Origin of the sequence: Pseudomonas mosselii (assembly GCF_019823065.1) — a bacterium.
Lineage (GTDB): Bacteria > Pseudomonadota > Gammaproteobacteria > Pseudomonadales > Pseudomonadaceae > Aquipseudomonas > Aquipseudomonas mosselii.
Window position 1 is genome coordinate 1 of sequence record NZ_CP081967.1, and the last position, 54,840, is coordinate 54,840.

Consider the following 54,840-nt stretch of genomic DNA (forward strand, 5'->3'; position numbering starts at 1 on the left):
ATGGCCAGTGACAATAACGAGATCCGCGCCTATGCGCAGCCTGCCCAGCGCGGCACTTGGGTGCAGACTGAACGCGCTGGCCACGAAGCATGGGCCGCGTTGACAGCGCAGGCGCCCCGCGCCGCCCAGTTGATGCACATCCTGGTGCAGCACATGGACAAGCAAGGCGCGCTCATTATCAGCCAGGCCACGCTGGCCAAACTGATGGAAACATCGGTGGCCACCACAAAACGCGCTATCGCCATTCTGACCAAGCACAACTGGATCCAGACCATCAGCGTAGGTGGCCAACGGGGTGGCACGCTCGCTTATGTGGTGAACAGCCGCATCGCTTGGGCCGACAAGCGGGACAATCTGCAGTACGCCCTATTCAACGCACGGGTGCTGGTTTCGACAGAGGACCAGGCCGATTTGGGCGATGCCAAGCTCAAGCAGCTGCCAACGATGGAAGACGGCGACATTCAATTGCCTGCAGGCCCTGGCATGGACCCACCCGCCCAGGAATCGCTGGACGGCATGTTGCCTGATATGCCGTCGATTCCACACAGCAACAGCTAACCGCGATCATCATTCAGGGAGATTCACGATGCCACAGCCAAGCAACAGGACTTTCGAAGAACAGGAGCTGCACGCCAAGGCCCAATGCTTCGACTGGAACAGCGATTACCCACATGGCGCCTTGGTCAGCTACGAAGAACTGTATGGCCAGGGTGAAACGCACCGCGACGAAACGCGAGGCAAAGCGTGGGTGATGTGTGGCCAAGCCGTGATTTTTGTTGCCGGTTTGTCCGGTGCGGTATCGCTCGACCACTGCACCGTCGTTGCGGCCCTGGAGGCCAAGCAAGAACCGGCAGCTGGGGAAGTCGATCATGTCTGACGAGCGCTATGCACAGCTGCAGCGGACGCTGATCGAATCCGCCAAGCAGCACCTGGTCGAGCTGACCGGTGCCTTGGCGCTGCCCAACGGCGTGGACCGCAATGAGGGTGTTTCTTCGGCCTGGTGGCAACTGACCGCCCTCACCCAGCTGACCAACTTCGACAGCGGACTGGACGAGGCGACCAAGCATGAACTGCGTGCCATCGATCAGTTAGCCATCCAGGCGACAACTCAGCCGGTAGACAAGGCACTGGTGGCCAGCGAGGCAGACAGTGAAATTGCAGCTGCGTTGGCTGATCCCACCAGCTCGCACTGGTTTAGGCACAGCTTGCAGCAAGCGTTACCGCGTGATCCGGTGGATGCGGTCAATGATGCCGAGTGGCTTTTCGAGTTGTTGAACAAGCGCTGCGTGGCCCAGCTGCAGGACGATCCTGCACCGCCAATGAACATGGCGTTTCGTACGGCTGATGGTCGCACCACGCAGATCGACATTGCACAGGCTACGCCAGTCATCGAGCTTGGCGACTTCAAGGCCTGATTTAGCCAGGCCCCAAAAAGACGAAACCCGCAGCACGGCAATGCTTGCGGGTTTCTAGGTTTTTGCGAAGGAGCAAAAATCCACCTGCTCATTGTACATCGAGCACGGGAGATTTCACAGCGACACGGAGGAAGCAGCTATGGCAGATCAACGGTATGCGGTAAGCATCGGGCTTGGCGAAAAGGCCGAGCAGTATTCGGAGGCTTACCAGACCCAGCCAAGCTATGCGGTGCAGTGGAAAGGCGTGCTGCAGAAGGCACACGGCCATGCCCTGGTCCGCTGCCTGTGCCCAGGCAAAGGCACGCGGAGGTTGGCCGTACGGCACAGGTCAGATAAGGATTCTTTCCACCTATCCCGCTATCCCCACACCGGCGCCGAGCATGCGCTTGATTGCCTGTACTACTCGCCCGACCCCGACAAGTCGGGCTTAGGCGCCTACAGCAAAGGCGTGGTCGAGGAAACCAAGGACGGTGACCTCAAGGTCAAACTCACCCTATCGCTGCGCAAGAAGGATCCGGCAGAAGTTCAGCCGATGGAGGGCACCGCCCCTGCCCCATCAAGCGGAAAGCCCACGAAGCCGGCGATGACCTTGGGTGGCCTGCTGCATCTGCTATGGAGCGAAGCGGGCCTCAATCAGTGGGTGCCAGGCATGGCCGGCAAGCGCGGCCTCGGGCTGATTCACAGTCGGCTGCAGCAAGCTGCCGACCGCATGCTGGCTTCGCGCATGAGGATTGGCGATGCCCTGGTCATTGCGACGAACTCAGCTGGCCAGCAGGCCGACGCCAACAGCCTCAAGGTGGCCAGCGCAATGAGGAACAGCCGCCGCTTGGTCGTCATTGCCCCGCTGGCCGGCTACTCCGAGGAACGCGAGCAGACCATGGACCGGTACATCACCATCACCGGCTTCAACGGCATTCCGCGTCTGTTCACTGACGGCGATCTTTGGCAGAGAACCGCCCGGAGCTACGAGGCTGCGTTGCGCGGTTGGCGTGAAGGGCGGCGCGTCATCGCTATTGTTCAGACCGATCAGCCCACCTCAGCCAGCAAAGCCCAAGCGCTCAACGTCGCCCTGATGGTCGTCAGTGATGAATGGATCCCCATTGAATCTGGCTACGAGGGTGTGATCGAGGCGCTGTTGCGCGAGCAAGGGCGCCGGTTCATCAAGCCCATGCGTTTCGATGCTGGGCAGGAGCAGGTCTTTCCCGATTTCTGGCTGATGGACGTCGGCGCCGGCAGAGAGGTGCCGATGGAAGTGTATGGCCGTCAGGATCCGAAGTACCTGGCCCGCAAGCAGGTCAAGTGCGCCTACTACGCCCAGCACTACGGGCCGACCGGGTGGTGGTCTTGGGATGCCAGTTCAGACCCGCGTGGCCTGAACATTCCAGCCTTCCCACCAGCTCGGCATCCGTAGCATGGCGACCGTCGACTGGGAGCTTGTGGGGCAAGCCCGGTGGTACGACTGCAAACTGGGCAAGCTCAAGGATGTTGAGCTTGCCCGTTTGATCGGGTCCACCCCGCACAGGATCCGGCGCCGCCGTGAGCAACTTGGGATTGCGCCCTGGTCGGTCGGCCAGATGATAGAACCCTACAAGAATCTGCTGGGATTTGCCCCCGACAGTGCAATCGCTGCGCGTTGTGGCGTCACCAACAAAAGTGTCAAAGCCTACCGCGAGTCGCTGGGCATTCTGCCGGTGTTCCGGCCCGCACCCCGCAAACAGGTGTTGCCGCTCAGTCATGACCTGCGGCCCTACAAATCGCTCTTTGGCTATGTCAGTGACCAGGAGATTGCCCGGTTGGCCAGCGTCGATCTGGCCATGGTTCAGGAAGTCCGCGAAGGACTGGGCTTTGAACCTGTGCAACCAATACCTGGTGACAGCCCCCCTACTCCCATTCCCGACTACCACGGCCCCTGGTTGGGTTATGAGTCACTGTTGGCGACCATGACCCCGACTGAAATTTGCCGGCAGGTTGGCGTGCCGTACCCAGTGATTGTGCAGCGCTGCGCTTTCTTGGGTATTCAACCCTATAAGCGTGTGTCTGTAGCGTCCCGCTACGACCACCTGTTAGGGAAGGTGCCAGATGCGTTGGTGGCCAAGCTTGCCGGAGTATCCCGTGCGAGCATTGGCGTACGCCGCAAGCGGCTGGCCAGCCGCAAAAGCTGATTCTCGCACGCGAGAATTACCGGCATTGTACCTTCCACAGCTGGTCCCAGCTGGTCATGTAACTGGGGCTTAGCAATGCTCGCCGCATGCCCCAATCCGGCGTCAGCGGGACAGCGGCAGTCCGCAAACAGTCGTGGCCCCATCGGCGGTTGATCTTGTCCATGGTAGCCATCAGAGCGTCCGAGCGCTCGGGTTGGCTCGGGCTGAACAGGTCCTGCGTGTACTCCCCCCGCTTGCGCAGATCCATCAGCAGCACCTCGGCCTTGCTGTAAGCAAAGCCGGGCCGATAGATCTCCCCTACCGCCTGCAGCGCGTATTTGGTCAGCTGCCGAACGTCATCCGTTGGGTATGCGGGTATGCAGGAGGCCGCGTTGGCGTACTTCGGCCCGTCGCCATGGAATGAAGTCTGGATGCCGATGCGCAGGGCACCGCACAGCGAGCGCTGCCGGCGCAGCTTCTCCGCGGCGCGGTGAATGTAGGTCGCCAGCGCCTCCTGCAGGCCCTGGAGCGTATGCACACGCTGGCCAAACATCCTGCTTGAGCAGATCGATTGCTTGGCAGGCGTGGACTGTTCAAGGTCCATGCAGGATTCGCCCTGCAGCTCCCTGATGGTCCGTTCAAGCACAACGCTGTACTTGCGGCCCATCGCTCGCGCTTCGGCCTGCGACAGCTCCCAGGCCGTGCTTATTCCGTCGCGGGCCAGGTTGTCACGCATACGGCGACCGATCCCCCACACTTCATCAACCGGCATTCGCCGGAGCAGCCATTCGACCGCCTCGGGCTTGCGCAGGTCGACCACGCCGCCTGTTTTCTCTCGCCACACTTTCGAGGCGTGCTGCGCCGCCTTTGCCAGGGTCTTCGTGTGGCCGATGCCTACTCCTACCGGTAGGGCAGTCCACTGCAGCACTCGGGCTTGAATCGCCCGGCCTACATCAATGATCGGCTCAGGTAGCCCGTCGAGTCGCACGAACAGTTCGTCAATCGAATACCGTTCCCAGTCCGGTACCAGGGATTCGATGGCCACACCCACGCGATGACTCAGCTCGCCATACAAGGTGTAATTGCTGCTGAAAACGGCGACGCCGTTCTGCTCCAAGAAGCCGCGCACCTTGAAGTAGGGGTCCCCCATCTTCAACCCAAGGGCTTTCGCCTCGTTCGTACGAGCCACGATGCAACCGTCCGAGTTGCTCAAAACAACGACTGGGCGTTGCCGCAGCTCCGGTCTGAAAATGCGCTCACAGCTGCAGTAGAACGAGTTCACATCCACCAGGCCGAAGACGGGCCGAGGTTCACTGTGCATGCTGCGTGAGATCCCAAGTCACGACCCCGAACACCTCGATGGTGCCGTACTCGCTGGGCGCGATGCTCTTGTACGCGGGGTTAGCCGATTCAAGAATCCAGCCTGCCGGCGACCTGGCCAGCCGCTTCACCAGCGGCTGGTTGTCGACGTAGGCCAGCACGATATGCCCAGCGCTGGGCGTGATCGAGCGGTCGACCACCAGGCGGCTCCCGTCGAAGATGCCGGCATCGCGCATGCTGTCGCCTTCTACCTGGACGATCCAGACATGCGGGGCGCGGATGTTCATCAGTTCATCCAGGGAAAGTGGTGGCTCGTAATAGTCAGCTGCTGGACTCGGAAAGCCGCCTGCAGCACAGCCGGCAAGCACCTGCAGCAGCTGATCGGAAGCCGCGAGGGGGAGGGGAGTAAGCGCGTTCATAAGGCACCGTGAATTACTGTATCCATATACAGTAATTCAGGTCGAGCGATGCGGCTAGAGCCGCTGGTATAAAAGGCTCAGCCCGCACCAGCGAAGGTATAGTCGTTCTCGGTCATGGTGTTCGTGCAAACCTGGTAACGAACTGCCTATGATAGGCGCTGCTACGCACCGAACGCCGAATTCACCGGCGAAGTCGGCGGCGAATTTCGGGCACAAAAAAACCGCCTGGACGGGCGGTTCGTTTGTGCGAATCGAATGGACGTTCGTTTCGCGGTTCGCTGATAGCGTCAACAAGGCCGATAGTAAATACAGTGGTACTGGTTGCGCAATAGCCGAACAGCGACCGGCGCAATGATCAAAATTGATCATCGGAAGATTCACCGAAGCGCCGAGTAAAGCGATCATCATTTTGGCTAACGCAATTTTTTTGGGAGTTTGAGCGAATATGCCCAGTTTATCAGCCTGTTGCCGCCACCTAGCGGCATTGCTGGGCATCGTCAAGCCCCCGTCGTCATTCGGAAAAATAAACTTCACAAACGCGTAAAAAGGCTTTTTTCGGTCATGGTTTTTGCGGTATGAAGTAGAGCACCGGGCGGCTTGCTGCCTTGGGGGGCCTTTCCACCGCGTCTGGACAACGCGCCGGGAATGGAGAGGGCCGATGAACACTCTGGTTCGCTGATAGCGTCAACACCCTTACGGGGCTGATCAGTGAAACCGTTGCACTGTCCGGTAAGTGCGGCGGGCCAGGGACCTACCTTTTTGGGGGTTCTATGAAAACGCTAAAGCGTCTCATAGAGGTGGTCAACGTGGCTGATTTCCTGGCCAAGCTGACAAACGTGTACAGGGCCTGGCTCTGGATTCGTGACCACCTTGATTGATTAGTAACACAGCTGTAGGCCCCGCTACTCGATGGCGGGGCTTTTTTTTGCCCGCTGGGGGGCCGATGCCGGCGAGCGAGCCGGATCACAGGCAAAAGAAAACCCGCGTTGGCCAGGCCGCAGCGGGTTCCTCCGTCAGTCAGGTGTTAGCCGTTCCAACTATCGCGGATCCACTCAACCAGGAGCTTTGCAACAACCTGGATGGTGAGATCTTTAAGGAATTTATGCATTCCAAGGACCCTCACGGTGCGGGCCTCTGTCTCTATCGCAGCTTTTCCGGAACACAGGCCGACGACGAGATAGCAAGTCAGATGATCTCTGCGAGACGCGGGCGGGGCTGATGTTAACCAGGGATCAAATCCGCGCGGATTCCTAGGCCCGCGTCCCCAGCAGTGTTTTGAATCTTTAGAACGGGGGCACCCCACCCGGTACAAACATGCCACAAACGACTGCCCGCGATATTACCGGCTCCGCTGTCGCTGTGCCATCACAAAAGGGGGCTGACCAGGCTTTTTTTGGGCGAAAAAAAACCGCCGTAGGAGGGCGGTTTTCTTCGGCATCGCGGTTAGGAGCCGCTTTGCCAGGTCTCGCAAAGATCATCTGACTGGGTTAATAGTCGCAAGAGTTGACAGGTATGGCAACTATTTTTTGAGCAATCCACCAGTAAACGCTGGGGGAAACGAGCCAGCGCGCCACGGGCGTGCCCCCATCCGGGGGGCGGCTGTCGTGAACCAAGCCCCGGCCAGAAGCACGCCGGGTCTTGGCCCTTCGGGCTTCCATCCTCACGCCTCCGGCCTTCGGCCTGCGCGCTCCGCTTGCCGGTCGTTCCATGGCAACCACTGCGGCTAGCTCAGCAACCATCGGTAGGAAGCGGACGCCCCAATGGCCTATCCGCCACCAGGCCTTGCCTGCAAGGGGCTTTCGCGGCATATCCTCGCTCGCTGCGCTCCCTGCGGTATTCCACGGTCCCCTTGCACGCGGCCTGGCTCTGGATAGTCCGGGCTTACCGCGTCCTACCGAAGGCTGCCGAGCAGATCCACCCAGCGGTGGCGCGCTTCCATTCCCAAAGAGCAGGGCGGCATCCGCTTCGCGGCTGCTGCTTTGAAAAGCGTTTGTTTCCCGCGCCCAAACGCTCGGCATTAAAGCAGATCTGCAAGAGCGCCTGCGGTCAAGCGCTCTGGACAGTTGATTCAGCCGATGAATACACGCACCAGGGGGCTGTCGAGAATGGAGACGTGCCGTGACAGCAAGCAGGCAAAAAGCCCCAGCGTGATCAGCGTATAGACGTAGCGGCGTTTTCTCTCCGGCGTCAGATCATCAGGGCTATCCGTCAACGCGGGGAACTCGCCATTTATGCCCTTGGGCACCATGACCAGGAACGCGAATAACACATAGTCCCAGCCAGTGAATCCAGGGTAGGGGGAATGTAGCGATGCCCACGCGGCGACGCCCACCCATACCGCCCAAGCGAGGGCGTAACGCGGCCTTTTGGTCATGCAAGCGATGTTTTCCATGTGCGTATTACTCCTTGTGTGGATGGTGCCTATTTCACGTAATAGCAGGGGTCTTGGGCACGGGCAGCTTTGGTTTTACCAGGTAGCTTGGCCATTGCCTCAGCCAGATCTCGCCAAGGAAACTGATGGTTTGGGGTTTGAAGGCTGCACCCGTATCCATGCACAAATATTCTGTCCGGCTCACTGGCTCGGGTTGCCATTCCGCATTCCTGGCAGGAAATGTCATCGCCAGAAAGTACCCATAGACGCGACCAGTCACGCAGTCTGTTGCTAAGGCTAATTCTCGGCATGGGCCTAACCTTTCCGCGTGGCCGAGCGACCATCTTTCCAGGTCATCCAGTAAAAAATGGCGATGCCCACAATGGCGCCGATAGGCCCAGCGCGCTCTATCCATGGGACTGAAACGGTAGGTAAGGCCAGGTTAAGGCCGATCACAATCATGGTGGCAACGAGCCACCCAAAGCCAGCTGCCACGGGTGTGAGCAAAATCCTTTTGACGATCAGATCCGTGTTCATAGCGACTCCTTTTGGGTTGTTAGTGTGCCGGTTCAACGTGCTTGCGTGTTGTCAGGTCCAGGCCAACGGCACGCATCACGGCCAGCAGGGTTTTCAAGGTCGGATTGCCCTTGTCCGAGAACGACCGGTAAAGGTGTTCGCGGGAAAGGCCAGATTCATTGGCAAGGGCGGTCATCCCTTTGGCGCGGGCCACGACACCCAGGCATTTTGCGATATAGGCCGCATCGCCTGTTTCGAATGCGTCCTCCATGAATACTGCGATGGACTCAGCATCGGTCAGCGCATCAGCGGGATCGTAGTCGTAAAATTGTTCTTTCATTCATCGTCACTCCACTGGCTGGCCAAGGACTTGGCGGTTTCGATATCCCGCGCTTGGCTGCTCTTGTCCCCACCACACAGCAACAGGACCAGCTGGTTACCGCGCTGCTGGAAATACACGCGGTAGCCGGGGCCGTGGTGGATACGCAGTTCGCTGATCCCTTGGCCCACTGGTTGAACGTCTCCAAGCAGACCATGCGCAACGCGGAAGACTCGCGCAGCGATGATGGCTTTGGCCTGCTTGTCTCGCAGCTTGCGTTCCCAGTTCCTGTACGTGGCGGTTTGTTTAATTGTCTTCATGGGATTGATTGTAGCTTATAAATCACGATTGAACAAGGTTCTCGCATGCGAGAAAGTCAATTTATGGTAAATATAGATTTGACCTAGAGTTGACGCAAGCAGTTTCTTTTGGGATACTGAATCCGTCGAAGCAATCCCGCTTAGACAAGCCTGGAACCAGCGGCGGCAACCGCTCCGGGCACGTTGCGAAGGAGTCAGAACAATGTCTATTTTCAAAGAGTTGGCGCTACCTACTACGCTGGACGATCTGCTAACTGCCCGCGAGGAAGCGCTGCGCCTGATGGCAGATGCACGCCGCACACTTGAGATGGCCGAGGAAGTCCTAGCGCCTCATGGTCGCTATCTGATGCCTCACGCCGGGAAAATCAGGGAAGACCAGGACAGGGTGCGCCGCGAACTGGACACCTCCCTATGGCGCCGGGCGTTCGATATGACCGGCTTTAAACAGCTCATGGACGCGGAGGCCGTCGCGGAGTTTGAGAAAAGCCTTTGCCCATCCCCGCCTGAATTCACCGCATCGACAATTAGCGCGACGTTCATTGACCTGCGCATAAACGCCGAATCGATGTTCCAGCGTGGGGTTTTCAATGTGTTCCGGTATCTATCTGACGACTACCGCACAAACGCTAAAGAGCCGTTCCGCATCGGCCCGAAAGTCATCATGGAAGGCATGGTCGAATCTTCGTTCACAAGTGGTCTTTGCATCCGGTACGGTTCGTGGGCAAAAGACAAGCTGAATGACCTTGATAGGGTATTTCAAACGCTCGATGGCAAGCCCTTCCAGCCTCACGCATTGACCTCAGCTATGGATGCTGCCTTTCAGGCTGGGGAAGTGTTCGAGAACGAGATCTACCGGGCTAAAGCCTTCAAGAAAGGCACGCTCCATCTGGAGTTCCTGCGCCTGGATCTGCTGGATAAGGTGAACGAGCAGATAGCTGAATACTATGCCGGCAACGTCCTTCCAGACGCTCGGGCTGCGTAGCAAGTGGAATATACTATCAGTCAAATTAGATTTGACTGATAGTTGACTTATGCAAGCCCCTTTGCGATACTAACCAGGTCGAAGCAATACCGCTTCAACAGCCCGGAACCAGCGGCGGCAACCGCTCCGGGCACGTTGCGAAGGAGATTTCCATGAGCGCCTATATCGTCGACCGTTTCCATATTTCCGCCATCCTCATGTTCGGCTGCACCGGCAAGCCCGATGCGACGACCTACCAAATCCTGGCCGACCAGGGCCAGCAACTGCTGGACGAAAACCTGCGCTCGGTTCGTGCGCGCTATCCGGGCGAAACCTTCAGGGCCGAACTGTTCGGGCTGGATGAAACCGTGCGCAAACCCACCCCCCTTGAAGCCCTCAAGCTCATTCAATGCCTGGAGTACCAGTCGAACCAAAATCGCGACTACTACGCGACCGAGGCATTCCGCACCCTGCACAGCATCCGCCAAGCGGCCCAGCGCAAGCTGCCGGGTTGGGATCAGGCACAGTGGGACTTTGCGTGATGGCCACCCAGCAGGTAGCGCCGCCCATGTGGCGCTACTCCCTACGCTGGTGTATGCCTCACCTGCCTTGCCCTGGCGCCTTTGAGTTGCTGGTGATCGAGGCGCCGGCAGGGCAGAAGCTCCCCGAGGAAATGCGCAAGGCGTGGGAGGCCCGCCCAGCAGGCTATGGCGTCTGCCTGGACTTCCCAGCCTCGCAAGCGGTGAGGCGCTGGAGCGACGAGGCCAAGGGCAAGGTACGGCGCAAGAACCTTGAGCGGCGGATAGAGAAACAAGCGCCATTGTTCGCGGATGAATTGATTGCCCGCGAGCTGGCCCAGCGACCCACCTATTTCGAAGGCAAGTAACCCTAGCCGGTACACGCGGCGGCAACCGCTCCGGCACTGCGAAGGAGAAACCCCAATGCCTAGCTATCGAGTTGTATGGACTGTTGATGTTGACGTTGAAGGCGACCACCGGGCGGCAGCACAGGCGTGTGCCCGCCACTACTTCCAATCGCGTATTGCAGATGGTGATCCCGACAGCGCCTGCGTGTTTGAGGTGACAGGACCGAACAACAGGGCGGCCATAGTCGATCTGGCCCCCAGCTTGTGCGACCTGATAGGCGACGACACCGAGTAATCACCCCCACAGTGCCCGGATCCAGCGGCGGCAACCGCTCCGGGCACTTGCGAAGGAGCACGCATGAACGCGATCAGCCGCGGCTGTCCACTGGACAGCGCTCAGCCCATTTTATCCCTGGCCCAGGTCGAGGCCCTGCGCACTGCGTTGGCAGGGCGGCTGCTGGCCGTCTGTTTCGGATCTGGCGTGGACTCCACGGCCATGCTGGTAGCTCTGCACGCGGCAGGGTTGCGCCCGGATATCATCACCTTTGCCGACACTGGCGCAGAGAAGCCCGAGACGCTGGCCCACATCGAGGCGATGGATTCCGTACTGCGGGCGTGGGGCTGGCCGACTGTCAGCGTGTGCCGGAAAAAGCCCAAGCCGACCACTGAATACCAGGATCTGTACGGCAACTGCATGGCCAACGAAACGTTGCCTAGCCTGGCCTTTGGCATGAAGTCCTGTTCGGTGAAGTGGAAGCAGGTGCCCCAGGATCAGTTTCTCAAGGGCGCTCGCTCCGGCCCCAACGCCAGGTCCCCCCACCCACTTTGGAAGCATGCCCAGGCAACCGGGCAGCGCATCGTCAAGCTGATCGGGTATGACTGCGGCAAAGCCGACCTGCGCCGGTCTAAGGCGATCAAACCAGCCGACGCCGACTTCGATTATGTCTATCCCTTGCAACTGGTCCGCTGGACCCGGCGCGATTGCGTACGGTCGATCACCCAGGCCCTCGGTGCGGACCTGGTGCCGATCAAATCGGCCTGCTTTTTCTGCCCAGCTTCCAAGCACTGGGAGCTGTATTGGCTTGCCGCGAATCACCCGGATCTGCTGGAGCGTGCCCTGTTGCTGGAACGCAACGCGCTCACCGGCAAGCACAGTCGTTTCGACGCGGTGCAGTTCGGTGCCTCATGGGAAGACCTGGTGCGCAATGCCGATGGATTCCCCAGCACGACGACCACGGTAGGGCTGGGCCGTAGCTTCGCCTGGAATCAGTGGGCACGGGTCAACGACGTTGTGGACGAGGGTTTCAACGTCAAGCGCACCGCTACTGATCGAGCACGGTTCGCCAAGCTATCCGACACCCTGCGAGATCCTGACAACGCCTTGGACTCACGCACACCAGGAATACCCGTGGTCGACATCACCGCCGAGCAGATGGAGCTATGGCAGTAATCAACTTACGGTCACATTAGATTTGACCAATAGTTGACAGTAGGTTTTGCTTTTGCGATACTGGGTACGTCGAAGCAATCCTGCTTCGACAGCCTGGAACCAGCGGCGGCAACCGCTCCGGGCACACAGCGAAGGAGATTCACCAATGGCTATCGAAACCCACCTGTTCTATTTCAGCTCAGCCGCGCAGCTGCGCGAGTTCGCCGGCTTCACCGTCGAGCCATCCCACCAGGCCCGCCCAGGGCAAGACCCCGCCACCGTCACCATGTACACCGTCGTCGCTCAGCGTTCCGGCATCGGCCAGCGCGAAGTCATCGCGGAGTTCCCGCTGGAACTGCACGCCGAGATCTTCCGCGATATGGCCGAGGCAACTGCCCGCGCCCTCTGACCACAGCCCCGCCCGGACCTGGTGTCCGGGCATTCGTGACGGATGACGAACATGCTTACAAGGTATGTGCTCAAGCACTTTCATTTCTGCTGCGGGCTTGGCGGCGGCGCCAAGGGTTTCAACCAGAACAAAGAGGTAGTTGGCCACCTGCAGGCAGAATGGCGCTGCATTGGCGGCGTCGATGTGGACGCCGGCGCGCTGCGCGACTTCGACCGCTTGGCCGGCGTACCAGGTACACAAATGGACCTGTTCACCCGCGAGCAGTACACCGCCTTTCATGGCAAGGAGCCGCCCGCCGAATGGCGAGAGGCTACGCCGGCAGACATACGCCGCGCTGCGGGCTTCCAGGATCCCGATGTGGTGTTCATCAGCAGCCCCTGCAAGGGGGCTTCTGGCTTGTTGTCCGAGGCTTTGAGCCTCACCCCCAAATATCAGGCCCTCAATGAACTGACGTTGCGCTGCGTGTGGCTCATGTGCGAAGCCTGGCAGCACAACCCGGTGAGCCTGATCGTGTTCGAGAATGTGCCACGCCTGGCCACCCGTGGTCGCCACCTGCTCGATCAGATCGTCCAGGTGCTGAACTTCTTCGGCTATGCCGTGAATGAGACAACCCACGACTGCGGGGAGCTGGGCGGGTTGGCCCAAAGCCGCAAGCGCTTCCTGTTGGTGGCCCGGCACGTCGAGAAGGTGCCGCCGTTCCTCTATGAGCCGGAGAAAAAGTCCCTGCAATCGGTCGGTGCTGTTCTTGGCCGCATGCCGCTGCCGGGCGATATCGAGCGCGCCGGCCCGATGCACCGCGTTCCTGCACTGCAATGGAAAACGTGGGTACGCCTTGCCCTGGTCGAGGCCGGTAAGGACTGGCGCAGCCTCGATCAGTTGGCCATCGAAGATGGCTACCTGCGCGACTTTGTGATTGTGCCGGAAGCATTCTCCGGTTATCTCGGCGTGCGCGGCTGGGGTGATTCAGTGGGCACGGTCGCCGGTCAAACTGGCCCCACCAATGGCGCATTTTCCGTCGCAGATCCGCGCAGCCCAGCCAGTGCCGCGCAGTACCAACAATATGGCGTACGGCGCTGGGAGGACCCGAGCGGCGCAATCATCGGCATCAAGTCGCCAGGGCAGGGCACGTTTAGCGTGGCAGATCCGCGTGGTGCAGCTGGTGGCCATGGCAAATACAACGTGACCCGCTGGGATGGTGCCGCACGTACGGTCATTGCAGGCAGCACGACAGGGCAGGGCGCCTTTGCAGTACAAGACCCACGCCCAGGATTACGGCGAGTGAAAGGCGATGCCTACCTCACCGGGGGGCATTATGGCGTGGTGCCGTGGGAGGGCCTGGCCGGCGCTGTTTCCGCCAGTGCGCGCTTGGACAATGGCCGGTGGAGCGTGGCAGATCCGCGTATGCCAGCCGCGAATGATCGGTTGACCTGCGTGATTCAGAGCCTCGACGGAACCTGGCACCGGCCATTCACCACCCTGGAAATGGCCGCGCTGCAAAGCCTGGTCGACCCGGAGGAAATGCTTGAGCTGGACGGCTTGAGCGATCAGGCGTGGCGCGAGCGGATCGGTAATGCCGTGCCGCCAAAAGCCGCCGAGGCTATTGCAGGCGTCATGGCCCAAACCCTCCTGCTGGCAAAGCAGGGCGAAACCTTCTTGCTCAGCCACATGCCGGTGTGGGTACGACCTGTTGCGGTCGGCCTATCGCTGGCCAGCAACCTCGACAAGGCAGCATAACGACTGGCGCCCCGCCCGGGGCGCCTCACCTTCCCGGTCAAGACGGCGGCAACCGTCCCCGGGAAACCACGCGAAGGAGATACACCATGTTCCGCGATCTCACCATGAGCAAAGCCCAACGTTCCAGCCAGGCCCTGCATACCGCTGCGCGCTTGGCAGAGCATCGGAAGAAGTGGTATTCAGCCGCCGAGCTGTACGAAGCCGCCGCGTCACTCTGGCCAGGTAAGGGCATCAGTTTGATGCGTCGTGCCGAACAGTGCCGCTCCCTGGTTGTCGATGCCAGCGATGAAATGGATTTTGAGGATTGAGCCATGGACGAACGAACGGAACAGGAATTGACCGCGTACCTCGATGTGCTGCTGTGGCTGGAGACGGCTTCGGTTGCCGAGATCGAGGGGGCTTTGTCGGTGGCCACCGCTCCCGCCCGCGAGGATCTGGAGCTGGGTATTCAGTGCCTGATGGACTCGGATCGGCCCGGCCTGGCCAACTACTTCCCGAACCTGGTAAACCGGCCCACCTCCCTCAATGAGATCCGCCAAAAGTTCTCAGCGATGGCCCAGTCCATGGATCAGTTGGAGGATTCGTTGCGTCGGCGGCGAACCGATCCGACCTATCCCCTCATGGGTTACGGCGCTGTACTCGGTACATTGGCCAAGCTGCAGTACCTCAACAAAATCACACCGTCGCAGCGCGAGCTGCTGCTCAGCGAGCTGGCCAGCCTCAAAGGCGGCGGGCTGCGCCTGGACAACTGACGAGGCTCGCCATGAAACGCAAGACCAAACGGCGCAACTGGCTACCCGTGGTTCTCTGTGCGATTGCCGGTGTAGGTCTTTTGACGGTTGAAATGCTCGCTTCGCGGCATATGCTTCAACGCCGGCTTGATCAGAAGTACCAGGAAAAAGTGCGTTATCTGCAGGAGCATCCACCGACCACCACTCGCATCGAAATATTGGTGCCGGATGCTGCATCCTCCATGACGCCGAAACGCATTGATGAAGCGCTGCATCCGGCTGGACGGACCCAGTAAGGTGCAGTCCTGTGCGTGCCCCCTCCGGGGGGCGGCTGTCGTGAACCAAGCCCCGGCCAGAAGCACGCCGGGTCTTGGCCCTTCGGGCTTCCATCCTCACGCCTCCGGCCTTCGGCCTGCGCGCTCCGCTTGCCGGTCGTTCCATGGCAACCACTGCGGCTAGCTCAGCAACCATCGGTAGGAAGCGGACGCCCCAATGGCCTATCCGCCACCAGGCCTTGCCTGCAAGGGGCTTTCGCGGCATATCCTCACTCGCTGCGCTCCCTGCGGTATTCCACGGTCCCCTTGCACGCGGCCTGGCTCTGGATAGTCCTGGCTTACCGCGTCCTACCGAAGGCTGCCGAGCAGATCCACCCAGCGGTGGCGCGCTTCCATTCCCAAAGAGCAGGGCGGCATCCGCTTCGCGGCTGCTGCTTTGAAAAGCGTTTGTTTCCCGCGCCCAAACGCTCGGCATTAAAGCAGCTCGGTAGAGCCGTCAAGCGTACGGCGCAGAAAAAAGCATGATTTCTCGCACGCGAGAATGTGCGACAAGCGGTCAATTTAGATTTGACCAATAGTTGACTTTGGTTAGGCCCTTTGCGATACTAAACCTGTCGAAGCAATCCCGCTTCGATAGCCTGGAATCCAGCGGCGGCAACCGCTCCAGGGTAGTCGCGAAGGAGTTTCACACATGAATATCACCGCTCAGGCCCCCGCAGTCAGCGCCCACAATTGGCTCACTACCGGCGACTTTCTGAACTTCGCCAAAAAGATTTGGGCGCCGGTCGCGTCGAATAGCGAGGCGATGGAGCGCAAGGTTGATGACCTGTACGGCGCAGCATGCGAACGCTTCCCTACCTATGACACGATGGTGCATAACGCCTTCTGTGCGAGCATGGACGCAGAGTTCGGCGCCGATGACCAGGCCGAGGGAGTGGCAGAAATCTTTGCGTATGCCCGCGAGGCTTACGGCTATATGTCTGCCAGTGAAAACGAAGCACAACGCCAGGAAGACGCCGACAACGGCCTTTGCTGGCACGGCCTGGACAGCATGACCTGCCCTTGCGGTTGCTTCGAAAACGACTAATCCAGACGGAAAAGGAGATTCATCATGGCCCGTGGCGTAAATAAAGTGATCCTGGTTGGGACTTGCGGACAGGACCCCGAAGTCCGTTACCTGCCAAACGGCAACGCGGTAACTAACCTCAGCTTGGCCACCAGCGAGCAGTGGACCGACAAGCAAACCGGGCAGAAGGTCGAGCGTACCGAGTGGCACCGCGTCTCGCTGTTCGGCAAGGTGGCCGAGATCGCCGGCGAGTACCTGCGCAAAGGTTCCCAATGCTACATCGAAGGCAAGTTGCAAACCCGCGAGTGGGAGAAGGACGGCATCAAGCGTTACACCACCGAAATCATTGTCGACATTAACGGCACCATGCAGTTACTAGGCGGTCGCCCGCAGAACCAGCAGCAGGGCGGCGATCCGTACAACCAGGGCGGCGGCGACCAAGCACCCCGCCAGCAGGCGCCACGGCAGCAGCGCCCACAGCAGCGCCCGCCAGCTCAGCAGCAAGCGCCGCAACCTGCACCACAGCCAGCAGCCGACTTTGACAGCTTTGACGACGACATTCCGTTCATGGACCCGTACCGTTTCAGCTGGCAGCTTCAGTAAACACCCGCAAGACCAGGCCCGGCGCAATGTCGGGCTTTTTTCTGCGCGACAAACGGTCAAATTAGATTTGACCAATAGTTGACTTAGGTTCGAGCCTTTGCGATACTAACCCTGTCGAAGCAATTCCGCCTCGACAGCCTGGAACCAGCGGCGGCAACCGCTCCAGGCAAATCGCGAAGGAGATTCAAAAATGCGTCTATCCAGCAATTTCCGTAACCCTTGCATGGTCCGCAGCGACAGCCCACTGACCAATGACGATATCGCCCGCGTAGCGCCCTCGATCTTTGCCGAGGAAGCTCACGAAAGCCGCTCCGATCGTTACCGCTACATTCCCACCGTCGACGTACTGGAAGCACTGCGCAGCGAAGGGTTCATGCCGTTCATGGCCTGCCAAACCCGCGTGCGCAACACCGACAAACGCGACCACACCAAGCACATGATCCGCCTGCGCCACGCCGATACCATCGTGGCCAAGGAAGCCAACGAAATCATCCTGCTGAACAGCCACGACGGCACCAGCAGCTACCAGATGATGGGCGGTTGCTTCCGTTTCGTGTGCGCCAATGGCCTGGTGCTGGGCGATGCCGCGCTTGATCAAAAAGTGCGTCACAGTGGGCGTCAGGATGTCATCGGGGAGGTGATCGAGGGCGCCTATGAAGTCCTGAATCACTTCCAGCTGATCGAAGAACAGCGCGAAACCATGAAAAGCATCCAAGTGGGCGGCGACCTGCAGCACGCCTTTGCCGAGGCTGCACTTGCCTACCGTTACGACCCGGCAGACGGCCCGGCTCCGGTGACCGCTAGCCAGCTTCTGGCACCACGCCGCCGCGAAGACGCCACCAATGACCTCTGGTCGACCTTCAACCGCGTACAGGAAAACACCATCAAGGGAGGGCTGCGAGGCCGCAACAAACAAGGGCGCCGCACCAGCACCCGTGCCGTTTCCGGCATTGACCAGGACGTGAAATTGAATCGCGCCCTGTGGGTACTGGCCCAGCACCTGCGCCAAGCCGCCTAACAGCCCCAGGCCGGGCGCCCAGCGCGCCCGGTCTGCACCATGCAGGGAGATCGCAGCCATGCAAAAAGTTTTCTATGTACCCGGCCAAACCGCAATCATCGACTATGCCCGCCAGATCGGCCCCAATGCTTGGGCCGCTCGCGCAACCTGGCTGATGCTGCCAGAGATCCAGGTAAGGCACCCCGGCGCTGTGCTGGGCGATGAAGTAGGCTTTCTGCAAGCGCAGGAAGCCGCCCACGGCACCCAGCCGGCGCGCATCACCGAAACCCGGTATGACTTCGCGCTTAGCCGCGCTCAGGTGCTCGACTACAACGCCGGCGAGGCCGGCGATTCGTTCATACTGCAAGCCCCCGAGGTTGGCGACCTGGTGCGCGTGTACGCCCGTTCAAGCGGTCGTTACTGGACGTTCCTAGCGCTGCCGACCATCACGCATTGCGAGATCTGGCAGCGGATTCACCAGCAGGGGGCCGCGGCTGATTGACTACCGACACTAGGAGCTGATGAATGCAGCCGATGTACACCAAAGAAGAATGGAAGAAGGTTGCGCCCCTGTTTGCTTCCAAGCGCCTGGCCATCTCGACCGTCGAGGTGGCCAAGGCCGTTCTGGTCGATGGCCAGCGCATCACCGACGTAGCCGAGGCCAGGGGGATGACCAAGCAGACCGCGCACGCAGCGGTAAAGCGTGTGCGGAAAATCCTGGAAGAGCAGGGCGCCGGCGAGCTGGTCCCCGTCCTGGTGTGGCTGCCCCCCGAGTTGGCCGAACAGGTGCGGGAAATGGCCAAGCCATTCCCCCAGCCTGCCGCCCAAAAATCGAAGTGAAGAATCACAAGGAGAGACGAAATGTCGTCTGATGAACTCATTTTCCAGGCTGACCGGATTCACTCAGTTTCCATTCATAACGTCACCCTGGTTGCTAACCAGATCAATGAGGACGGGAAAACGGCTGACCTGGTTATCGAGTACCAGGGAAAGCAGCACACGTTGCGCGCCGCTCATTACGTGAATGAGAGTGACGTAGGCAAAGTGGGCTATGTACTGCCAGCGCATTTTGCGTCGTCGGCAGCAGGGAATGGCACCATGATTTTCCGGGCCTACCAGGATCAAAGCCTGCGCCGCGTGTACGAGCTGGACACCACGAACGATGAATTTCAGATGGTGCCGCTTAACCATGGGAAGTGGCCGCACCACCGCGCTCATTTGACATGCGGTTGGCGGTGCGACAGTCGACCTACCGGCTTTCTCGCACCGGCAGGGCTTGTGCCTGGTGCCAAAGGCGAGTTCGTGCCGGATGAAACAGAAGTTGTTTCCGTACGCATTCCGCCTGAATTCGAATGGGAAGCACGCCGGCATCAGATGAAACCTGCGGAACTGCTCGAAAGCTTTATTGGCGACCTGGCCGGCATCCAGAACTTTGGCAACAGGCCCCGGGCTGACCGCTTCGGCAGCAACGGCAGCGACGAACGCATGCTGGCTGATCACTGGCTGGAGCGGGCGCATGGTATGAAAGCTATAGACCCGGACCAGATGAATCAGCAGGCCGAGGAAGCAGAGGAATGGGATGCACAGCAGGACGAATGGTCGGAGCTGCTGGGCGAATACGCTGATCGAGGCGGTGATCCTCGCCAGTTGCTGGAAGCCGTTGACGGTGTGCTGACCAAGCTGGACGAGTTGGGGCCTGATTTTGTGCTGGATCTGCAGGCCGAGGTTGAAGCGACTCAAACCCTGCCCAAACTCACCGAGTTGAATCCCTCGCAGCTGGCGTACCTTGAGAAATGGCTGGCCAGCAACGGCCCGAACAACCTCCTAAAGTGGCCAGGTTGGCATGACGCCCGAGTTGGCCAGGCTCCGAAAGACGTTTGATTCTCCCTCTTGTGCGTGCCCCCTTCGGGGGGCGGCTGTCGTGAACCAAGCCCCGGCCAAAAGCACGCCGGGTCTTGGCCCTTCGGGCTTCCATCCTCACGCCTCCGGCCTTCGGCCTGCGCGCTCCGCTTGCCGTTTGTATCGTACGGCCGAGGGGGCAACTCCTTACCCGGCCTCACGGCCGGGATGGCCCATCCCACCTGGTAATCAAGATCGAGGGCGAGCCGGCCAGCAGGCCGGGCGCTGCAGCAGCTCGCGTGGGGAGCAAGTGCATGGCTCGGGAAATCGCCCTGCAGTTGCCCACCGCCCAGGCGATGATGCGCACCTGGTCCGTGGACAACTGCACCGTTCGCTCTGGCCCTTGTTGGGGCCCCGCTCACTGGACGATTTTTGTGTGTGGGCTGGGCGACTGCGCAAGAGCGGCCTTCGGCGACCAAGGGCTGCGCCCTTGGATCCGCAAGCCCAACGCGCCGGCCTCCGAATGGATGCCCTAACGCATATATGCGTTAGGGCTTGAACCGGCGATGTGCTACGCAGTCATCGAAGTCATCCCGGTAGCGGACCCGGATCTCTGTCATGGCCATGACCAGGGCTTGCACCATCGGCTCCAGAGTCGCCTCCAGCTGATCCAGGATCTCAGGACCGACCTTTGATTTGTTGGCGGCTGTGCGCCCTTCCGTTGCGAATTTCTCCAGCGCAATCCGTACGTCCACCCCTCTCCCGAGCAGCTTGGTGCAGAGGTTTTCTGCCAGGGTCGGAGTTATGTCCAGCCCGTTCAGCCGTTCCACCTGCAGGAATGAAAACACCAGGTCGCGCTTGCAGCGCTTGTGCGCTGCACCGAGTTCCGCGCCGCAGTGGCTGGCCATCTGGCGCAAGCTGCCTTCCCGATTTTCCAGGTATCGGCGGTAACCATCGAGCCGGTCGGCGTACGCCGATTTGGGGGGCATAGAGAAAACGGAAAAAATCGTACGATAAGCCCTGCTGACAGCCTGCAAGCCCTTAGGTTGTGTAGTCGGTGTCCGAATGGGGTATACCCTAACTTGGCGTCAGACCATCCGGCGCTAAATCGTCAGAATAGAGTTGCCTTCCGAATTGATTGACATACGCCGTCAAGGGTCATAGATTTCTTCCTGACACATTTCCCTCAGGAGGATACCTTGCACGGTCAGCGCATCGGTTACGTCCGCGTCAGCAGCTTCGACCAGAACCCAGAACGGCAGCTCGAACAGATCCAGGTGGATAAAGTGTTCACCGACAAGGCGTCGGGCAAGGACACACGGCGGCCCGAACTGGAACGGCTGCTCGCCTTCGTGCGCGAAGGCGACACGGTCGTGGTGCACAGCATGGATCGTCTGGCGCGCAACCTCGACGACCTGCGCCGCCTGGTGCAGGGCCTCACCCAGCGCGGCGTACGCATCGAGTTCCTTAAGGAGCATTTGACCTTCACCGGCGAGGACTCGCCGATGGCGAACCTGATGCTGTCGGTAATGGGCGCGTTCGCCGAGTTCGAACGCGCCTTGATCCGCGAGCGGCAGCGCGAGGGCATCGCGCTCGCCAAGCAGCGCGGGGCCTACCGTGGCAGGAAGAAATCCCTGTCGTCTGAGCGTATTGCCGAACTGCGCCAACGTGTCGAGGCTGGCGAGCAAAAGACCAAGCTGGCTCGTGAATTCGGAATCAGTCGCGAAACCCTGTATCAATACTTGAGAACGGATCAGTAAATATGCCACGTCGTTCAATCCTGTCCGCCGCCGAGCGCGAAAGCCTGCTGGCGTTGCCGGACACCAAGGATGAGTTGATCCGTCACTACACGTTCAGCGAAACCGACCTCTCCATCATCCGGCAGCGGCGCGGCCCGGCCAACCGGCTGGGCTTCGCCGTGCAGCTCTGTTACCTGCGCTTTCCTGGTGTCATCCTGGGCGTCGATGAGCCGCCGTTTCCGCCCTTGTTGAAACTGGTCGCCGACCAGCTCAAGGTCAGCGTCGAAAGCTGGGACGAATACGGGCAGCGGGAGCAGACCCGGCGCGAGCACCTGGTCGAACTGCAAACGGTGTTCGGCTTCCAGCCCTTTACCATGGGCCACTACCGGCAGGCCGTCCAGTTGCTGACCGAGATGGCCTTGCAGACCGACAAGGGCATCGTGCTGGCCAGCACCTTGATCGAGCACCTGCGGCAGCAGTCGGTCATTCTGCCTGCCCTCAACGCCGTCGAGCGGGCGAGCGCCGAAGCAATCACCCGCGCCAACCGGCGCATCTACGATGCCTTGGCCGAACCGCTGTCGGACGCGCATCGCCGCCGCCTCGACGATCTGCTCAAGCGTCGGGACAACGGCAAAACGACCTGGCTGGCCTGGCTGCGCCAATCGCCCGTCAAACCGAATTCGCGGCACATGCTGGAACACATCGAACGCCTCAAAGCGTGGCAGGCGCTCGACCTGCCTTCTGGCATCGAGCGGTCGGTGCACCAGAACCGCCTGCTCAAGATCGCCCGTGAGGGTGGCCAGATGACGCCCGCCGACCTGGCCAAGTTCGAGGCGCAGCGACGCTATGCCACCCTGGTGGCGCTTGCCATCGAGGGCATGGCCACCGTCACCGACGAAATCATCGACCTGCACGACCGCATCCTGGGCAAGCTGTTCAACGCCGCCAAGAACAAGCATCAGCAGCAATTCCAGGCGTCCGGCAAGGCGATCAACGCCAAGGTGCGGTTGTTCGGCCGCATCGGCCAGGCGCTGATCGAGGCCAAGCAGGCGGGCCGCGATCCGTTCGCCGCCATCGAGGCCGTCATGTCCTGGGATGCCTTCGCCGAGAGCGTCACCGAAGCGCAGAAGCTTGCGCAGCCCGAGGACTTCGATTTCCTGCACCGCATCGGCGAAAGCTACGCCACGCTGCGCCGCTACGCGCCGGAATTCCTTGCCGTGCTCAAGCTGCGGGCCGCTCCCGCCGCGAAGGACGTGCTCGACGCCATCGAGGTGCTGCGCGGCATGAACAGCGACAACGCCCGCAAGGTGCCCGCCGACGCGCCGACCGAGTTCATCAAGCCGCGCTGGCAGAAGCTGGTCATGACCGACACCGGCATCGACCGGCGCTACTACGAACTATGCGCGCTGTCGGAGATGAAGAACGCGTTGCGTTCCGGCGACATCTGGGTGCAGGGGTCGCGCCAGTTCAAGGACTTCGAGGACTACCTGGTGCCGCCCGCGAAATTCGCCAGCCTCAAGCAGGCCAGCGAATTGCCGCTGGCCGTGGCCACCGACTGCAACCGGTACCTGAACGACCGGCTGACGCTGCTGGAAACACAGCTTGCCACCGTCAACCGTATGGCGACGGCCAACGAGCTGCCGGACGCCATCATCACCGAGTCAGGCTTGAAGATCACGCCGCTCGACGCGGCGGTACCCGACACCGCCCAAGCGCTGATCGACCAGACGGCAATGATCCTGCCGCACGTCAAGATCACCGAACTGCTGCTGGAGGTGGACGAATGGACGGGCTTCACTCGGCATTTCGCGCATCTGAAATCGGGCGACCCGGCCAAAGACAAGAACCTGTTGCTGACCACGATCCTCGCCGACGCGATCAACCTGGGCCTGACCAAGATGGCGGAGTCTTGCCCCGGCACGACCTACGCCAAGCTGGCTTGGCTGCAAGCCTGGCACATCCGCGACGAAACCTACGGGGCGGCGCTGGCCGATCTGGTCAACGCACAGTTCCGCCATCCCTTCGCCGAGCACTGGGGCGACGGCACCACCTCATCGTCGGACGGCCAGAACTTCCGCACCGGCAGCAAGGCCGAGAGCACCGGCCACATCAACCCGAAATACGGGAGCAGCCCAGGGCGGACGTTCTACACCCACATTTCTGACCAGTACGCGCCATTTCACACCAAGGTCGTGAACGTCGGCGTGCGCGATTCGACCTACGTGCTCGACGGCCTGCTGTACCACGAGTCCGACTTGCGGATCGAGGAGCATTACACCGACACGGCGGGCTTCACCGATCACGTCTTCGCCCTGATGCACCTCCTGGGCTTCCGCTTCGCGCCGCGCATCCGCGACCTGGGCGACACCAAGCTCTACATCCCGAAGGGCGACGCCGCCTATGACGCGCTGAAACCCATGATCGGCGGCACGCTCAACATCAAGCACGTCCGCGCCCATTGGGACGAAATCCTGCGGCTGGCCACCTCGATCAAGCAGGGCACGGTGACGGCCTCCCTGATGCTCCGAAAGCTCGGCAGCTACCCACGCCAGAACGGCCTGGCCGTGGCGCTCCGCGAGCTGGGCCGCATCGAGCGCACGCTGTTCATCCTGGACTGGCTGCAAAGCGTGGAACTGCGCCGCCGCGTGCATGCCGGCCTGAACAAGGGCGAGGCGCGCAATGCGCTGGCCAGGGCAGTGTTTTTCAACCGCCTGGGTGAAATCCGCGACCGCAGTTTCGAGCAGCAGCGCTACCGGGCTAGCGGCCTCAATCTGGTAACGGCTGCCGTCGTGTTGTGGAACACGGTCTATCTGGAACGGGCTGCGCACGCGCTGCGTGGCAACGGCCATGCCGTTGATGACGCGCTGTTGCAGTACCTGTCGCCGCTCGGTTGGGAGCACATCAACCTCACCGGCGATTACCTCTGGCGCAGCAGCGCCAAGATCGGCGCGGGCAAGTTCAGGCCGCTACGACCGCTGCAACCGGCTTAGCGTGCTTTATTTTCCGTTTTCTGAGGCGACCCCCTTCATCGCGAATTGCACCGCCCAAGACGATCTGCACTGAAATCAATACTTTCTGATGCCTCTTGATTAGAGATGCCAGCCATAATCATCTCATCGCCAACGCATACGGCGTTCGGCAGCCAACACACTCTCACTCACTACTGGAAGCTCAGACATGAAAACCATAGGCATTGAAAACTCGAAGTCCAGCGTACAGGCCCACTTAACGCTTGGAACCAAAACTATGGGGCTAGGTATCTATGGCGCGTACTTGGCTCTCGCTATTATTTACTTCTGGTTCGGCGGCATGAAATTTACCCACTAGGGGTTTGGGGAGCAACGGAACAGAAAGTGCACTTAAGCCCTGCCATTTCCTCTCAGCGCCATAATCCAGGACCTTCATCTCCATCTCTCCTTGATTCCGTACTTAACTACGGAGATAGAGTCGGCTCGTGGGTAGAAAACCCGAGAGGAGGCTGTTATGAAATACCTAAGACTACTGCTGATAGTTGGTGCGACTCTGCTGTCATCCACCGTATGGGCCGAGAGCGGGAGCGACCGTTCAATCGAGCGAATCGCCGCTATGCGCGACAAGGCTGAGGCGGCCTTGGTGGCGGAAACCGCCAAGAAGATTGAGCAACTGGGGGCCACGGCGGCTGGCCGGGTCGAGGCGCAGCCCGGCTGTCCGCCTGCAAAGTAGAACATGAGCTGCTGATGCAGTACTAACCTGTGGCCTATGCAAGTGCTCCTTTGGCCATTCAGCGGCGCTCAATGAGCGCCGCTGTTTTGCCAAGCGCAAGCCGACCCCGGAGGTGCCTCACGCATCGGGAAATCCTCGGTTAACGCGCGGAGTCAGCGCAGTTCCTTTTCCCCCTGCAGCGAAACGATCAGCGGACAGGAAACCGTCCCGTGGCTCGCACAACAATCGTGAACCAGCCGCGCCAACACCGACTCGATCCGCCGCAGATCCGCGAGTTTCCCCCGCACATCCTCGAGCTTCTGCTCGGCGAGCACGCGCGCTTCGTCGCAGTGAGCGCCGTCATCCAATCGCAACAGCCCGGCCACCTCATCGAGGCTGAAGCCCAGTCGTTGCGCGGATTTGACGAATTTCACCCGGGCCACGTCCGCCTCGCCGTAGCGGCGAATGCTGCCGTAGGGCTTGTCCGGTTCGGGCAACAGCCCCTTGCGTTGATAGAACCGGATGGTTTCCACGTTGACCCCGGCCGCCTTGGCGAAGGCGCCGATGGTCAGGCTTTCCACAGTGTTTTCCATACTGCTTGACTCCGTACTTGACTACGGAAGTAACCTTAAACCATCGCTCACATGCTCGAAAGGAGAAATGCATGTCTGAACCATCAAACGGGCGCGCCCCTCTTGTCGCCGGGGGGCTTGCGGCGATTCTCGCCTCGACTTGCTGTCTTGGGCCGCTGGTTCTGATCGCACTGGGATTCAGCGGGGCCTGGATCGGCAACCTGACCGTGCTGGAACCTTACCGCCCGCTCTTCATCGGTGCGGCGTTAGTCGCGCTGTTCTTCGCCTGGCGACGCATTTTCCGCCCGGCTCAAGTCTGCAAACCGGGTGAGGTCTGCGCCGTGCCCCAGGTACGCACCACCTACAAGCTGCTGTTCGGGCTGGTAACGGCCTTGGTGCTGGTCGCGCTCGGCTTCCCCTACATCCTTCCCTTGTTCTACTGATCAGGAGTCCGCCATGAAAAAACTGCTTGCATCCTTCGCCCTCGCCACCCTAGTCGCCGCACCTGCCTGGGCGGCCACGCAGACCGTCACTCTGGCGGTGCCGGGCATGACCTGCGCCGCTTGCCCGATCACGGTGAAGAAGGCGCTGACCAAGGTCGAGGGCGTGACCAAGGCCGAGGTGAGCTATGAGAACCGCGAGGCCATCGTCACCTTCGATGATGCCAAGACCAATGTCCAGGCGCTGACTAAGGCGACCGAGGACGCCGGCTACCCGTCCAGCGTCAAGCAGTAGGCGGGCATTCCGATGGCAAACCCTTTCAATTTGTTCACGCGGATCGGTGACAAAGCCGGGTCCGTTGGCGTGCTGATTTCTGCCATAGGCTGTGCCTCGTGTTTCCCCGCCCTTGCCGGTCTGGGGGCCGCGATCGGTCTGGGCTTTCTGAGCCAGTGGGAAGGCCTGTTCATCACCACGCTGCTGCCGTTATTTGCCGGGCTGGCCCTGCTCGTCAATGCCCTCGGCGGGTTCAGTCACCGGCAGTGGCGACGCGCTGCGCCTGGCCTGATCGGCCCGGCCCTGGTGCTGATAGCGGTGTATTTGATGCTGGCTCACGGCTGGCGGAGCGGCTGGCTGCTCTATATCGGCCTGGCCCTCATGTTTGGGGTGTCCATCTGGGATCTCGTGTCGCCCGCCCACCGCCGTTGCTCCCCGACGTCCTGTCCGACTCCGCCAAAATGAAGGAATAACACTATGACCAAACTACAAATCGTCGGCATGACCTGCGCCTCCTGTGTCGAGCATGTGAAAGAGGCCTTGGAGAAGATCCCCGGCGTGCATCGGGCGGATGTTTCCTACGCCAGCGGGAAGGCCGAACTGAAGGTCGACGAGGGCGTAAGCCGTGAACAGATGCAGGCCGCCGTCGAGGCCCTGGGGTATCGAGCGGCGTTCGAAGACGCCACGGCACCTACCCGCTCAGGCCTGCTCGACAAGGCGCGGGGCTGGTTGAGCGGCAGCATTGGCGCCGGGAAAGATGGCGACAGGCTCCACGTGGCGGTCATCGGCAGCGGTGGCGCCGCCATGGCGGCCGCGCTCAAGGCGGTGGAAGGCGGTGCGCGCGTCACCCTGATCGAGCGCGGCATCATCGGCGGCACCTGCGTCAACGTTGGCTGCGTGCCCTCCAAGATCATGATTCGCGCCGCGCATGTGGCCCATCTGCGGCGCGAGAGCCCGTTCGACGCCGGACTGTCCACCACGAGCCTGACCGTCCTGCGCGAGCGGTTGCTCGCCCAGCAACAGGGTCGTGTCGACGAACTGCGCCACGCCAAGTACGAAGGCATTCTGGAGAGCACGCCGGCGATCACCCTGGTACGCGGCACCGCCCGTTTCCAGGACGGCCGCACGCTCAGCGTGGAACTGGCCGAGGGCGGCGAGCGCATCGTCGCCTTCGACCGCTGCCTGATCGCCACCGGCGCGAGCCCGGCCGTTCTACCGATTCCCGGACTCAAGGACACCCCGTACTGGACCTCGGACGAGGCGCTGGCGAGCGACACCATTCCTAAGCGGCTCGCCGTGATCGGCTCCTCGGTGGTGGCGGTGGAACTGGCGCAGGCCTTTGCCCGGCTGGGCAGCAAGGTCACGGTCCTGGCACGCAGCACGTTGTTCTTCCGCGAAGATCCGGCCATCGGTGAAGCGCTGACGGCAGCCTTCCGTATGGAGGGCATCGAAGTGCTGGAACACACGCAAGCCAGCCAGGTGTCCCACGTCGACGGCGAGTTCATCCTGAGCACCAATCATGGCGAGCTGCATGCCGACCGACTACTCGTCGCCACCGGCCGCACGCCCAACACCCAAGGCATGAATCTGCAAGGCGCCGGCGTGAAGCTGGACGAACGCGGTGCCATCCAGATCGACTCGGGCATGCGCACCAGTGCCCCGGATATCTATGCGGCCGGCGACTGTACCGACCAGCCGCAGTTCGTCTACGTGGCGGCGGCCGCAGGCACCCGTGCGGCGCTCAACATGACCGGCGGCGAGGCGAAGCTCAATCTCGACGCCATGCCGGCCGTGGTGTTCACCGATCCGCAGGTGGCCACCGTGGGCTACAGCGAAGCGGAGGCGCACCACGCCGGCATCGAGACCGACAGCCGCACCTTGACCCTGGATAACGTGCCACGCGCACTGGCCAACTTCGACACGCGGGGTTTCATCAAGCTGGTCATCGAGGAAGGTAGCGGACGGCTCATCGGCGTGCAGGCGGTGGCCCCGGAGGCGGGCGAACTGATCCAGACCGCCGCCATCGCCATCCGGGCGCGGATGACGGTGCAGGAACTGGCCGACCAGTTGTTCCCCTACCTGACGATGGTCGAGGGGCTGAAGCTCGCGGCGCAAACCTTCGCCAAGGACGTCAAGCAGCTGTCCTGCTGCGCCGGGTAATGAGCGCGCGAGGTTGAAGCATGAACGACACGGCAAGCGATCTCGGCAGTCGCGACAGCCTGCGCAAGACCTGGCAGGTAATCAGCTTATGGGGGCTGCCTGCCGTCGTGGCGACCATAGCGCTTGTTCTGGCGGATCGACGCCCTGCGTTGTTCCTGGCAGCGAGCGCCGCGCTACTCGTGATGGGCGGCGCCTGCCTGGTCAACGCCGCGCGCTGTCGCCGCCTTCACTGCTACATCACCGGGCCGTATTTCCTGATGCTCGCGCTGGGTGCGCTGCTGGCTTATGGGTTTGCCCCAAACGGCGAGTATCACTCCCGGCTGTGGTTGCTCCTGGCACTAGGGGTTACGCCATTGCTCATCTGGCTACCTGAACGCCTAGCCGGAAGGAAATATCTGAGCGCCCTAGTTTGCGGGGAAGACCGGGAGTGTCGGTGATGAATGCCTACACCATATCCAGACTGGCCGAGGACGCGGGCGTCAGCGTGCATGTGGTGCGCGACTATGTGCTGCGTGGCTTGCTGCACCCCGCGCGGCGCACGGAGAGCGGTTACGGCATTTTCGATGAGCGGTCCCTGGCGCGTCTGCGCTTCGTGCGCGCCGCCTTCGAGTCTGGTATCGGGCTCGACGAATTGGCACGGCTCTGCCGGGCGCTCGATGCGGACGATGGCGCCGACTTGATCGGCTGCGTCGAGTGCCTGCTCCGGCTAGTCACGGCACGGCAGGCGGCCTTAGCCGCAGTGGCAACCCAGCTGGCCGGGCTGACTCATTGCGCCGGCGAAGGTTCTGCCTATGCGTAACGCCGATCACGTTGAGTCAAGCAAGGTCTTCCGCTGGCGTGCTTACACCTGGGGCGTGCTCGCCGCGCTCACCTGCCCTTGCCATCTGCCGGTGCTGGCATTGCTGCTTTCGGGGACAGCGGCCGGCGCGTTCGTCAGCGAGCAGTGGAGCCTCGCGACGCTCGTGCTGGCGGTTTTCTTCATCCTCTTCCTGCGAGCGGCATTGCAGGCCTTTCGGAAGCGACCGTGACCCGCTCGGAGCACGGCGCGACCACCACTGCCGAGTTGGGCAGGGAGGCTGCAGGTCGATCGGCGCTCAGTCACGGGGGGAAAGCGTTGCTAGGTTTTCTTGGACGATGGAGGAACCCCCATCATGAACACAAACAACACCTCCACCATCAGCTGCTGCGAATGCTGCAAGGACATTCCCCTTGACGCCGCACTGACGCCGGAAGGTTCCGAGTATGTCGTGCACTTCTGTGGCCTGGAGTGCTATCAGCGTTTCATGTCGCGAGCAGATAAGAGGGCGGCATCCGAGCCTGATCACCCCTGCACACAAAAGGTCAGTACCCGTCAGGACGGCTAATTCGCGCTGCACCGGAAAAGTGGCTCTTGCTGGTCGCAGAAAGCGTGAGCCCGAGGACTCCGTCAGTCGCAATCCGTCTGAGCTGGAAGTGGCATCGAGTGCGGTGCCCGGCCGATTTCGAACCCAGGCCGTTACACCTACTGGTCGTCGTCCGGATTGCGCAGCGGCCGCAGTTCGCCGCGGGTAACCTCTTCCGGCACCGCGAAGGAGTAACGGCCCAGCATGTTGATGTGCTCGTGGATCAGTGGCGAGAGCCGCGCGACATCCTCCTCCAGCACCGGGTAGCCGTGCTGCCTGAGCCGTTCTACGGCCGCCGTCATGTAGAGGGTGTTCCACAGCACGATGATGTTCACCACCAGGCCGAGGGCGCCGAGCTGGTCCTCCTGGCCTTCGCGGTAGCGCTGGCGCAGCTCGCCGCGTTTGCCGTGGAACACGGCGCGGGCCAGGCTGTGGCGGCCTTCGCCCCGGTTCAGCTGGGTCAGGGTGGCGCGGCGCTTGGACTCGTCGTCGATGTAGGTCAGGGTGTGCAAGGTCTTCTCGATGCGACCGAACTCAGCCAGCGCCTGGGCCAGGCGGGTGGGACGATCCCCTGTTTGCAGGGTGCGCATGATGCCGGTGGCCGGCACTCGGCCGAGCTTGAGCGAGCCGGCCAGGCGTAGCAGGTCGTCCCAGTGCTCGGCGATCAGATCGAGCTTGACCGACTGCCGGGCCAGGCCGTTGAGTTTGCCGTAATCCGCCTCCGGGCGCGTGCGCCAGAAACGGGTACCGCCGACGTCGGCCAGGCGCGGGCTGAAGTGGTAGCCGAGCAGGCGGAACAGCCCAAACACCACATCGCTGTAGGCCCCGGTGTCGGTCATGATCTGCGTCGGCTGCAACTCGGTCTGCTGTTCCAGCACCACGGCCAGCAGCACCAGGCTGTCGCGCAGGGTGCCGGGCACGGTGATGGCGTTGAGGCCGGAGAACTGATCGGAAATCAAGTTGTACCAGGTGACGCCCCGGCCGGTGCCGAAATACTTCGGGTTGGGGCCAGCATGCACGGTGCGCACCGGTACCACGAAGCGCATGCCATCGGCGGAGGCGACCTCGCCGCCGCCCCAGACCTGGGCCAGCTCCAGTTGGCTCTGCGCCCCCACCAGAATGGCGTTTGCCACTGACAGCGTGTCGTCACGGATATAGTTCTGGCTGACCCAGGACAGCCGATCGCGGCGTAGCGCCTGATTGTCGGTGCGGATCAGCGGCTCCAGGCCGGTGTTGCAGGCCCCACCCAGCAGCACCGCGCAGAGGCTGGTGACCAGGTTGTCGGCCCGCGCATTGCGCTCGGACACATGGGTGAAGGCCTCGGCGAAGCCGGTGCGAGCGGCGATTTCCAAGAGGATTTCCGGCAGATCGACACGCGGCATCAGATCAGCCACGGCTGCTCGCAGTTGCAGCAGCGAGTTCGGCTCCTCCAGCTTGTCCAGTGTGCCGAGCGAGAGCTCGGTCTTGCCCTCGGCGTTCTCGCTCAGCTGGATCGCGGGGTTGTCGGGTAGGCGGGCCGCGACCGCCTGCCAGGTCGCATCCAACTCGGCGCTCAGCGCATCCAAGGTGGTGCCGGCGTCAATGGTCAGGCCCAGCGAGCGGCAGATGATCGGCCGCGCCGCCAGCCATTCGGCACCGTCGAGCAGGCCGAGACGCGGGTCGGCATAGCGCCAACTGGGCGAGACGAACACGTCGCGCCGGCGCAGGGCCGTGCGCAGCGCATCGAGCGTGCAGAACACATAGGCGCCCATGTCGAGGGAGCCATCCTCGCGGGTAATGTGCTTCTGCCAAGCCTTGGCCACGATCTCCTGCGGCGCGTCATCCTCCGGTTTCCGGCGGGGCAGGTTCAGCTGCAACCAATCCAGGCCGGCGACCACGCCTTTGCCGGCCGGGCTGAAGCCGAAGCGGATGTGCTTGAGCAGGTCGGGCAGGAAACGGCGCACACTGCGGTAGCGCGCCTCCAGGGCGAGAAAATACACATCGTCAACCGGGCGGATCAGCGCATTGACATCTTCCAGGGCTTTCTCCAGCGAGGCCCTCGGCAGGTCGTTGAACAGCCGGGCGCGCACGTTGTCATCGCTGATTGAGCTGTCCAGCACGACCTTGCACGCGGCGGCGAGCGTCGCCGCCGAGCGATCCAGGTCTTTCAGGCTGCGCATGCGGGCTTTCTTGTCGGCCTTCTCCGCGTTGCTGAACAGGTCGCGTAACAGCGCTTCCAGGACCTCCAGGGCGTCGTCGTGCGCGGTGGCCTCCAGGCACAGGGCGAACGCCACCAGTGTCGCCATCCGCCGCGACGCCGGCAGCCGGTTGATCGCCGTGACCTTGGCGGTGTTGGCGAAGCGAGCCAGGGCCGCGATACGGCTGGGCGGGATGTGCGCCGCCGCTGGCAAGGCGATGCCGATGCCGCGCACGTCATCAAGCCGGCGCAGCGCCCGAATCAGTGCGGGGCCACTGACCATCACCGGGCCGGAGCGCAGTTGATCCAGCCGGGAACTGCGGTTGCCTTCGGCGACCAGCAGCAAGTCCTGTAGCTGCTGCCGTTGCGCCTCGCTCACACTGCGGCCAAGGGTTAGCCAGAGGCGTTCTTCGACCCGGCTGCGCAGTTGGGCGATGAACCGTTCCAGAACGGTGACGCCGGGCAGTAAAACCTTGTGCGTCAGCAACCAGGTCGTCGCCCGATTGAACAACTCGCCAGGACGATCTGTCCCTGTCCAACAGAGCGCATACAGCCAGCGGGCAAGTCGAAAGCCGACGCTGGAATCAGCAAACACCCGATAGCCGTAACGCTCCTGAATCTCGGCGGCATGACGTTGACGTTGGCGGGTTTCGGCATAGGCCAGGATACAAGTTGGATCGGTAATGCCTAACTGGCGACTGAGCGCTTGCAGCACCTCTTGGGGGACGGCTGAAAAGTCGTCGGGAAAAGTGCCCAGGTAGCGGATGCTGGTCAGTTGGGTGGCGTAGCCAAGGCGGTTGTGCTCGCCGCGCAGCGGTAGGAGGATTTTGTGGTCGTCGTCGCTCAGGTGGAAGTAGCGTTCCAGCTCCTCACGACTGGGGGCATCGACATAGCGGCCAAAACCGTCGCGTTGCTCCTGGGTCAGAAAACCGACCGGCATCGATCACAGCACCTCGGCGCAGAACACGGCGGGCGTGACAATCCGCGTGCGTTCGATGTGCCCGCGTTGCAGCAGGCCGGCGCGGCGATCACCGGTCACCAGGTAGTCCGCATCGCCTGCCAGGGCCATGGCCAGCAGAAACGAGTCATCCGGATCATCGGCTTCGACCTCGATGGTCAGACGCTCCAGTACCACAGCCCGTTGCAGGTTATTGATCATGGCTCCCACTTTGGCGGGCTGAAGGATGGCCTGGAGCTTGGGGTAGCGGCTGGCTCGGCGGATTTCATCGAGCTGCATCCGCGAGGTCACTACCTCGAAACGCGCCGCCCGCCAGGCACGGTAGATCGCATCGGGCGCGCCATGCGGCGAGATCAGTGCGCTGAACAGGATGTTGGTATCCAACACGACCCGCATCAGCGCTTACGTGCCCAGTCGAGCGCTTCGTCAACCGCTTCGGTCAGCTCTGCCTCGCTCAGATGGGCATTAGCGGCCTTGGCCTGTTCGGCCGTCAGTTCCAGGATGTGGGCCCGCACCGCCTCTTCAATGAAGCGCGACAGGTCGCCTTTCCGGCCACCGCCCTGGCTGGCCAGAAACATCCGAAGCGACTGGTCGGTGTCGGCCGAGACGGCGACATTCCAGCGAATCGTATTCATGGCGTTCCCCGCTAGTAGGTGTTTGTGTGTTTATACGCCAATCACAAAGGGCTATGCAATGGTTCAAAAAAACCTTCGATTATGTGACAGTGTGAGCCAGAAAGTTCTCGCCGTCAAAAACTGTCACTTAACCCGTCATTTAGTCTAAGACCTGCAAACGGCCATTCAGGCTCGTAATGTGACAAAAACTCCGGCGGGATGCCCTCCTTGGTGAACGTGGTGCGCAAACGTTCCAGGGATTCGGGGTCGCGTCGCCCGTAGGACGCCAGTGTGAACAGCAAGCGGGCCGTCTCCGGGTTGTGTCGCGCTTCAATGATGGCCTCATCGATGGCCTGGGCTGCTCGTTGCCAGTGGTTGATGGGTTCCGGCTTCGGCACCTTCGCCGGCAGGCCGTTGGTGAAACCAGTGTGCGGCTCCGTCTGAAACAGCGCGGCCTGTTCCCCGCGCGGGATCAGCGCCTTTGACTCGATCAGCGTGATGGCGGTGGCCGCCGCCTCCAGCATCTGCCACTGCACCGCCGGGGCCAGAATCTCGTAGGGACGCCACAGACTCTGCCCGGCGCGCAGCGGATGGCCGCAGCGCTCCCAGACATGGCGGATGCTCGCCGAGCAACTGCCGCAGTGCGAGAGCGGCGTGTTCAGCTCATCAAGCAGGGTGCGCAGCAGCCGGAACCACAAGCCGGCGTGGACACGCCGACGCGGCAGCTCCACAAAACCCGTCGTCAGCGCCTGCCAGGTGCGCCGGTCCATGCAGGCGATTGCGTCATCGGCAGGGCGCGGCGCAGCATCGGCGATTTCCCACTGAAGATACCGGCCGGGCATGCCCCAGTAGGACTCCAGCCAGCAGCCATGCTGCGGGCAGCTCAGCATCAAGGGGAGCTGCCAGACGAGTAGCACAGCTTGATTCGTTGGATCGTTCAGACACTGCGGACACGCCCGGCGAATCGTCTGGCTCGGTAGCCAGGCACGCCAGCGAGTGATGGACCGCACCTTGCGGGTGCGCTTGGGCAGGAGCACCGCGCATTGGAATGTATAGGTTTCCAAGGCTGCTGGTACCGAATCGTCGAGACTGTCGAGCAGCCACGGCACCCAGCCTGCAAGACTCATGCTGCGCAACCGCTCCAGCTCGACGCCACTGCGCTGGCAGAGCGCCGTCAGCAACGACAAGGATGGTGCGGTATCCAGGTCATCAAGTTGGCTGTGACCAAGATCGTGGGCCAGCAGCTCGTGCACGTCCATCTGGTAGCAGGCGGCGACCCGGTTGAGCCATGAGGACAGGGCTTCGCCTTCCTTGGGTGCCGGATGCAGCGGCCAGCGCGGCGCGGACTTCACATCAGTTCCCGCTCGAACTGTCGCCGCCGCTCACTGGGGCCGATGTAGTCGGCCATGCTGAGCGTGCGGTGGTTGATCGCTTCCTCGCCACTCTCCACGGCGGCGACGGCCGCCGCCACCAGCAGATGTGCAAGCTCGCCGATGGTGCCTTCGCTCCGGGTGAGCAGGTAGCGGGCCATGTCCAGCGTGGCAATCGGGGATGGCCGCCGTAGCGGGAGTGACGCCGCGAAGCTGGCCAGCAGCGAGCAGCAGTCCTCATTGGCCTCCCACGGCGGCAGCAGCATCGGCTCGAAGCGGTTTTCCAACTGATCGTCCGAACGGATGGCCAGGTACGCCTCGCGCGTGCCGACCCCGACCAGGGGGATACGCAGCTCGTTGCCGAGGAAGCGCAGCAGGTTGAGGAACTCGCGCCGGTTAACGCTGTTGCCAGCCAGTACATTGTGCAGTTCGTCGATCACCAGCATGCGCACGCCGACCTTGCGCAGCAGGGCCAGCGCCAGTTGCTCCATTTCCGGCAGCCGTGGGCGCGGGCGCAGCGGCGCGCCCATCGCAGCCAGCAGCGCGACATAGAAGCGGATCACCGATGGCTCTGACGGCATCTGCACGACCAGCACCGGGATATGTTCTTGGTCAGCGTCGGTGCCGACCGGGTGCGCCCGCCGGAATTTCTCGACGATCATCGACTTGCCGTTGTTGGTGGGGCCGACCAGCAGCAGGTTTGGCATGCGTTGCTTGTTCGGCCACGCATACAGAGTTTCCAGCCGGTTCAGCGCCTCGACCGCGCGCGGGTAGCCGATCCAGCGGTCGGCGCGAATGCGCTGGATGCGCTCGTCTGCCGGCAGCCTGGCCAAACCCTGTGCCGCTGGCAGCAGGTGGGACAGGTCAATGACGGGATATTCGTCCACGGCTACCACTCCTCGATCTGATCGAACGGTTTGGCCGGCGGCAGGTTGTCTGCCTGCGGGTCAGCCATGTCCACATCCGGCGGTATGGGCTTGGCCGGTGGCTCCGACGTCTTGAGGTGCTGGCGGCGATCAGCGTCGCGCCGCGCCTTGCGCGTGGCCTTCTGGGCGGTGGTCACGATCTCGCGCATCTGCCCGATCATGCGGAACAGCGCCGACTCGTCCACCTGCTCGCGCCCGAGCTGACGCAATTTGGCCAGCGCCTGGCGTTGTTCCCAGAGGGTGACGGCCGGATGGGACAAGGTGCGGTAGTGGATCTCCAGATAGTGCTGACCTTCCGGTTCCAGTACCCAGATGCGGCTGATGTCGCGCGGATCGCGCCGGATCAGGAAGGCGGGCAAGCGCTCGCGCCGGGCAATCCACGGCTTGAGGGCGTCGGCGTAGTAGTGGATGTGGTCGATGACAAAGCCGGTGCGGGTCAGGGTGCGGCGGATCACCGGCAGGAAATCGACCAAAAACGCGGTGGGGCGGGTAACGACGGCCGGGACGCCAACGCGCTCCACGGCCTCGGCCCAGCGCGCGGCCGGCGGCTGGAGCAGGCCGTTGTGCACGGAGCCGTGATAGGTGCCTACCGCCAACGCGAGCCAGCGCTCCAGCTCGCGCAGCGTCAGGGTGGCCATCTTCTCGGAATCGTACTCGCCGCGCTGGCCGGGATTGGAGAAGGTCGTCCCCGGTAATTCGTCGTGGATCATCTGCATCGCCGTGCCGATGATCCGTTCCACGATGCCGCCGTAGTGCGGCTGGCCTGGTGGGCGATAGTCCAGCCGGATGCCATGCTGTTCGCAGCCACGGCGCAGCGCTTCGCTTTTGAACTCGGCCGCGTTGTCCAGATAGAGCAGCCTGGGCTTGCCGCTCATCGGCCAGTCCATTTCCACATTCAGCCCTTCCAGCCAGGGCCGCTTGTCGCAGGCGGCATGCGCGAGGCATAGGCCGACCGAGACGGCGGACGGCGCTTCCAGCGTGACCACCATGCCGAGTACGCAGCGCGTGAACACGTCGATGGCGAGGGTCAAATATGGGCGGCCAATCGGTTGCCGGTCGCGCTCGTCGACCACGATCAGGTCGATGACGGTGTGGTCGATCTGCACCTGTTCCAGCGGCATGGTGACTTCGGGCGGAATGCCACCCGCGCCTTGCAAGGGACGGGCAGCGTCCTGCCCGCCCCGGCTGCGGGCTATTTTCGCCGGGTGTAGTCCGGCAATCCGCTGGGCCACGGTGTTGCGCGCCGGCACCGGCAGCTTCTGGGTTTTGCACGCCTGCGCGACTTCGCGGTGGAACGCCGCCAGGCTGCGTTTCTGCTTGGTCAGGAAGCGCTTTTGCAGCAGCTCGCGGATGATGCGCTCGACCGGTTCCGGCAAGCGCCCCTTGCCTTTGCCGCCGCCGGATCGGCCGGGCGTCAGGTCTGTTACCAGGCCAGTACCCTGCCGGGCGCGACGGATCAGGACATATACCTGTCGCCGGGACAGGCCCAGCGCTTGGGCTGCCTCATCGGCGGCTTCATGCCCGACCACCTCAAGCGCTGCCAGTGGCCCGATGATTTCCGTCCGGTGCCGGGCTTGCGCCCATGCCTCGTCGGGCAGGGTGGCCACGCCTTGCGCGGCAATCGGTGGAGTGTCTGATGTCATGCCCAAACCTCGCTTTGGTGCACACGAGTATTGAGCATAGTCGAGATTGGTGCAGACGACTCCTGATATTGGGCTGTCAGGAGCCGTATGCACACCAGGCGTTACATCCAGTCAGATGGTGCGGTCGTCTTCTGAAAACGACACTTTCGTCCAGGGTCTTGTCTTTGGTGTTGAAAAAGCTGGCCAGGGTATGAGCGTCCATCCCCTCGTTTTTGAGTGCGGCAACTTGGTTCCCATACGGCGCCAATGCGAGGATTCGATAGCCGAGTTGATCCTCTGTCTTGCCGTAACTCATTGCCTCGTTGACGGATGTGAGCAGTTGCACGGCCCGCTCAACGGAGTAGGTTTTGCCCGTACCAGCATCACCCTGAATGCCGACAAACCGATTCTCCGTGCTGACGATGGTCTCGACGGCTTGCCGTTGGCCAGCGGTGAGGGTTGATCCTTCAAGTGCTTTAGCGACCTGCTCCTGGGACATGAGCGGCGTCACCTGGCCCCGGCCAGTGCGCTCAATGGCAAGGATGGCTTTCTCGCGCTTCAAGCCTTTCTGTGTGGTGTAGCGCTTCTCGGTTGGCACCAATGAACCGCGCTCGATGGCGGTGGCCACGTACTGTTTTGCCTGCTTGTCCGTCCAGCCTTTCAACTCCTGCAGGTGAGCTTGCCAACCTGCAGGCGACAACACGGGCGCGTTTTCCGTGGGCTGTGCCATTGAGTAGGCCGGTGCTGACTCTATGAGCGTACCTTGTTGTACCAGCCGGGCTATTTCGGCCCGTACCTGGTCAGGCCCGGCCAACCCTACCGAACGCTGGAGCGCCACGGTCAACAGGTCCAACTGGGTAACAACCTGTTCACGCTCGGTCAGGTGATTGATTGCGTATTGCACAACGGCTTGGGCCGGTGTCAGCCCTGCGGGTAGATTGGGATCAGATGGAACGCGGCCAGCGCCTGACGCTGGGCCTGATTCACCATACTCGCGGCCATCCAATCGGCTTTGTGGGCCGTAGTCGATCCCTAACTCGCGGCTTTTCGTCACCCAATACTGTTTCACCAGATCGTGGTCGCGCTCGTCTTTGTGCGGCCTGGTGGCCATTGAGATAACTTGTTTTTCCAGAGTGGTCGCGTCGGCCCGGGTTTTCCCGTCCTTGGCCAACGCTTCTTCAATGACTTTGCTGCGGCTGGAGAATGCTTCGATCTGTTCCCGTGAAATGTGATTCAGCTCGAAGTTGCCTTTGCCATCGAGTACGCGGATCTCGTAGCCCAGCTCGCGCAGCTCCAAGGCCAGTTGGCCCTTGTACATGGCGTCAACTTCATGCTGAACCTTGAAAATATCGTCGTTGAACAAGGCACGCCATTTACCATCGGCGCGCTGCGTCATGTTCATGATCACCGCATGGGTGTGCAGTTGGGGATCCTTGCCGCGACTCATTTCGTGGCGAAACTTGCCAATGACCATGTTCCCCGTGCGTTCGCGCAGGAACTTGCCCTGTACCTTGCGCCGTGCCTGGGCGAGCTTTTCGACGTGGTGCATGGCCTTGGCCACCGCCCGGTCGTGAGCCAGGGTGACATTTTTGTCGCCGGCGACGAGTGCTTGCATCGACACCGATTTCGGCGCCGAGAATGTCATGTCCAAGCCCATGCGCCGCTTGTTGGTTTCGGCATTGAACGTGGTGTGGATCCGCTCGCCGTTCGGCAACTTGCCATCAAGCAGTTTGGCCAGTTGCAGCTGATCGACGGGGCCGACCAGGCCGAGCCGTTCGGCACCTTCGCCTTGCCACTCGCCGGGTGTTTCCTTGGCGTAGTAGGGGTGCATAGAGAAAACGGAAAAAATCGTACGATAGGCCCTGTGACCCGCAAAGTTCGGGCATGTCTCTGTCAGAGTGTTTGCACTTGCTCGGTTTGCCTTTCATTTCTTGACTACAATCGTGGGAGCTGAAGGATCAGATCCCCTCAACAAAAGCCCCGTCAAGATGCCGGGGCTTTTGTTTTCAGTCCACACCGTTGAGCAGAGAACGACTAGATCATGGTGAGCTGATGCCGGTAGGTGTTGTCATAGAGGTTTGATAGTGCTCCATGTTCAGTCTTTCGCATTCAGCATCTGCTTCTATCTGTGTCGGGTAGGTGAACTGCAATCGCTGCTTATCTTGATTGTCATAAATATCAAACCCGCCAGGAACTGTAGTGGAGTGAAAGCGAGTTCCATTACGAATCGATCCTGTTTCGATGGGGATCGCAGGAACAACAACAAATCTCTGAATCATCGTCGCGTCCTTGTGTTGAGTGAATCTTAACTAATAGCGGCAGCCCGCCACTTCTTCAAGTTTTGATAAACCCAATGACAACCAAGCAGCCTGAAGCCGTGGCCTGTCAGGTTGAAGTCATAGAGGTTTGTAGGGAAACGTCAGGAAAAGCCGAAATAGCCCCTATCTTGACGTACTTCGGTCGTCCGGTCTGACGCCAGGTTGAGGCATACCCCATTCGGACACCGACTACACAACCTAAGGGCTTGCAGGCTGTCAGCAGGGCTTATCGTACGATTTTTTCCGTTTTCTCTATGCCCCCCGATTTAATGTCGTTCTCGTACAGCTGCAGCAAGTCGTCGCGTGACGGTATGTACATGGGAGGTGATCTCCAGCTGGTTCTTAGCCCTAACGCATATATACGTTAGGGCCTCACCGGCAGCAAGTCGCCTCGCCGGCAGCGGCCAGGCGGGGGCAACTGACGCCCTCCGGTTATCAGTCGTCCCCGCCCGGCTGGGCATCAGCGTCGGGCGGCACTTCCACCAGCTCGCCGGCCTCAAGGAAACGTACGTCGCAGTCCACACAGAGCAGCCGCCCGCTAAGGCCTGGCTTGCCCCACACGTTCAACTTGCAGCTGGGACAGGTGTACTTGCGCTTGTTCTTCGGATCCTCAGCCGGCGTTGCCGGCTGGATCAGACCCGCAACAGTCAGTGCCGGTATGTCGATGGTCGGATCCTCGGGCTGGGGTAAAGGCTCCCCACCTGGCCCGTACAGCTGCGTTGCGGACATTGGCACCCGCTGGGTGACGATATCGATCCAGGAAATCATGGCGCCGGTTGCGAGTAATTCGTCGCATGCCACATCGAAGGGACCGCCCTCGATGATGTAGTGCGTCATCTGCTGCCCGCACCGGCGCCCGCCAGGCTCACCCGTGTGCGAAGGCATCAGCCCGATGGCCTCCATTTTGTCGGCCCACTCGCGGTTGTGGTACCCGCCGCGAGACTTCTTCCCGAAGCAGTCCTGCCACTGGTGCGCCTGTTCATGCACCAGCGTGGACAGCGTTTGCTTGATGCTGCGATGCGCGAAGTAGGCGCAGTTCAGCGCGATTTCATCGCTCTTACCCGAGCCATTCCGGCGCAGGAAGCGCGATGGCGAGTAATAGCCGAAAGTGTTGGCCTTGCGCTGCAGGGTGAAGATGCAGCCGGGCAGCTGGCCACCGTATAACCGATCATTGAACCAGTCGTACGCCCCCTCGATTTCGTCATAGAGCAACTGGCTTGGGGTTGCGGACATGCGGCCTCCATTTCTCGCACGCGAGAATCCCCCCTGCTGATCACTCGGCGTCAGGGGGGTGAACGTTACAGACATTGTAACCTGTATCGTACGATACAGGTTACACATCAAAAAAAGGGGGCAAGCCCCCTCACCGTCCTACTAAGTAGGCGACATACACGATGGCGGCGCCAAGCGCCGCACCAATCGATAGCAGAGCTACCGAGTACCCAACCGCCCGGCGCTCAGCCTGTGCTGTCACCAGGCTGGCCGCACTGCGGTTGATCTCATTCCCAATCCGCGCTGCCGCTTCGCGTCCTGCCTGCACCAGTGCGTTGCGCTGTTCTTCCATCATCGACTCGAAGTTCAGCTGCGTCTGCAGCAGGACTTTGCCTGCTGCATCGCGTACGGCTTCGGAAGTCTTCGCCGCCAGGTCGGCGTCGACCTGTTCCAGGCGCCGCACGATGGCATCAAAGTCCTCCATCATTTGCGCGACCATCGCTTCGCGGGCCGTGGTTGGGTCCTTGGCCATCGATCACTTCCCCTTGCCGAACAGCGAGGCATATACCTGGTCAAGGTTGCGCGATGCCGACTTGGCCAGGCGCTGCGCGGAGATCATGCGCAGGGCGTGATCCTTTTCGGTTTCGTCCTTGGCATCGCGCAACTGGGCGCGATAGTCCGTGGAGTCCTCCAGTACCTGCGTGACGTTCATTTTCAGCGGGCGCAGGCGCTCGAAAATTTCGTTCGCGTACACCACAGCATCGCGCTTGAGGGTGAATTTCTTCTCGACTTCGTGGAAGCCGAACAGCGCCGCGAACGTCTGCGGGATATCGTCGGCATCATCGATCTGGACTTTGTTGAAGACGACCAAGATCTTTTTCGCCGGCACGCCGAGCGCGGCCAGGGTCTTGATGGTGTTGATGGTATCGACCTGCTGCTTTTTCTCCGGCACTGCCGGCACCAGGAAGTAATCGATATCTTCGTGGGAGCCGTCGTACTGGCCCATGAACTTGAAGAAGTCTTCAACGTTGGATGCGCCAACGTCGACCACAACCTTGTCCTCGGTCAGCAGTACCTCGGACAGTTCGCCAAACTGTTTGCCCTTGAGGCGTTCAATTTCGGCTGCGGTGTCCGACGCACCGGCGTTGATGGTTTCAATTGCAAACCGCAGACCGCCGATACGGGGCCAAAGCAGGTTATCGGAGAGTGTGGTTTTTCCGGAGTTGCCGGTGAAATTCACGGTGACGGTTCTCATGTGCGTTTCCTTCTGCTGCGCGCTGCGCTTTCATATCGATCCAAGTCCGAGGCGTTTTGATCGTCCCCGGGATTCATGAGCCTGCTCAACTCAGCCGGCCCCAAATGGGGCCGTTCGTCCGCGTCATGGCTCGGTTCTGTATCGTACGATACACCTCCTTCCTGTTCCGGCTCGACCTGCCGCGCTGGTTCCTCAAAATGTTGCGGCACTGGTGCTGGGCTTGCAGTCTTTGCCTGGTTTCCACGTTGGGCCTTGCGGTATCGGTACAGGTAGCTCTTGAGCGTATCCATACTGACCTCGATACCTTGCTCCTTGAGCACATCCAGAATCGCCTGGCGTCGTACACCTGCCCTCAGCTGCTTCTCGATCACTGGCATGACCTTGCGTATTTTCGCTGCCTTTGTCACTGGCTCAACCGCCATCAGTGCCTTCTCGATATCCTTGCCTGCCATTTTGCACCCTACCTGCACCCATATTGCATTTACCCTGTATCCTACTCACCCCCTACCTGTAGTCAAGCTATACCCCTTCTGCACTCAATCTACAGCCATACAGCACCCTTTCTGCCTACCCTTGTCCTCCGCTCGCTACGGCCTTCGGCCTAGGCACTAAAAACGCCCTTAACAAGAGCATCAATTTCGACCCTTAACAGGGTCAAAATCTCAATACACAACACGCACCTCCCTGGCGGGAGGTGGAAGCCGCGTCAGCCTTGAGCCTGAGCCGCTTTTCCAGAATTTACTACGTGATACGTTTGTATTACAAAGTATGCTTGCAGTGCAGATAAATCAAGGTTTTTGTGTGATACATTTGCATTACAGCGAATGTGCGTTACCTTTGGGCATGTCAAACCCCAATTTTCAAGGTGCATTTGAGGGAGCAACGTGGGCAAAACAGTACCCATTCGATTCAACGACGAGCAGCTGTCCAGGGTTGAAGAAGCGGCGGCACTCGCTGGCTATAAGCACCTATCGAGCTACATCCGCGACCGGGTGCTGGCCACAGACAAAGGTGGCCGGCAGGTGGATATGGACAGCTGGGCCGAGCAGCAACAGATCCTTGGCTTGCTCGAAACCATCACCCAGGAACAGGCACGGAGCAGAACCATTCAGGCCATCGTGGTCTATCTGCTGCGTCAAGGAACGGCACAGGGCAAGGTCAATGAGCTGCGCGCTCATCTCAAGCACCTGGTCAGCAGCGAGGATGCACTCGCAGCACTTTTGCCCGACCTGGCCGAGGACATTGAACGTCTATCAGGAGAGGACTGATGCACAAACAAGAGGTTGATTCCGCCGCTATGACAGCGGGCTTTGGTTTGCCGATCGCTGGCTGGTTGGCCGGCACCCAGCTGGCTCAGCTGCCACTGGCGCCGTTCCCTGCAGCGTTCAAAGAAACACTGCACAACGGCTGGCACGAACCTCTAGTGCTGGGTGCCACCATTGCCACCTCGGTTGTTGCTGCAGGCTTGTGTTACTACCTGTACGAATACTGCGACGACGGGTTCAGAGGCGAACGGTTCCAGCAATGGCTGCGTGGTTCTCGGATTCGTAACTGGCATTTCGTGGAGCGCAAGGTCAACGCTCGCAATGCCAAGACCAACCGTGAGCGCCGCAAAAAGGGGTTGGAGAATGCCAAGCCAATCATGGTCGGCAAGCTGCCGATGCCGCTGCACCTAGAAGACCGCAACACCATGATCTGCGCGTCCATCGGTGCCGGTAAGTCCGTGACCATGGAAGGCATGATCGCATCGGCATTACGGCGCAACGACCGCATGGCCGTGGTCGATCCCAACGGGACCTTTTACTCCAAGTTCAGTTTCAAGGGCGACTACATTCTCAATCCCTTTGATGCGCGCTCTGCAGGCTGGACCATCTTCAACGAGATCCGTGGCGTTCACGATTTCAACCGCATGGCTAAATCGATCATTCCGCCGCAGGTAGACCCCAGCGACGAGCAGTGGTGTGCCTACGCTCGGGACGTACTGTCCGACACCATGCGCAAGCTGATGGAAACGAACAACGCCAACCAAGATACGCTGGTCAACCTTCTGGTTCGCGAAGATGGCGACACCATCCGGGCGTTCTTGGCGAACACCGACTCCGAAGGCTATTTCCGTGACAACGCGGAGAAAGCCATCGCAAGCATCCAGTTCATGATGAACAAGTACATCCGCCCTCTTCGCTACATGGGTAAAGGTGACTTTTCGATTTATCGCTGGGTGAATGATCCCGACGCCGGCAACCTGTTCATTACCTGGCGGGAGGATATGCGCGACACCATGCGCCCGCTGGTGGCCACCTGGATCGATACCATCTGCGCAACCATCCTCAGCTCCGAGCCAATGACCGGTAAACGTCTGTGGCTGTTTCTCGATGAGCTGCAATCGCTCGGTAAATTGGAGAGTTTCGTTCCCGCTGCGACCAAGGGCCGGAAACATGGCCTGCGCATGGTCGGCAGTCTGCAAGACTGGTCCCAGCTCAACGCAAGTTATGGCCGGGACGACGCGGACACGCTGCTGTCGTGCTTTCGTAACTACGTCATTCTGGCGGCGGCAAACGCCAAGAACGCCGAAATGGCCAAGGAAATCTTGGGCAATCAGGAGGTCAAGCGCTTCCGCAAGTCTTGGACTGCAGGGCGCATGACGAGGGCCGAGGAAATCAAGCTGGAACCGGTCGTGATGGATTCGGAGATCTCGAACCTCAATGACTTGGAAGCCTACGTCAAGTTTGCCGAGGACTTCCCCATTACCAAGATCAAGACGCCTTACGTCGATTACAAAGAGCGGGCGCCGGCAATCGTCATTGGCCAAGCAGCTTGACGAGGTAAGCGATGTTCAACGTGACGCTGATCAAGGGTGACAACCAGTACGCGGCGGCAGGCTACTTTTCCAACGCCGATGACTACTACGCCAAGGAAGCCCCCGGCGAGTGGCAAGGTATCGGTGCCGAGTTGCTGGGTTTGGAGGGGCCTATCGACCAGAAGGAGCTGGCCCGTCTGTTCGATGGAAAGCTCCCGAATGGCGAACGAATGGCTAAGACCTTCGACAAGGAAACAGGCTCCCGTCGCATGGGCTTAGACCTAACGTTCTCGGCTCCTAAGTCCGTCTCAATGCAGGCGCTGATCGCCGGCGACAAGGATGTGATGGCAGCACACGACCGCGCAGTGACCAAGAGCATGGAGGAAGTCGAGCGCCTGGCCCAAACACGATTGAAGGTGAACGGCAAAACCATGCTCGAGCGCTCGGGCAACTTGGTGATAGGCAAGTTTCGTCATGAAATGAGCCGGGCCAAGGATCCGCAGATGCACACGCATGCCGTGGTCATGAACATGACCAGGCGGTCGGATGGCAAATGGCGCGCTTTGCGCAACGACGATATCTACAAGATCCAGCCGCAAGTCGATGCCATGTACAAGGGCATCCTTGCCCAGGAACTGCGTGCGCTGGGATATGAGATCCGGGTTCTGGATAACCAGGGCAACTTCGAGCTGGCCCACATATCGCGTGACCAGATCGAGGCGTTTTCCAGTCGTTCCAAAGTGATCGAGGACGCGCTGGCCAAGGACGGAAAAACCCGCGCCGATGCCACCCCGCTCGAAAAGCAGATCATTGCGATGGCCACACGGCCACGCAAGGACGAGCGCGACCGCCACCTGGTCAAAGAATATTGGGTAACCAAAGCTCGCGAGCTGGGCATTGATTTTGGCGCTCGCAGCCACCTGGACAATCGCGAATACGCGCCTCGCAAGGGCAGCCCTGCAGAATACAGCCTGCCCGAGGGCATCACGCCAGGGCAGGCCGTTGTCCAGTACGCCATCAATCACCTGACCGAACGTGAGCAAGTGGTAGGGGAAAATGACCTGCGCACCGTCGCCTTGCGACGTGCGGTCGGCCTTGCTACCCCTGATCAGGTAAACGAGGAAATCAAGCGCCTGGTCAAGCAAGGGACGCTTATCGAATCTCCGCCGACCTACCGCATGCCCAACGGCGACTTAGATTCGCCGGTACTGTCGCCTGCTGGCTGGCGGGCACACCTGCAGGAGCTGAAAGGCTGGAGTGAGAAACAGGCCCGTCAGTATGTAGACAAGGCTATCAAGCGCGGTTCGCTAGAGCCTGCAGAAAAGCGCTATACGACGCAGAAGGCCTTGAAGCGCGAGAAAGCCATTCTGGCTATCGAGCGGACAGGCCGTGGCCAGGTCACCCCGTTGATGACCAAGGAACAGGTGGCCAAGGCGCTGGAAGGGTCCACCTTGTCGGCTGGCCAATACCAAGCCGTTGAGGTGATCGTCAGCACCAACAATCGATTTGTAGGCATCCAGGGTGATGCCGGTACCGGCAAAACCTACTCGGTAGACCGTGCCGTCAAACTGATCGATTCCGTGAACGCCGCGATGGCCAGCCGGGATTCCCAACCGGGATCAGGGTACAGAGTTGTTGCCCTGGCACCGTACGGCAACCAGGTCACCGCCTTGAAGAACGAAGGGTTGGATGCGCACACGCTGGCCAGCTTCTTCCACACCAAGAACAAGGGATTGGATGCCAAGACCATCGTTATTCTCGATGAGGCCGGCGTGGTGGGCGCCCGCCAGATGGAACGGCTGATGCGGGAGATCGAGCAATCCGGCGCCCGCTTGATCCAGCTGGGTGACACCAAGCAAACCGAGGCCATCGAGGCAGGCAAGCCATTTGCTCAGCTGCAGCAAAACGGCATGCAGACCGCACGTATCAAGGAGATCCAGCGGCAGAAGGATCCCGAGTTGAAACTGGCAGTGCAGCATGCGGCCGAGGGGAAGCCCACCAAGTCCCTGGATCACCTGAAACACGTTGAAGAATTGCGAACGGCCACTGAGCGGCACCAGGCCATTGTCCGCGACTACATGGCACTGACGCCCGACCAACGCAAAGAGGTATTGATCGTTGCCGGCACCAACAAGGACCGGAAGGAAATCAACCAGATGGCCCGCCAGGCACTCGGGCTGCTGGGGAAGGGTAAACAGTTCGAAACGTTGAACCGTGTCGATTCCACCGACGCAGAACGTCGGTACGCCCCCAGCTACAAGCAGGGCATGATCATTCAGCCGGAAAAGGACTATAAACGGGCTGGCCTGGTACGAGGTGAGCTGTATGTGGTCGACCAGGCGCTGCCGGGTAATGTGCTTGTGGTCAAGGACCGTAGCGGCAACCGATACGAGTTCAACCCGAGACAGGCCACCAAGCTCAGTGTCTACAAGCTGGAGAAACCCGAGCTGTCTGTGGGTGACCTCATTCGCATCAACCGCCAGGATCCCAAGCTGGACCTCACCAACGGCGACCGCATGCGCGTAGTCAGCATCGAGGGCGGCGTGGTGCAGCTGGCTTCGCTCAAGGAGATCAACGGCCAGCCCGAACGCACCGTGAGCTTGCCGACCAACAAGCCGTTGCACCTGGAACATGCCTATTCCGCGACCGTCCACAGCGCTCAGGGTCTGACCAATGATCGCGTCATGATCTCGCTCAACACCAAGAGCCGCACCACCTCGCAGAACCTTTGGTATGTGGCCATCAGCCGGGCACGGCATGAAGCCCGCGTCTATGCAGACTCAATCAAAGGTCTGCCGGCAGCAATCGCCAAGCGCTACGACAAAACCACGGCGTTGTCGCTGCAGCAGGAACGCGAGCGGCAGCGTAGGGAGTCGATTCAACCGCGGAATGTTGCGGACGGCCAGGCGCTGGAGCGCAAGCAACGTACTCGCTTGGAAGGCCCGAGCAGCGGGCATCCCAGGATGTGAGTCAAACGCTTTTGGTGGTGCTGGCCAGCTTCCCACTATGCCCCGCCTTGTGCGGGGTTTTCAGTGGCGGGGTATCGGAACGTGGACGGTACGTGGTGATTCCAAGTTTACGCCGGCGCTTGAGGACTGCACTTGGACTTCTGCCGGCGAGTTGAGCAATCGCTGCATCGCTCAACACCCCTAGCAGGGGATCGAACACTTCGAGCGGATTGGTCTGCTGGTCACGGTGCGACGGAATGCCCAGGGATGACCGCCTGACCGTTATCGTTTGCTTGGCCACCCCTGCCAGCTGGGCCACATGCTCATCCGTGAACAGACCCAAGATGGAGTCATAGGCCTGCAGATGGCTCCCAATGCCAAGGCGTCGGCGCCGTCCTGCCACCGCGTGGATGCTAACACCCGCTGCAGTGGCGATCTGTGCGTCCGACCAGCGACCGAATAGCGGCTCGAATGGCCACAGCAGCTGATCGATTTCGTCATGAGTCATATCGAATATCGGGCAAAAAGAAAGGAGCCTACCGGCTCCTTTCTCCTTTTTCAGCTACTACTCAAAAACCTTTGCCGCCGTAGCCTTTCGGTTGGTGTGAGGGGGTTTTTAGTTCGTGCTGCAGCTGGCGTTCTTGCACGATGCCAACGCCCGAGAACGGGTAACGGATCGACAGATCCTTGCCCTGGTGCAACAACCCAGCCTTGGCACTGCTCAAGGCCGCTCGCTCATGGGCAATATGGATAGTCTTCTGTCCGTCACTGACGGCCTGAATCACCTGGTTATTGTGGAAGGCGACTATCTTGCCGTCGTAGGTCTTGCCCTGCTCAGCTGCCTTGATGGCCGGCATATCCATTGGCTTGGCCATTGCCATCGCTTCACCGGGTTTACCAGAGGCCGCGCCGGATTGCTCAGCCTTGCGCAGCTCCAGCGCATCCTTGAACGAGGCTTTGAAGTCTGCAGCGCCTGGCATATTGTCGAACGGCAGATCCTTGTAATACTGCGTGCCCTCCTTGCCAACCTGCGCAAAGACACGAGCGGCTTGCCCGCCCTGTTGAACAGTCATCACGGATTTGTCGGAAAGCTCGGCCTTGAACCAGGCTGCGCCCGCCAGCTTTGCGTCGGTGAACGTTTCCGGTTCCCTGCCCTTTTGGAACAGCTGGTAAGTGGTGGTCTGATCAGTTTGCTTGTCCATGTGCGTGCCCTCTCAGTAGCTTGGTTTGAATGCTTGGCCCTTCTCCCACCGGCTCTGCCAGTGGTTCAGGTACTGCTCAGCGAGATCGGCGTCGTTCCAGACGACCAGTGCGTTCTCACTATTGTTTCTGGCAGCTGCAGCGGTGTAGTTGTAGCTGCCGGTTTCAACTGCCTTGCCGTCAATCACCATGAACTTGTCATGGTGGATCGCGTAGGCCTTCACCGTACGGGTTGGGATGCCGGCACGGGCCAGCAATGTCAGCGCATGTTGGCCAGCGCGGGCAGCGCCACCTTGCAGATTGCCTTGATGGTCAGCCACCACCGCCACATCGACACCGCGCTGTTTGGCCGAGATCAAGGCCTTGGTCACATCGGGGCTGGTCAGCATGTACGCCGAAAGGCGAATCGAGCTTTTGGCCGCGCCAATGGTGCGCAGTACTAGATCCTGTGCCGAGCCTTCTGGCGAGAAGCCGACTTCAATGCGGCGCGCGCCATCGACCAATAGCGGTGCGGCTGCAGGCTCCGACGAAGCAGGCGCCTGGTCAGCCCAAACCAGGGAGCTGGCCACCATCGCTACGGCCAAGGAAAGGGACCTTACTGCAGTGAACTTAGAAGCCACGTTGTACGGTCCCCCATTTGTCATTGGCCGCTTTAGCACGGTCCTGGTCCTCAGCGCACTGGGCAACAAAGTCACCCCGAGCTTCGGCAGTTCTGGACGGGCTGAATTTTCCTTTTTTCGTTCGAATGATGCTGAAGTACTTGGTGACGTACTTGTCACAATCACCGTCGCGGATCATGCCCAGCAGACACAGGGTGGCCCCACAAGCTTCTGAATCGCTTTTAGAGCCGTAGTCGTAATTAGTTGGTGGCTGCGGCAATTCATTCGCCTGCACGGTACCGGCAAATGCCAGCGCAGCGAGGAAAGTCATGATTGGGGTGCGCATACGAACTCCTTTTCTCGCGTGCGAGAAATCAATTGATGATCTGGACAAATGACGGGGTGGCTTGCTGCTGTTCGGCAACAGGCTGCGCCTCGGCTTGTTCAAAGTGTTGTGGCGCAGGCTGATCGAAGCGCTTGAATTCCCGCTTCGGAATATCAGCCTCGGCATCGGTGTTGAGGTGGACTTGGATCTGCGGCTTGCTGGCAGTCTCAGTCTTCGCGGCAGCAACGGCTTGGCCATTGTCGTCAGTGAAGGTCAGCCATGGACCTTCCTGCTGTTCAGAGGCCCTACGAGCGCGCTGCGGCGCTTTTCGGGCAGGGGAGCTAGCTGCAACCACGGAAATCGGCTCAGCGCCTTCTGCACCCTCTACAGCCGGCACAATCGGATCCTCAGCAGTGGGGTTCAGGGCGCGGTGAACCACTTTCTCGACGTAAGACATTTCGCCAGGTCGATCCGGGCGGAAGCCACGCAGCTCGTTGCCGCTGTAGTACATCGAAAAGGCCTTCAACAGCGCCTCTTGCTTGTCACTACTGGTCGTAAGCGCCTGCTTGTAATACTCCACCAGCAAGTTGCTGATGGCCTGCAGGTTGCGGCATGGCTCGAACACATCCTGATAGCTCAGCCCGCGTGCACGCATGTTGGTGACTAGCAACTGGCCAAGGCCCATGGCATAACGCTTGCCGTCCCGTTCCAACTGCTCGGCAGTGGCGATGGCTTCGCTCAAGGACTGAGGTTGCCGCTGCAGGTGAGTGCCAACCACGCCGATTGCGTAAGGGTTGAAGGTAGACTCGTTGCCGATCAACGCCTTGAGCGTGGACGGGTGAACGGTCGGCGCGCACTTGGCGGCAAGTTCGGAAAACCGGGTCGGCTGTGCATCTTCGGCATGAACCATGGCAGACGCGCAGACACTGGCCAGCAGCGCCAGGGTGAACTTAGGCAGCTTTCGCATAGTGAACCTCCGTGATGATGCGTCGGCCATCGAAGCCGTATTCCCACTGGATAACGACATCGATCAGATGCCGGGAGAACTCGATCAGCTGGTTTTTGCTCATGTCAGCACCGCCACGCGATGCCATTGATGCCAGGCGGTCGAACATGAGATCCGGCGAGTCGGCGTGGATAGAACTCATCGTGCCGCTGTGACCGGTGTTCATCAGTTCAAGGAAGGGGAACGCCTCGCCGCCACGCAGCTCGCCCATAATTGCCCGGTCAGGGGTCAGACGAAGAATCGATTCCAGGTGATCGAATGGCGTGACACGGGCCTTGCCCTGGCCACCTCGCGAATAGATCAGGTTCACCACGTTCCCGCCCGCTGGGCGCAGTTCGCGGGTGTCCTCAATGGTGATTACTCGCTCGCCATTGTTGCCGTCCACATGCTGCAGCAACTCGTTGAGGAAAGTGGTTTTGCCGGCATTGGTACCGGCAGAAACCATGATGTTCTTGCGCGCCTTGACGATGCCCTTGAAGAACTCTTTCCAGCGCTTGGCCCGATACAGTTCAACCAGGTGATCATCGCTGTACTGGCCATGATCACGTGGCTGGTTGATGAAGTCGAAAGCACCGGAAGCCTCGTATTGATCGAGGGTAATTTGCTTCCGCCCTGGTTTACGGATACAGACGATACCGCCGATGTGCTGCTCAACAGCCGGGGCCAGGACGATCTGGACGCGGTAGTCGCCCCGCTCGTTGTCCGGGACGTTGTCGTCCAGATTGATTGGGATACGCCCCGACAGGATTGGCGTGTAGGCGCTCACTTCCTGGTCAGTGTGGGCGGCAATCAGGCTGGCCAGCGATTTGATCAGGGGGAGCGTTACACCTTGAACCGGAACCGGACGCATGAACCGGCTACTGCGGTAGCCGGCCCATACGTTGTCTGGACCGTTGATAGCGATCTCTGTCACTTCCGGGTCATCCAACATGCCAGCAAGCGGACCCAGTTTTGTGCGAAAGGATGCAATCTCAGACATATCCGGTCCTCAGTTGATGAAGGTAACGCCGCCGCTTTCGGCGCGTTCGGCCTGCTTGGCGAATGCCTTGGTAAAGTCCAGGTCGCGCTGCAGATAAATCACGACACGCGAGCCATGCGGGACAGTCACGGTCGGCTGAATGTTGGCGTAGCGGCCCAAAATGGTCTGTGCCGAATCGGCGGCGGCTTCCTGTACTTCGCTGCGGTAGCGGGACGAGGAATTCTCCTGATCGCTCGACGAAACACCGCTGTTCGAGGCCCCGGCGCCGATGATCGATACCGCAGCCGCGACACCGAAAATCTGCGCCCAGTGGTTGTCGACCACGCCACCCTGGCCAGCGGTACCCAACTGGTCGGTACCGGCACTGTTGAGCGGGATTTCCATCGGAGGGCGCCCGTCCAGGCGCGGGATTCGCACAAAGTTCCAGATGGTAAACAAGCGCTCTTGGCCCGGCTTCAAGCTGGCGTTGTAGCTCCCACACACCAAGGAACCCCACGGGAGCATTACCCGGCGCCCTTCGGCGGCGTATACATCCTGTGCAATCGACGCGCAGATTTGACCAGGCAGTTGGCTTTGAGCGCGGGGCTGCAGGGTTGCCTCGATGACAGCCCCCTGCAGCACTTTGTATCCCAGGTTCTCCATCACACGGGCTTCGGTGAACGGCACGCTATCGCTGTAGGTAGACGCGGCGAAAGCATCGTTTGCATTCATCGGGCCTTGTGAAGAACGACCACCGCCACCCAGTAGAGAGCCACCGTTGGCCTGCTGGCCATCGGCGCCCTGCCCTGCCCCTTGGTCAAAACCTTCGTCTTTGGCCGTCGCGAAAATGGCCGAGCGCTGCCGTGCCGCGAGCATTTTCTCCCGCTCCAGTTGGGCCTGCATTTCCAGCTGCTGCCGGCGTCGTTCTTCATCGCTCACGGCGCCTTGCTGCTGCCGGTCAACGACCGAACGTGGCGTATCTGCCGGCGCGCCCGGCTCATTGCTCACCGGCGCGACCTTCGCAGCCTCCCGACGAGGTGGCGGATCCATCACTTTGCGCGGGCTGGCCGCGACCAGTTCTTCTTTTTTCAGCGTGTCTTTATTTTCGGTTTCGTCATCGCCATGGGTAACCATGTACGCGAAGCCACAGGCGACCACTGCGGCTACCGCAATGGCAATACCACTGCGCTTGCTGTTGCCTGCCTTGCCCTTGAGCATCGAGTTGGACTCGTTCCACTCGCGGATCTCTTCGTCACGGGTCTTTTCTTGAGGTTGAGTAGGTTCGGTGGCCATCTTTATGCCCCCCCGCCGTCACGGGCACCACGGGTTACGGTGCGCTTGTAGGGATTGGCCAGGTTTTCAACGCAGACGTAGGCATTACCACTGCGCAAGACGAACATGCTGGCCAGGCGCTTGACGACCATGTACTCACCTTCACGGCGAGCATCGACCATCGCCTCGGTACCATCCGGCAGTACGCGGTAGAACTGCGGCAGATCGGCGCCTTTCTTGATCAGGAACTTGGTGAACTGACCGTCGTCCATCACGCCCTGCACGCCGATGGCTTCCTTGTCCCCCGAGTAGCCGTAATTGATGTTCGGCGATGCCGGAGTGCCCGAGCTGGTGACCGGGGTACTGCCAGCAGGGGTTTCCCCCTCGGGGTTGTACGAGGTGATGCGAGCGTTCGGGTAAACGAATCGCACCAGGTACGACTGGCCCGACTTGACCTTGGTGCTGTTCAGCTGGAAGTAGTAGGTACGCTTGGAGGTGATCACCGTCATGTTGGTGTCGGCGTTGTCTTCTACCGGCTTGAGAAACACACGGTTGCGAAATGGCATGCTCTGCCAGGCGATGGTGTCGCCCAGGGCCACGACCTTCACCATTTCATCAGCTTCAAACTCGATGGAAGTCTGGTAGCCATAAGTGCCCACCAACTCATAAACCTGGTTGGGATCGTACGGCACTTGTTTTACGCGATTATCACTGGAAAGCGGCTTCGGCAACTTTGCGGCATGGGTGCTAAATGCGCAAAGAGACAAACTCAAAGCAATAGCAGTCGGCAAAACAAACTGTTTTTTCATGATTAGTTTCCTTGTCAGTTCAGCGAATTACCGGCGGCTCAGTTCTTCGCTCTTGCGATACACAGTGGCCAGCGTGCCAAAAGGGTTTTCCCAGCGATCCCCAAGGGCACGGGGTACCAAAGTATGCGCAATCTTGATGGTTGCAAGGTAACGACGTTCAACCGGTTCCTTGTCACCCCATTTATGGGTAATTGACTTGAAGGAAACTTGGTATTCATCGCCAACTTTATTCATCAAGTACGGCTGCCCTTCGATCCAATCGTTTTCACCCAGCAGAACATAGGGGTTCTGCGGGTTTTCCGGGTTGGTGACTTCCTCATACTCCCGGGCAACTTGCTGCGTCTGGTAGGTATGGCAGGTATCGGACAACTGCTGCTTACGTTTGGGGTCAAAGGTTTCACATGCGCGGATCATGTCGAATAGGGTTTTCTCGATGATCGCTTGTTCCTGATCAACGTTGTCCTGGTCGATGACGCGCTGTTTCAGGACCTCGCCGT

63 protein-coding genes and 1 pseudogene (1 of these 64 only partly in view) are annotated in these 54,840 nt (G+C 60.7%); 34 read left to right on the plus strand and 30 right to left on the minus strand.

From position 1 onward, the window contains the following. The 5 genes from K5H97_RS29120 (at position 1) to K5H97_RS29140 (ending at position 3,577) form a co-directional block, all read left to right on the plus strand. Positions 1 to 558, plus strand: coding sequence for a helix-turn-helix domain-containing protein (locus K5H97_RS29120; protein ID WP_051555726.1), 558 nt, complete (start codon positions 1 to 3; stop codon positions 556 to 558). Positions 559 to 586: 28 nt separating this feature from the next. After that, positions 587 to 877, plus strand: a complete 291-nt coding sequence (locus K5H97_RS29125; RefSeq protein ID WP_051555725.1) for a hypothetical protein — start codon at positions 587 to 589, stop codon at positions 875 to 877. Beyond that, complete coding sequence (locus K5H97_RS29130) at positions 870 to 1,415, plus strand: hypothetical protein (RefSeq protein ID WP_036986388.1); 546 nt, start codon at positions 870 to 872, stop codon at positions 1,413 to 1,415. Before K5H97_RS29125 ends, K5H97_RS29130 begins: the two co-directional genes overlap by 8 nt. A gap of 139 nt (positions 1,416 to 1,554) precedes the next feature. After that, positions 1,555 to 2,826, plus strand: coding sequence for a DUF1173 family protein (locus K5H97_RS29135; protein WP_028691925.1), 1,272 nt, complete (start codon positions 1,555 to 1,557; stop codon positions 2,824 to 2,826). Position 2,827: 1 nt separating this feature from the next. Beyond that, complete coding sequence (locus K5H97_RS29140; protein WP_226342966.1) at positions 2,828 to 3,577, plus strand: hypothetical protein; 750 nt, start codon at positions 2,828 to 2,830, stop codon at positions 3,575 to 3,577. 16 nt (positions 3,578 to 3,593) lie between these two features. Here the strand turns inward: K5H97_RS29140 and K5H97_RS29145 are convergent, their stop codons facing one another. The 6 genes from K5H97_RS29145 to K5H97_RS29170 form a co-directional block, all read right to left on the minus strand. Continuing rightward, entirely contained in the window at positions 3,594 to 4,877 is a 1,284-nt protein-coding gene (locus K5H97_RS29145) for a Y-family DNA polymerase (RefSeq protein WP_028691924.1), read from the minus strand. After that, positions 4,867 to 5,295: a LexA family protein gene (locus tag K5H97_RS29150; RefSeq protein WP_028691923.1), complete on the minus strand. Its 429-nt coding sequence runs from the start codon at positions 5,293 to 5,295 to the stop codon at positions 4,867 to 4,869. The genes K5H97_RS29145 and K5H97_RS29150 overlap by 11 nt, the downstream gene beginning before the upstream one ends. Positions 5,296 to 7,363: 2,068 nt before the next feature. After that, entirely contained in the window at positions 7,364 to 7,687 is a 324-nt protein-coding gene (locus tag K5H97_RS29155; protein ID WP_028692297.1) for a hypothetical protein, read from the minus strand. 294 nt (positions 7,688 to 7,981) lie between these two features. Then, a complete protein-coding gene (locus K5H97_RS29160) occupies positions 7,982 to 8,203 on the minus strand; it encodes a hypothetical protein (RefSeq protein ID WP_028692296.1) in 222 nt (73 codons plus the stop codon). A gap of 19 nt (positions 8,204 to 8,222) precedes the next feature. Continuing rightward, positions 8,223 to 8,522 carry an addiction module antidote protein gene (locus K5H97_RS29165; RefSeq protein ID WP_028692295.1) on the minus strand — a complete coding sequence of 100 codons (300 nt, stop codon included), beginning with the start codon at positions 8,520 to 8,522 and terminating at the stop codon, positions 8,223 to 8,225. Next, a complete protein-coding gene (locus K5H97_RS29170; protein WP_028692294.1) occupies positions 8,519 to 8,821 on the minus strand; it encodes a type II toxin-antitoxin system RelE/ParE family toxin in 303 nt (100 codons plus the stop codon). Before K5H97_RS29170 ends, K5H97_RS29165 begins: the two co-directional genes overlap by 4 nt. A 202-nt stretch (positions 8,822 to 9,023) precedes the next feature. Here K5H97_RS29170 and K5H97_RS29175 point away from each other — a divergent pair, with 202 nt between their 5' ends. The 15 genes from K5H97_RS29175 (at position 9,024) to K5H97_RS29245 (ending at position 19,772) form a co-directional block, all read left to right on the plus strand. Then, positions 9,024 to 9,803, plus strand: coding sequence for a DUF4942 domain-containing protein (locus tag K5H97_RS29175; protein ID WP_028692293.1), 780 nt, complete (start codon positions 9,024 to 9,026; stop codon positions 9,801 to 9,803). 152 nt (positions 9,804 to 9,955) lie between these two features. Continuing rightward, positions 9,956 to 10,324, plus strand: a complete 369-nt coding sequence (locus tag K5H97_RS29180) for a hypothetical protein (protein ID WP_028692292.1) — start codon at positions 9,956 to 9,958, stop codon at positions 10,322 to 10,324. Positions 10,325 to 10,350: 26 nt separating this feature from the next. Continuing rightward, entirely contained in the window at positions 10,351 to 10,668 is a 318-nt protein-coding gene (locus K5H97_RS29185; protein ID WP_028692291.1) for a hypothetical protein, read from the plus strand. Between the two features lie 337 nt (positions 10,669 to 11,005). Beyond that, complete coding sequence (locus tag K5H97_RS29190) at positions 11,006 to 12,097, plus strand: adenine nucleotide alpha hydrolase family protein (protein WP_051555741.1); 1,092 nt, start codon at positions 11,006 to 11,008, stop codon at positions 12,095 to 12,097. Between the two features lie 145 nt (positions 12,098 to 12,242). Then, positions 12,243 to 12,485: a hypothetical protein gene (locus tag K5H97_RS29195; protein ID WP_028692289.1), complete on the plus strand. Its 243-nt coding sequence runs from the start codon at positions 12,243 to 12,245 to the stop codon at positions 12,483 to 12,485. A 51-nt stretch (positions 12,486 to 12,536) separates the two neighbouring features. Further along, positions 12,537 to 14,219, plus strand: a complete 1,683-nt coding sequence (locus K5H97_RS29200) for a DNA cytosine methyltransferase (protein WP_028692288.1) — start codon at positions 12,537 to 12,539, stop codon at positions 14,217 to 14,219. A gap of 86 nt (positions 14,220 to 14,305) precedes the next feature. Further along, complete coding sequence (locus K5H97_RS29205; protein ID WP_028692287.1) at positions 14,306 to 14,527, plus strand: hypothetical protein; 222 nt, start codon at positions 14,306 to 14,308, stop codon at positions 14,525 to 14,527. Between the two features lie 3 nt (positions 14,528 to 14,530). Then, positions 14,531 to 14,971, plus strand: a complete 441-nt coding sequence (locus K5H97_RS29210) for a hypothetical protein (RefSeq protein WP_028692286.1) — start codon at positions 14,531 to 14,533, stop codon at positions 14,969 to 14,971. Positions 14,972 to 14,982: 11 nt separating this feature from the next. Further along, a complete protein-coding gene (locus tag K5H97_RS29215; RefSeq protein WP_134998160.1) occupies positions 14,983 to 15,246 on the plus strand; it encodes a hypothetical protein in 264 nt (87 codons plus the stop codon). Between the two features lie 670 nt (positions 15,247 to 15,916). Then, on the plus strand, positions 15,917 to 16,312 hold the full coding sequence (locus K5H97_RS29220; protein WP_051555729.1) for a hypothetical protein: 396 nt from the start codon (positions 15,917 to 15,919) through the stop codon (positions 16,310 to 16,312). Positions 16,313 to 16,336: 24 nt separating this feature from the next. After that, positions 16,337 to 16,894: a single-stranded DNA-binding protein gene (locus tag K5H97_RS29225; protein WP_028691958.1), complete on the plus strand. Its 558-nt coding sequence runs from the start codon at positions 16,337 to 16,339 to the stop codon at positions 16,892 to 16,894. Positions 16,895 to 17,084: 190 nt separating this feature from the next. Next, positions 17,085 to 17,912: a DUF932 domain-containing protein gene (locus K5H97_RS29230; protein WP_028691957.1), complete on the plus strand. Its 828-nt coding sequence runs from the start codon at positions 17,085 to 17,087 to the stop codon at positions 17,910 to 17,912. A gap of 58 nt (positions 17,913 to 17,970) precedes the next feature. Beyond that, positions 17,971 to 18,393, plus strand: a complete 423-nt coding sequence (locus tag K5H97_RS29235) for a hypothetical protein (protein WP_028691956.1) — start codon at positions 17,971 to 17,973, stop codon at positions 18,391 to 18,393. A 23-nt stretch (positions 18,394 to 18,416) separates the two neighbouring features. Beyond that, on the plus strand, positions 18,417 to 18,731 hold the full coding sequence (locus K5H97_RS29240; protein ID WP_028691955.1) for a TrfB-related DNA-binding protein: 315 nt from the start codon (positions 18,417 to 18,419) through the stop codon (positions 18,729 to 18,731). Between the two features lie 21 nt (positions 18,732 to 18,752). Continuing rightward, on the plus strand, positions 18,753 to 19,772 hold the full coding sequence (locus K5H97_RS29245; protein ID WP_051555728.1) for a hypothetical protein: 1,020 nt from the start codon (positions 18,753 to 18,755) through the stop codon (positions 19,770 to 19,772). Positions 19,773 to 20,278: 506 nt separating this feature from the next. On the opposite strand, the gene K5H97_RS29250 is transcribed toward K5H97_RS29245, so the two are convergent. After that, positions 20,279 to 20,647, minus strand: coding sequence for a hypothetical protein (locus K5H97_RS29250; RefSeq protein WP_137188492.1), 369 nt, complete (start codon positions 20,645 to 20,647; stop codon positions 20,279 to 20,281). Between the two features lie 282 nt (positions 20,648 to 20,929). Between K5H97_RS29250 and K5H97_RS29255 the strand changes: the two genes are divergently transcribed. Together K5H97_RS29255 and K5H97_RS29260 are read left to right on the plus strand one after the other, a co-directional pair. After that, positions 20,930 to 21,490, plus strand: coding sequence for a recombinase family protein (locus K5H97_RS29255; RefSeq protein ID WP_003124096.1), 561 nt, complete (start codon positions 20,930 to 20,932; stop codon positions 21,488 to 21,490). A 2-nt stretch (positions 21,491 to 21,492) separates the two neighbouring features. Continuing rightward, positions 21,493 to 24,459 carry a Tn3 family transposase gene (locus K5H97_RS29260; protein WP_001138070.1) on the plus strand — a complete coding sequence of 989 codons (2,967 nt, stop codon included), beginning with the start codon at positions 21,493 to 21,495 and terminating at the stop codon, positions 24,457 to 24,459. Positions 24,460 to 24,721: 262 nt separating this feature from the next. On the opposite strand, the gene K5H97_RS29265 is transcribed toward K5H97_RS29260, so the two are convergent. Next, complete coding sequence (locus tag K5H97_RS29265) at positions 24,722 to 24,874, minus strand: hypothetical protein (RefSeq protein ID WP_162175271.1); 153 nt, start codon at positions 24,872 to 24,874, stop codon at positions 24,722 to 24,724. Between the two features lie 78 nt (positions 24,875 to 24,952). Between K5H97_RS29265 and K5H97_RS29270 the strand changes: the two genes are divergently transcribed. Continuing rightward, positions 24,953 to 25,171, plus strand: a complete 219-nt coding sequence (locus tag K5H97_RS29270) for a co-regulatory protein PtrA N-terminal domain-containing protein (protein WP_004574529.1) — start codon at positions 24,953 to 24,955, stop codon at positions 25,169 to 25,171. A gap of 152 nt (positions 25,172 to 25,323) precedes the next feature. On the opposite strand, the gene merR is transcribed toward K5H97_RS29270, so the two are convergent. Next, positions 25,324 to 25,743 (minus strand): Hg(II)-responsive transcriptional regulator, encoded by a 420-nt coding sequence (gene merR / locus K5H97_RS29275; protein WP_004574528.1) that lies wholly within the window; start codon positions 25,741 to 25,743, stop codon positions 25,324 to 25,326. A 71-nt stretch (positions 25,744 to 25,814) separates the two neighbouring features. On the opposite strand from merR, the gene merT reads away from it, so the two are divergent. The 8 genes from merT (at position 25,815) to K5H97_RS29315 (ending at position 29,960) form a co-directional block, all read left to right on the plus strand. Then, positions 25,815 to 26,165 carry a mercuric ion transporter MerT gene (gene merT, locus K5H97_RS29280; RefSeq protein WP_004574527.1) on the plus strand — a complete coding sequence of 117 codons (351 nt, stop codon included), beginning with the start codon at positions 25,815 to 25,817 and terminating at the stop codon, positions 26,163 to 26,165. A gap of 13 nt (positions 26,166 to 26,178) precedes the next feature. Next, positions 26,179 to 26,457, plus strand: coding sequence for a mercury resistance system periplasmic binding protein MerP (merP, locus tag K5H97_RS29285; RefSeq protein ID WP_004574526.1), 279 nt, complete (start codon positions 26,179 to 26,181; stop codon positions 26,455 to 26,457). 12 nt (positions 26,458 to 26,469) lie between these two features. Next, on the plus strand, positions 26,470 to 26,901 hold the full coding sequence (gene merC, locus K5H97_RS29290; RefSeq protein ID WP_004574525.1) for an organomercurial transporter MerC: 432 nt from the start codon (positions 26,470 to 26,472) through the stop codon (positions 26,899 to 26,901). A 12-nt stretch (positions 26,902 to 26,913) separates the two neighbouring features. Continuing rightward, positions 26,914 to 28,596 carry a mercury(II) reductase gene (merA, locus tag K5H97_RS29295; protein ID WP_004574524.1) on the plus strand — a complete coding sequence of 561 codons (1,683 nt, stop codon included), beginning with the start codon at positions 26,914 to 26,916 and terminating at the stop codon, positions 28,594 to 28,596. A 20-nt stretch (positions 28,597 to 28,616) separates the two neighbouring features. Further along, positions 28,617 to 29,033 (plus strand): hypothetical protein, encoded by a 417-nt coding sequence (locus tag K5H97_RS29300; RefSeq protein ID WP_004574523.1) that lies wholly within the window; start codon positions 28,617 to 28,619, stop codon positions 29,031 to 29,033. Continuing rightward, complete coding sequence (gene merD, locus K5H97_RS29305; RefSeq protein WP_004574522.1) at positions 29,033 to 29,395, plus strand: mercuric resistance transcriptional repressor MerD; 363 nt, start codon at positions 29,033 to 29,035, stop codon at positions 29,393 to 29,395. The genes K5H97_RS29300 and merD overlap by 1 nt, the downstream gene beginning before the upstream one ends. Further along, a complete protein-coding gene (gene merE / locus K5H97_RS29310; RefSeq protein WP_004574521.1) occupies positions 29,388 to 29,624 on the plus strand; it encodes a broad-spectrum mercury transporter MerE in 237 nt (78 codons plus the stop codon). Before merD ends, merE begins: the two co-directional genes overlap by 8 nt. A 123-nt stretch (positions 29,625 to 29,747) precedes the next feature. Next, a complete protein-coding gene (locus K5H97_RS29315; protein WP_004574520.1) occupies positions 29,748 to 29,960 on the plus strand; it encodes a DUF3330 domain-containing protein in 213 nt (70 codons plus the stop codon). A gap of 137 nt (positions 29,961 to 30,097) precedes the next feature. Here K5H97_RS29315 and K5H97_RS29320 read toward each other — a convergent pair whose 3' ends face one another. The 12 genes and pseudogenes from K5H97_RS29320 to K5H97_RS29375 all read right to left on the minus strand — a co-directional run bounded on the left by K5H97_RS29320 (position 30,098) and on the right by K5H97_RS29375 (position 42,881). After that, a complete protein-coding gene (locus tag K5H97_RS29320; RefSeq protein ID WP_004574519.1) occupies positions 30,098 to 33,094 on the minus strand; it encodes a Tn3 family transposase in 2,997 nt (998 codons plus the stop codon). Positions 33,095 to 33,097: 3 nt separating this feature from the next. Then, positions 33,098 to 33,508: a putative toxin-antitoxin system toxin component, PIN family gene (locus tag K5H97_RS29325; protein ID WP_004574518.1), complete on the minus strand. Its 411-nt coding sequence runs from the start codon at positions 33,506 to 33,508 to the stop codon at positions 33,098 to 33,100. After that, positions 33,508 to 33,747 (minus strand): ribbon-helix-helix domain-containing protein, encoded by a 240-nt coding sequence (locus tag K5H97_RS29330; protein ID WP_004574517.1) that lies wholly within the window; start codon positions 33,745 to 33,747, stop codon positions 33,508 to 33,510. Before K5H97_RS29330 ends, K5H97_RS29325 begins: the two co-directional genes overlap by 1 nt. A gap of 113 nt (positions 33,748 to 33,860) precedes the next feature. Beyond that, a complete protein-coding gene (locus K5H97_RS29335; RefSeq protein WP_014754502.1) occupies positions 33,861 to 35,078 on the minus strand; it encodes a TniQ family protein in 1,218 nt (405 codons plus the stop codon). After that, the gene (locus K5H97_RS29340; protein ID WP_003465065.1) at positions 35,075 to 35,983 is read right to left on the minus strand and encodes a TniB family NTP-binding protein; all 909 of its coding nucleotides are present in this window, start codon (positions 35,981 to 35,983) and stop codon (positions 35,075 to 35,077) included. The genes K5H97_RS29335 and K5H97_RS29340 overlap by 4 nt, the downstream gene beginning before the upstream one ends. A gap of 2 nt (positions 35,984 to 35,985) precedes the next feature. After that, positions 35,986 to 37,665 (minus strand): Mu transposase C-terminal domain-containing protein, encoded by a 1,680-nt coding sequence (locus K5H97_RS29345; RefSeq protein ID WP_003465068.1) that lies wholly within the window; start codon positions 37,663 to 37,665, stop codon positions 35,986 to 35,988. Positions 37,666 to 37,801: 136 nt separating this feature from the next. After that, positions 37,802 to 39,541: pseudogene (gene mobF / locus K5H97_RS29350) on the minus strand (MobF family relaxase); the annotation flags it as partial. A 142-nt stretch (positions 39,542 to 39,683) separates the two neighbouring features. Next, on the minus strand, positions 39,684 to 39,923 hold the full coding sequence (locus tag K5H97_RS29355) for a hypothetical protein (RefSeq protein ID WP_081791613.1): 240 nt from the start codon (positions 39,921 to 39,923) through the stop codon (positions 39,684 to 39,686). 474 nt (positions 39,924 to 40,397) lie between these two features. After that, the gene (locus K5H97_RS29360) at positions 40,398 to 41,195 is read right to left on the minus strand and encodes a SprT-like domain-containing protein (RefSeq protein WP_028691952.1); all 798 of its coding nucleotides are present in this window, start codon (positions 41,193 to 41,195) and stop codon (positions 40,398 to 40,400) included. Positions 41,196 to 41,325: 130 nt separating this feature from the next. Further along, positions 41,326 to 41,706 carry a hypothetical protein gene (locus K5H97_RS29365; RefSeq protein WP_028691951.1) on the minus strand — a complete coding sequence of 127 codons (381 nt, stop codon included), beginning with the start codon at positions 41,704 to 41,706 and terminating at the stop codon, positions 41,326 to 41,328. Positions 41,707 to 41,709: 3 nt separating this feature from the next. Next, positions 41,710 to 42,429: a StbB family protein gene (gene stbB, locus K5H97_RS29370; RefSeq protein ID WP_028691950.1), complete on the minus strand. Its 720-nt coding sequence runs from the start codon at positions 42,427 to 42,429 to the stop codon at positions 41,710 to 41,712. Then, on the minus strand, positions 42,426 to 42,881 hold the full coding sequence (locus tag K5H97_RS29375; RefSeq protein ID WP_028691949.1) for a hypothetical protein: 456 nt from the start codon (positions 42,879 to 42,881) through the stop codon (positions 42,426 to 42,428). Before K5H97_RS29375 ends, stbB begins: the two co-directional genes overlap by 4 nt. A 432-nt stretch (positions 42,882 to 43,313) precedes the next feature. Here K5H97_RS29375 and K5H97_RS29380 point away from each other — a divergent pair, with 432 nt between their 5' ends. The 3 genes from K5H97_RS29380 to mobF (K5H97_RS29390) are packed head-to-tail and all read left to right on the plus strand — an operon-like array spanning position 43,314 to position 48,195. Further along, positions 43,314 to 43,697, plus strand: a complete 384-nt coding sequence (locus K5H97_RS29380) for a hypothetical protein (RefSeq protein ID WP_028691948.1) — start codon at positions 43,314 to 43,316, stop codon at positions 43,695 to 43,697. Next, positions 43,697 to 45,247, plus strand: coding sequence for a type IV secretion system DNA-binding domain-containing protein (locus K5H97_RS29385; protein ID WP_028691947.1), 1,551 nt, complete (start codon positions 43,697 to 43,699; stop codon positions 45,245 to 45,247). The genes K5H97_RS29380 and K5H97_RS29385 overlap by 1 nt, the downstream gene beginning before the upstream one ends. An 11-nt stretch (positions 45,248 to 45,258) precedes the next feature. Further along, a complete protein-coding gene (gene mobF, locus K5H97_RS29390) occupies positions 45,259 to 48,195 on the plus strand; it encodes a MobF family relaxase (protein ID WP_028691946.1) in 2,937 nt (978 codons plus the stop codon). 1 nt (position 48,196) lies between these two features. Here mobF (K5H97_RS29390) and K5H97_RS29395 read toward each other — a convergent pair whose 3' ends face one another. From K5H97_RS29395 to K5H97_RS29435, 9 genes are all read right to left on the minus strand, one after another. Further along, complete coding sequence (locus tag K5H97_RS29395) at positions 48,197 to 48,682, minus strand: hypothetical protein (protein WP_028691945.1); 486 nt, start codon at positions 48,680 to 48,682, stop codon at positions 48,197 to 48,199. 61 nt (positions 48,683 to 48,743) lie between these two features. Beyond that, the gene (locus K5H97_RS29400; protein WP_028691944.1) at positions 48,744 to 49,376 is read right to left on the minus strand and encodes a KfrB domain-containing protein; all 633 of its coding nucleotides are present in this window, start codon (positions 49,374 to 49,376) and stop codon (positions 48,744 to 48,746) included. A 12-nt stretch (positions 49,377 to 49,388) separates the two neighbouring features. After that, on the minus strand, positions 49,389 to 49,946 hold the full coding sequence (locus K5H97_RS29405) for a phospholipase D family nuclease (protein WP_051555727.1): 558 nt from the start codon (positions 49,944 to 49,946) through the stop codon (positions 49,389 to 49,391). Positions 49,947 to 49,983: 37 nt separating this feature from the next. After that, the gene (locus tag K5H97_RS29410; protein WP_028691942.1) at positions 49,984 to 50,319 is read right to left on the minus strand and encodes a TrbM/KikA/MpfK family conjugal transfer protein; all 336 of its coding nucleotides are present in this window, start codon (positions 50,317 to 50,319) and stop codon (positions 49,984 to 49,986) included. A 28-nt stretch (positions 50,320 to 50,347) separates the two neighbouring features. Beyond that, entirely contained in the window at positions 50,348 to 51,265 is a 918-nt protein-coding gene (locus K5H97_RS29415; protein ID WP_028691941.1) for a lytic transglycosylase domain-containing protein, read from the minus strand. Next, the gene (virB11, locus tag K5H97_RS29420; protein WP_028691940.1) at positions 51,249 to 52,283 is read right to left on the minus strand and encodes a P-type DNA transfer ATPase VirB11; all 1,035 of its coding nucleotides are present in this window, start codon (positions 52,281 to 52,283) and stop codon (positions 51,249 to 51,251) included. The genes K5H97_RS29415 and virB11 overlap by 17 nt, the downstream gene beginning before the upstream one ends. Positions 52,284 to 52,292: 9 nt before the next feature. After that, on the minus strand, positions 52,293 to 53,555 hold the full coding sequence (locus K5H97_RS29425) for a TrbI/VirB10 family protein (protein ID WP_028691939.1): 1,263 nt from the start codon (positions 53,553 to 53,555) through the stop codon (positions 52,293 to 52,295). Positions 53,556 to 53,557: 2 nt separating this feature from the next. Next, entirely contained in the window at positions 53,558 to 54,343 is a 786-nt protein-coding gene (locus K5H97_RS29430; RefSeq protein WP_028691938.1) for a TrbG/VirB9 family P-type conjugative transfer protein, read from the minus strand. Between the two features lie 27 nt (positions 54,344 to 54,370). Continuing rightward, positions 54,371 to 54,840, minus strand: partial view of a type IV secretion system protein gene (locus K5H97_RS29435; protein WP_028691937.1) — the 3' portion only. It continues 205 nt past the right edge of the window; 470 of the gene's 675 nt are visible here — the last part of the coding sequence; its start codon lies off the right edge, out of view; its stop codon occupies positions 54,371 to 54,373.

Coding starts and splice junctions, on each gene's coding strand:
- K5H97_RS29395 (WP_028691945.1), bottom strand. CDS start 48,682: ATGACTCATGACGAAATCGATCAGCTGCTGTGGCCATTCGAGCCGCTA.
- K5H97_RS29365 (WP_028691951.1), bottom strand. CDS start 41,706: ATGGCCAAGGACCCAACCACGGCCCGCGAAGCGATGGTCGCGCAAATG.
- K5H97_RS29195 (WP_028692289.1), top strand. CDS start 12,243: ATGGCTATCGAAACCCACCTGTTCTATTTCAGCTCAGCCGCGCAGCTG.
- K5H97_RS29180 (WP_028692292.1), top strand. CDS start 9,956: ATGAGCGCCTATATCGTCGACCGTTTCCATATTTCCGCCATCCTCATG.
- K5H97_RS29330 (WP_004574517.1), bottom strand. CDS start 33,747: ATGAATACGATTCGCTGGAATGTCGCCGTCTCGGCCGACACCGACCAG.
- K5H97_RS29270 (WP_004574529.1), top strand. CDS start 24,953: ATGAAATACCTAAGACTACTGCTGATAGTTGGTGCGACTCTGCTGTCA.
- K5H97_RS29240 (WP_028691955.1), top strand. CDS start 18,417: ATGCAGCCGATGTACACCAAAGAAGAATGGAAGAAGGTTGCGCCCCTG.
- K5H97_RS29170 (WP_028692294.1), bottom strand. CDS start 8,821: ATGAAGACAATTAAACAAACCGCCACGTACAGGAACTGGGAACGCAAG.
- K5H97_RS29385 (WP_028691947.1), top strand. CDS start 43,697: ATGCACAAACAAGAGGTTGATTCCGCCGCTATGACAGCGGGCTTTGGT.
- K5H97_RS29265 (WP_162175271.1), bottom strand. CDS start 24,874: ATGAAGGTCCTGGATTATGGCGCTGAGAGGAAATGGCAGGGCTTAAGT.
- K5H97_RS29165 (WP_028692295.1), bottom strand. CDS start 8,522: ATGAAAGAACAATTTTACGACTACGATCCCGCTGATGCGCTGACCGAT.
- K5H97_RS29220 (WP_051555729.1), top strand. CDS start 15,917: ATGAATATCACCGCTCAGGCCCCCGCAGTCAGCGCCCACAATTGGCTC.
- K5H97_RS29155 (WP_028692297.1), bottom strand. CDS start 7,687: ATGGAAAACATCGCTTGCATGACCAAAAGGCCGCGTTACGCCCTCGCT.
- K5H97_RS29425 (WP_028691939.1), bottom strand. CDS start 53,555: ATGGCCACCGAACCTACTCAACCTCAAGAAAAGACCCGTGACGAAGAG.
- stbB (WP_028691950.1), bottom strand. CDS start 42,429: ATGAGAACCGTCACCGTGAATTTCACCGGCAACTCCGGAAAAACCACA.
- K5H97_RS29215 (WP_134998160.1), top strand. CDS start 14,983: ATGAAACGCAAGACCAAACGGCGCAACTGGCTACCCGTGGTTCTCTGT.
- K5H97_RS29210 (WP_028692286.1), top strand. CDS start 14,531: ATGGACGAACGAACGGAACAGGAATTGACCGCGTACCTCGATGTGCTG.
- mobF (WP_028691946.1), top strand. CDS start 45,259: ATGTTCAACGTGACGCTGATCAAGGGTGACAACCAGTACGCGGCGGCA.
- merP (WP_004574526.1), top strand. CDS start 26,179: ATGAAAAAACTGCTTGCATCCTTCGCCCTCGCCACCCTAGTCGCCGCA.
- merT (WP_004574527.1), top strand. CDS start 25,815: ATGTCTGAACCATCAAACGGGCGCGCCCCTCTTGTCGCCGGGGGGCTT.
- K5H97_RS29205 (WP_028692287.1), top strand. CDS start 14,306: ATGTTCCGCGATCTCACCATGAGCAAAGCCCAACGTTCCAGCCAGGCC.
- K5H97_RS29140 (WP_226342966.1), top strand. CDS start 2,828: ATGGCGACCGTCGACTGGGAGCTTGTGGGGCAAGCCCGGTGGTACGAC.
- K5H97_RS29145 (WP_028691924.1), bottom strand. CDS start 4,877: ATGCACAGTGAACCTCGGCCCGTCTTCGGCCTGGTGGATGTGAACTCG.
- K5H97_RS29355 (WP_081791613.1), bottom strand. CDS start 39,923: ATGATTCAGAGATTTGTTGTTGTTCCTGCGATCCCCATCGAAACAGGA.
- K5H97_RS29190 (WP_051555741.1), top strand. CDS start 11,006: ATGAACGCGATCAGCCGCGGCTGTCCACTGGACAGCGCTCAGCCCATT.
- merC (WP_004574525.1), top strand. CDS start 26,470: ATGGCAAACCCTTTCAATTTGTTCACGCGGATCGGTGACAAAGCCGGG.
- K5H97_RS29325 (WP_004574518.1), bottom strand. CDS start 33,508: ATGCGGGTCGTGTTGGATACCAACATCCTGTTCAGCGCACTGATCTCG.
- K5H97_RS29150 (WP_028691923.1), bottom strand. CDS start 5,295: ATGAACGCGCTTACTCCCCTCCCCCTCGCGGCTTCCGATCAGCTGCTG.
- K5H97_RS29245 (WP_051555728.1), top strand. CDS start 18,753: ATGTCGTCTGATGAACTCATTTTCCAGGCTGACCGGATTCACTCAGTT.
- K5H97_RS29120 (WP_051555726.1), top strand. CDS start 1: ATGGCCAGTGACAATAACGAGATCCGCGCCTATGCGCAGCCTGCCCAG.
- merE (WP_004574521.1), top strand. CDS start 29,388: ATGCGTAACGCCGATCACGTTGAGTCAAGCAAGGTCTTCCGCTGGCGT.
- K5H97_RS29225 (WP_028691958.1), top strand. CDS start 16,337: ATGGCCCGTGGCGTAAATAAAGTGATCCTGGTTGGGACTTGCGGACAG.
- K5H97_RS29175 (WP_028692293.1), top strand. CDS start 9,024: ATGTCTATTTTCAAAGAGTTGGCGCTACCTACTACGCTGGACGATCTG.
- K5H97_RS29235 (WP_028691956.1), top strand. CDS start 17,971: ATGCAAAAAGTTTTCTATGTACCCGGCCAAACCGCAATCATCGACTAT.
- K5H97_RS29345 (WP_003465068.1), bottom strand. CDS start 37,665: ATGACATCAGACACTCCACCGATTGCCGCGCAAGGCGTGGCCACCCTG.
- merA (WP_004574524.1), top strand. CDS start 26,914: ATGACCAAACTACAAATCGTCGGCATGACCTGCGCCTCCTGTGTCGAG.
- K5H97_RS29200 (WP_028692288.1), top strand. CDS start 12,537: ATGCTTACAAGGTATGTGCTCAAGCACTTTCATTTCTGCTGCGGGCTT.
- K5H97_RS29430 (WP_028691938.1), bottom strand. CDS start 54,343: ATGAAAAAACAGTTTGTTTTGCCGACTGCTATTGCTTTGAGTTTGTCT.
- merR (WP_004574528.1), bottom strand. CDS start 25,743: ATGGAAAACACTGTGGAAAGCCTGACCATCGGCGCCTTCGCCAAGGCG.
- K5H97_RS29260 (WP_001138070.1), top strand. CDS start 21,493: ATGCCACGTCGTTCAATCCTGTCCGCCGCCGAGCGCGAAAGCCTGCTG.
- K5H97_RS29410 (WP_028691942.1), bottom strand. CDS start 50,319: ATGCGCACCCCAATCATGACTTTCCTCGCTGCGCTGGCATTTGCCGGT.
- K5H97_RS29320 (WP_004574519.1), bottom strand. CDS start 33,094: ATGCCGGTCGGTTTTCTGACCCAGGAGCAACGCGACGGTTTTGGCCGC.
- K5H97_RS29135 (WP_028691925.1), top strand. CDS start 1,555: ATGGCAGATCAACGGTATGCGGTAAGCATCGGGCTTGGCGAAAAGGCC.
- K5H97_RS29315 (WP_004574520.1), top strand. CDS start 29,748: ATGAACACAAACAACACCTCCACCATCAGCTGCTGCGAATGCTGCAAG.
- K5H97_RS29360 (WP_028691952.1), bottom strand. CDS start 41,195: ATGTCCGCAACCCCAAGCCAGTTGCTCTATGACGAAATCGAGGGGGCG.
- K5H97_RS29375 (WP_028691949.1), bottom strand. CDS start 42,881: ATGGCAGGCAAGGATATCGAGAAGGCACTGATGGCGGTTGAGCCAGTG.
- K5H97_RS29185 (WP_028692291.1), top strand. CDS start 10,351: ATGTGGCGCTACTCCCTACGCTGGTGTATGCCTCACCTGCCTTGCCCT.
- K5H97_RS29405 (WP_051555727.1), bottom strand. CDS start 49,946: ATGGTGGCCAGCTCCCTGGTTTGGGCTGACCAGGCGCCTGCTTCGTCG.
- K5H97_RS29130 (WP_036986388.1), top strand. CDS start 870: ATGTCTGACGAGCGCTATGCACAGCTGCAGCGGACGCTGATCGAATCC.
- K5H97_RS29230 (WP_028691957.1), top strand. CDS start 17,085: ATGCGTCTATCCAGCAATTTCCGTAACCCTTGCATGGTCCGCAGCGAC.
- K5H97_RS29415 (WP_028691941.1), bottom strand. CDS start 51,265: ATGCGAAAGCTGCCTAAGTTCACCCTGGCGCTGCTGGCCAGTGTCTGC.
- K5H97_RS29300 (WP_004574523.1), top strand. CDS start 28,617: ATGAACGACACGGCAAGCGATCTCGGCAGTCGCGACAGCCTGCGCAAG.
- K5H97_RS29400 (WP_028691944.1), bottom strand. CDS start 49,376: ATGGACAAGCAAACTGATCAGACCACCACTTACCAGCTGTTCCAAAAG.
- K5H97_RS29160 (WP_028692296.1), bottom strand. CDS start 8,203: ATGAACACGGATCTGATCGTCAAAAGGATTTTGCTCACACCCGTGGCA.
- K5H97_RS29125 (WP_051555725.1), top strand. CDS start 587: ATGCCACAGCCAAGCAACAGGACTTTCGAAGAACAGGAGCTGCACGCC.
- virB11 (WP_028691940.1), bottom strand. CDS start 52,283: ATGTCTGAGATTGCATCCTTTCGCACAAAACTGGGTCCGCTTGCTGGC.
- merD (WP_004574522.1), top strand. CDS start 29,033: ATGAATGCCTACACCATATCCAGACTGGCCGAGGACGCGGGCGTCAGC.